The sequence below is a fragment of the Streptomyces sp. NPDC058985 genome (assembly GCF_042740985.1).
Classification (GTDB): Bacteria; Actinomycetota; Actinomycetes; order Streptomycetales; family Streptomycetaceae; genus Streptomyces.
The window spans coordinates 115,344-170,548 of record NZ_JBHYJX010000012.1 but is presented as its reverse complement, the minus strand read 5'-3'; the positions used below and the strand labels follow the sequence as shown (position 1 = coordinate 170,548).

The following is a 55,205-nucleotide window of genomic DNA, read 5'->3' as shown; positions in this document are numbered from 1 at the left end:
CACGGACACGCTCCTGCTCGGCACCCACTTCGCACCGCCCACCGCAGGCCGCGTCCGCACCCACGGGGACGCCTACCGACTGGCACCGGCGACGTAGCGGTCGGCGGGGTCGGGCGGGGGTGGTTCGCCAGGACGGTCTCTTGTGGTGACTCGGAAACCGTAGGAGAGTATGGGCGAATGGGTTCCAAACAGCTGCTCAAGGGACTGCCCGAGGACGCCGACCTCAGGCGCGCGGACTCCCTCGCCCGGGAGATCTTCTCCGACGTCGCCAACAAGTGGGCGCTCCTGATCATCGAGGCGCTCGGTGAACACACCCTGCGCTTCAGCGAGTTGCGGAACGAGGTCGAGGGCGTCAGCCACAAGATGCTCACGCAGAACCTCCGCATGCTGGAGCGCAACGGCCTGGTCGAGCGGACGGTGCACCCCACCGTGCCGCCGCGGGTCGAGTACACCCTCACCGAGCCGGGGCGGGCGCTGCGCGCCACGGTCGACGCCATGTGCAGTTGGACCCAGCAGTACCTCGGCCACATCGAGGACGCACGCGGTCGCTTCGGCGGCTGACGGGCGCCAGGGGGAAGGGGCAGGCCGATGAAGGCGGTGGTCCAGGAGCGCTTCGGCCCGCCCGAGGTGCTGCGGGTCGAGGAGATCGACCGGCCCCGGCCGGGGGACGGTCAGGTCCTGGTACGGGTGCGCGCCGCCTCGGTGAACCCGTACGACTGGCACATGATGCGCGGGGACCCGTTCGCGGCGCGGCTGACGGGTGGCATGGGGTTCAGGCGTCCGAAGAGCCGGGTGGCGGGCATCGACGTCGCCGGGGTGGTGGCGAGTACCGGCGCCGGTGTGGACGGGCTCCGCCCCGGCACCGAGGTGCTGGGCTTCTGTCCCGGTTCCTTCGCCGAGTACGGGTGCGCCCCCGCCGGGCTGCTGGTGCCCAAGCCGACCGGCCTCACCTTCGAGCAGGCCGCCGCCGTACCGATGGCCGCGGTGACCGCCCTGCGCGGCGTCCGGACCGTGGGGCGGGTCCGGTCCGGGCAGCGGGTGCTGGTCAACGGAGCGGGCGGCGGCGTGGGGACCTTCGCCGTGCAGATCGCCGCGGTGCTGGGCGCCGAGGTCACCGGAGTCTGCGGCGCCGGCAACGCCGATCTGGTGCGTTCCCTGGGCGCCGCGCACGTCGTCGACTACACGCGACAGGACTTCACCGGCGGAGGGGTTCGCTACGACGTGATCCTGGACAACGTGGGCAACCACCCGCCCGGCCGGCTGCGCCGGGCGCTCACCCCCACCGGGGTCCTGGTGGCCAACGGGGGCGGGTCGCCCGGCCGGGTCTTCGGCGCGATCGGCTCCATGCTGAGGGTGACGGCGGCCAACGCCTTCACCCGGCAGCGGCTGGGTCCGATCCTCCCCGCGACCCCGGCCGGACCGGCGCGCGCGGACCTGCTCGCCGTCACCGCCCTCGTCGAGGCCGGGCAGGTGGTCCCCGTGGTCGGCCGGACGTACGCGCTGGCCGACGCGGCCGACGGGGTACGCCACGTGGAGGGGGGCCACGCCCGCGGCAAGACCGTGATCACCGTGTCCGGCGGCGACGTCAGTGGAACCCCGTCCGGTCCGCCGTGACCTCGATGGTGTCCTTCACCATCGCCAGGGCCGCCCCCGTCGGACTCGACCGTCCGCCGCTCACGGTCACGTCGCCCGCGTCCGGACAGCCGAAGACCACGGCCTTCTCCGGCCCGGTGAGCGCGTGCAGCGGATCCCCTGGTCCCGTCTCCTCCAGGCGTACGTCCACGAGGAGGGGCCGGTCCAAGGAGGCGACGGCGACCGCCCGCAGGCGACGCGAGCGGGAGGCCGCGCCCAGGGCCGCGCCGGCAGTGGCCTCGTCCACGGGCTGCGCGCGCACGCGCACCGACGCCGGGTCCCAGCCCCAGGCCAGTGCGGCCAGCAGCCGTACCTTGGTGGCGGAGTCCGCGCCGGACAGGTCGGCCGACGGGTCCGCCTCCGCGATCCCGCGCCGGCGCGCCTCGCCCACCGCGTCGTCCAGCGAGTCGCCCTCGGCGAGGCGGTCGAGGACGAAGGTCACGGTGCCGTTCGGGCAGGCGCGGACGGTCCGGCAGCCCATGCCGCGCAGGGCGGTCCGCGACAGGTCGCCCGCGGGCAGCGCCGCCCCGGTCGCGCCGGAGATCCTGATCATGCTCCGTCCGGCGCGGGCCGCCGCGTCGAGGTCTCCCCAGTGGGCGAGCAGGTGGCTCTTGGTGGCCGTCACGACGTGGACGCCCCGGCGCAGCGCGGTGACCGCCTCGGCCGCGGCGAGCGCGCGCAGTTCGGGCGAGGAGGGCAGCGCCTGCGCGAACACGGCGGCGCCGGTCCGGTCGAGCGTCTCCTCCAGTGGCTCCGGCGGGTCCCAGGACGGGCGCGGTGGCACCGGCTGCCCGTCGTCTCCCAGCAGGCACTGGCCCGAGCTCGCGCGGACGGCGCGGACCACGGGGCGTACGCCGTGCCGGCGGGCGAGTCCGTCCCCGTGCCCGGCCAGGTGGTCCACGTACGCCCGGCCGACCGGGCCGTATCCGGAAAGGACCACGCCGGTCCGCGTCGCTTCGCCCATCGGTCCGGGCTCCTCTCGCCTCATGCCGCCGGTCCGCCGAGTGGCGCCCGACCCGGATGAGATCACACCATCGGAAGGGTGACGGCGCGAGGGCCCGACCGGCCCGGGCCGCCCGAACCGAATCGAACGAACCGAGGTGAGGACCGTTGGCGACCGATTCCGTGCGGTACCCGGGTGCGATCGTGCCCGTCGGGCACGTGGAGCCCGTGCCGCGCCGTGTCCGTGGGCTGATCGGCGGCCGTGCCGTCTTCGACACGCGGCGTGCGCTGTACGTCTGGGAGTGGCCCCCGTATCCGCAGTTCGGCATCCCGTTCGACGACCTGGCCGAGGGGGTGGTGCTGACCGCCGACGGGGAGACCCGGACCCTGGGCGCCTGGCGCGCCCGGCGCCACTCCCTGCGCTTCGGGTCCGAGGTCCGCGAGGCGGCGGTCTGGGTCTGGGACGACGAGGCGCCGGAGCGGGTGCGCGGCACCGTCCGCTTCGCATGGGAGGCGCTGGACGACTGGTTCGAGGAGGACGAACCGGTCTTCGTACATCCGCGGAGCCCGTACTCGCGGGTGGACGCCCTGCGCTCCTCCAGCAGCGTCCGCGTGGAGCTGAACGGAGAGGTGCTGGCGGACGCACCGCACTGCGTGACCCTGTTCGAGACGGGCCTGCCCACGCGCTACTACCTCGACCGCGCGTACGTCGACTGGACACGGCTCCTGCCCTCGGACACGGTCACCCGCTGCCCGTACAAGGGGACGACGAGCGGCTACTGGTCCCTGCGCTCCGATCCCGGGGCCCACCCGGACCTCGTCTGGGCGTACGACTTCCCGACCGCGCAGGTCCAACGGATCGCCGGCCTGGTCGCGTTCTACGGCGAACAGGTCGGCCTCCGCGTGGACGGGAGGCCGGCCTGACGACCGGGTCAGTCCGCCCGCCCCTCCCCCGTGCCGCGCAGGTCCACGACGGTGGCCGCGAAGGCCAGCGGGCCGGGGAGCAGCGGGATCAGTACGGGTATCGACCAGGCGAGCAGCGCGGCCAGCACCACCGCCGCGGCCAGCAGCAGGGTGCCGCGGGGGCCCGCGACGGAGCGCAGGAGGCCCTCGCGCGGCGAGAGCCGGTGCGGGGCCGGCAGTGCGGTGGTGCGCAGGGCGACCACCGCAAGGCCGAGGGTGAGCAGGACCAGCGCCGGGGCCATGAGGCCCGCTCCGGGCAGGCTGCCGCGGATCAGCGCCGCGTCGACCAGCAGGGCGACGGCCAGCAGCGGTACGGCCAGACCGCCGGCGAGCGAGCCCGGTGTCAGGTGGGCGCGCAGGTGCCCCAGGTAGCCGCCGGTCCCGAAGGGCGTGCCGTCCTCCGCGGCCCGGCGCAGGGTCGCGGACGCGGCGGCGAAGGCGGCCGGCGCGGTGACGACCGGAAGGCAGGCGACGGTGGTGAGCACACCCACCAGGAGGACGTCCGCGAAGAGGGTGAACCCGGCCGGGAAGACCTCCCCGGGTTCGCGGCGGTCGCCGGGCGGCAGGGTCGGTGCCTGGGTCATGGTGTCAGCCCTTCAGTCCGGAGGTGGCCATGCCCTGCACCAGGTAGCGCTGGAAGACGAAGAAGAACAGCACGATCGGCAGCACGGAGATCACCGACATCGCGAACATGGGCCCGTACGCCGAGGTGCTGGACTGGTCGACGAAGCTGCGCAGGGCCAGGGTGATGGTGAACTTCTCCGGGGCGAACAGGTAGATCATCTGCGTGAAGAAGTCGTTCCACGTCCAGATGAAGGTGAAGATCGCCGTGGTGATCAGCGCCGGGCGGCTCAGCGGCAGCGTCACCGACCAGTAGGTGCGGAAGGCGCCGCAGCCGTCGATGCGGGCGGACTCCTCCAGCTCGCGCGGCAGTCCGCGCATGAACTGGACGATGAGGAAGACGAAGAACGCCTCCGTGGCCAGGAACTTCGGCAGGATCAGCGGCCAGTAGGTGTCCACCATGCCGAGCCGGTTGAAGATGATGTACTGCGGGATGAGCACGACGTGGTGCGGAAGCATCAGTGTCGCCACCATGAAGGCGAACATCACCTTGCTCATCCTGAAGCGCAGCCGGGCGAACGCGTAGGCGGCCAGCGAGCAGGAGAGCACGTTGCCGGCCACCGCGCCGCCGGCGATCAGCACGGTGTTCCACAGCAGCCGGGTCACGGGGACCCCGGACACGCCGTCGAGGGCGGTCGTGTAGTTCGACCACTCCAGGTGGCTGGGCCACAGGTCGAGGCTGGTCACCACCTCGTCGGCCGGTTTGAGTGACGTGGCGAGCAGCCAGGCCAGCGGGTACAGCAGGACGAGCAGGCCCACGACGGCGATCGTGTGCGGGATCCATCGCCTGGTGGTGAGGTTCATCGTCCCTCCTCGTCCGCGTAGAAGACCCAGGACCTGGACGTCCTGAACAGGATCAGGGTGATGACGCCGATGGCGATGAGCAGCAGCCAGGCCATGGCCGCGGCGTAGCCCATGTGGGAGGCGGTGAAGCCGCGTTCGTAGAGGTAGAGCGTGTAGAACATGGTCGAGTCGGCGGGGCCGCCCTCGCCGCCGCTGACCGCGAAGGCCGGGGTGAACACCTGGAAGGACTGGATCATCTCCAGGACCAGGTTGAAGAAGACCACCGGGGACAGCATCGGCACGGTGACGGAGACGAACTGCCGCCAGCGGCCCGCGCCGTCCAGCGCCGCCGCCTCGTACAGCTCGGGCGAGATCTGCTGGAGGCCGGCGAGGAAGATCACCATGGGGGCGCCGAACTGCCACACGGTCAGCAGGACGATGACGTAGACCGCGAGGTCGGGGTTGCCGACCCAGCCGCCGGTGTCGATGCCGACGGTGCCGAGGATGTCGACGACCGAGCCGCCGTCGTTGAACAGCGCGCGCCACACCAGGGCGATCGTCATGCTCGCCCCGAGCAGTGAGGGCGCGTAGAAGGCGGAGCGGTAGAAGGCGCGGCCCCGGCCGAGGTTCTTCAGGAGCATCGCCGCCCCGAGTGCGAGGAGCAGCTTGAGCGGGACGGCGACCACGACGTACAGCAGCGTGGTGCCGACCGACCGCCAGAACCGGGGGTCCTCGGTGAGCATCTCCTGGTAGTTGCGCAGGCCCACCCACTGCGGCGGGTCGAACAGGTTGTAGTCCGTGAAGGACAGGTAGAGCGACACGGCCATCGGCACCAGCGTCAGCACCGCCGCGCCGAGCATCCACGGTGTGAGGAACACATAGGCGGGCCACTGCTGTTCGCGGCGGCGGGGGCGCCGGCGTCCGGCCGGCGGCCGTGACCGAGCCGGGCGGTCGGCGCGTGCGGGCGCCCTGGTCGACACCGTACTCATGACCGCAGCTCCCGTTCGGCCTCGTCGATGAATTCCCGCGCCGCCTCACGTGGGGAGGTCAGGTCGTACATCACGCGGTGGTAGGCGCGCTTGAAGGCGGTCTGGATGGCGACGTCGCCCCGCGGCGGTGCGGGGGGCGGGGCGTCCAGACCGTACTTCTCCATCGTCTGCGCGTACTCGTAGATCTCCTTCTCCGCGCCTTCGAGGGTCTTGGCGACGCGGGCGGCGATCTTCCGGTTGGGGGGTGTGGAGCGGGTGAAGCCGAGGATGTCTCCGGCCCGCTCGTCGTTGAGCAGGAAGTCGACCAACTCGGTTGCTTCCTCGGGGTGTTCGCTGTTGGCCCCGACCCCGAGGAGCATGGAGGGCTTGAAGTAGGCGCCCTGGCGGCCGTCGGCGGTGGGGACGGGCGCGAAGTGGACCTGGTCGCCGAGGAGTGCGGGGTACCCGGGGAAGGGCGCGTCCCAGGTGAAGTCGGCGGCGGCGAGCCCGCGGCCCATGGGCGACAGCTCGGTGGTGCTGGCCTGCGAGGTGTCCTCGGCCTCGGCGACGACACCTTCCTCGCGCAGCTTGTCGCAGAAGGTCCAGAACTCGGTGAGGTCGTCCTCGGTGAAGCCGAGTTCGGTCTGGCTCTCGTAGAGCTTTCCGCCGCGGCTGCGCAGCCAGTCCTCGAAGATGTCCTCGTTGACACCGTTGTCGTTGGCGCCCACCATGTCGCGTCCGTCGGGGGACTTCAGCCCGAGGGCGGCGATCTTCCGGTTGGCCTGTGCCCACTCCTCCCAGGTCCAGTCGGGCTGGGGGGTGGGGATGCCGGCCTTCCGGTAGACCGTGGAGTCGTAGGCGTAGCCGGTGATGCCGCGGCCCATCGGCAGGGCGTACTGCTTGCCCTCGAACATGCCCGTGCGGACGAACTCCTCGTCCATCTCGGCGGTCCGCATCGTGCCGTTCTCGACGGCCTCGCCCAGCGGCAGGAGCGCGCCACCGCCCGCGTACTGGGAGATCTGCCGGTAGTCGAGCTGGGCCACGTCCGGGATGCCGCCGCCCGCGGCCTGGGTGGCCAGCTTCTGCATGTACGAGCCGAAGTCCGCGTTGGAGGTGCGGACCTCGACACCGGGGTGTTCCTTCTCGAACAGCTCCACCGCCTTCTTGGTGCGTGCGGCGCGGTCGTCGTTGCCCCACCAGGAGAACGTGAGGGTGACGCCGCCGGACGACACGTCACCGGAGGAGGAGCACGCGCTGAGCGATGCCGTCAGTGCGGTACTGAGACCGACGGCGGCGGCGGCCAGGACGGCCCGGCGGCTCAGAGGCCGGCGCCGGCCGCTTCGGGGCTCGGGCATGGGTGCCTTCCCAGGGTTGCGAGGACGGGTGGACGAGGACGGGGGGGACGAGGGCGGCGGGACGAGGGCGGGGTCGGGGCGAGGCGGCGTGGGCCGGGTTCGCCGCGATGCCGCAGGAGGCGGCCGGTGGGGTGCCGGGGTGGGCGCCCGGTCAGATGCCGGGGTAGACGGCCAGCCGGCCGCACATGCCGAAGCGGCCGCTCGCCCCGGGGCCGGTGGCGGACACCCGGGCCTCGGCCAGATGCCCGTCGTCCTTGCCGCGCAGGGCGTCGATGTGGGCCCGGGTGGCCTCGGCGGCGGCGTGCGCGCCGTCGAGCCACCGCTGTTCCCAGTCGTCCAGGCGGGGCCGCACCAGGTCGGCCGCCGCCCGCTGGAACGCGGCCAGGGGCTCCGGGTCGCCGTTCTCTGCCGCCTCGCGCAACTCCAGGAAGCGCCGCGTCGCCAGGTCACGGCGGGCGCGGGCGATCCGCGCCTGCTCGGCCTCGGGGGCGTCGGCGGGGATGCGGACGGCGTCGGCGTACGTGCCGGGGTCGGTGAGCAGGTCCTGGGGCAGGGTGAGCACCGCGTCGCCCGCCTCGGGCAGTCCGCTGTTCTGCATCACGACGGTGATCTCGAGACCGCCGTCGTTGACCAGGCGGTGGATCGTGCCGGGCGTGAACCAGGCGACCGTGCCGGGCTCCAGCGGGGTCTCCCGGAAACCCGAGGTGGTGAGGGTCTGCACGGCTCCCCGGCCCGCGGTGACCACGTACCCCTCGCTGCACGTGAGGTGCAGGTGCGGGGTGCCTCCGCCGGGCAGTCCCTCGACGGTCGGCCAGTCGTACACGGTCAGCCGGGACACGCCCACCGCGCCGGGGAAGCCGTCGTACGCCGTGCTCACCACGTGAGTCCCTCCAGGTGTGCGGCCACCTGTGCGCGGTCCCAGGCGCCGTCGGCGACGACCACGCGGTAGGCGCGCGCGAGCGTCTCGCCGGGCGGGAGGACCAGCTCCTCGTGGAACGCCCAGGACGGGGCGACCGCGGCGAACGGGTCGCTGCGCACGAACCAGTGCGCCGGGTGCGTGCCCTTCTCTCCCAAGTGGTCGTTGGAGGGCGCGTGCTCGAAGACGACCGTGGCGTGGCCGTCCCGTCCGTCGTGCTCGCCGACGTAGGCGAGCCACGGGGACTGGGTGCCCATCAGGTCGCCGTCGTGGGCATCGCCGGACTCGGCGGACTCGGCGGACTCGGCCGTGAAGACCCGGCCGTCGCGGAAGGCGCGGGGGCCCCGCCAGAAGAGGCCGGTGTATCCGGCGGCGGGACGGCCGTGCGTGGTGGGACTGCCGAACCGCAGGTCCTCGTCGCGCCGGTTGGTCACCGCCGACGTCCAGGTGAGCGTCCAGCTGCCGGTCCCGGTGTCGACGTCGCGCACCTCGACGCGGCGCTCCTCCTCCGCCCACAGTTCGCCGTCGTGCGGGTGCCAGGTCAGCCGCTCGGCGATGACGGCGCGGTCGCCCGAGGCGCTGACCTCGTCGAAGGACACGTGGGCCATCGAGCCGACCTTCTCGGGCAGGGCGAGGTAGCCGTCGCCGTGCACGTAGGTGTTGCCGCCCCACAGGTTCTGGCCCGACAGGTGGGAGGCGGTCAGCTGGAGCCCCTTGTGCCAACGGTGGTCGTTGGGCCGGTAGTCGGTGACGAGGCCCCCGGAGAGGGTGCGGACCGGGTGCAGGTACGGCTTCGGCGCCTCCCAGCCGGCCTCGGGCCGGTACACGTACGAGAACAGCTCGGTGCCGGCCGCCCCGTGGGCCACGGTGATGCGGTCGCCGTGGGCGTGGGTCAGTGAGAGCGTCATGCGTGGTCCTCTTCCTCGCGGGTACCGGCGGCCGGCGCCCAGCCGGGGGCGCCGCCGTGCAGGTCGGTGTAGTACGGGTCGCCGGGGCCGATGTCGCCCGCGCGCACGGTCGTGTCGGTGAACGCCGACTTGTACAGGGCGGTGATCAGCTCCAGCGTGCGACGGCCGCCCGCGCCGCTGGTCGCGTGGCGCCGGCCGTTCCTGATGTCGTCGACCAGGGCGCGCAGCTGGGCCAGGTGCGAACTGGGTTCGTCGGCGCCGAAGTCGCGCCAGGCCGCCGCGGTCTCCTCGGGGACGCCGGGCGCGGGGATGATGCGCCAGTCGGCGTTGCGGTAGCCGTACAGGTGGGTCACCTCGACCGTGGCCAGTTCGCAGTCGATGCGTATCCGGCTGACCTCGTCGGGGCTCAGCACGCTGTTGACGAGGGTGGCGACGGCTCCGTCGGCGAAGCGGACCAGGGCGGTGGAGACGTCCTCGGTCTCCACGTCGTGCACGAGCCGGGCCGCCATGCCGCGCAGTTCGGTCCACGGGCCCATCAGGTCGAGGAGCAGGTCGGTCTGGTGGATGCCGTGGCCCATGGCCGGGCCGCCGCCCTCGGTGGCCCAACGGCCCCGCCACGGCACCGCGTAGTAGGCCTTGTCGCGGTACCAGGTGGTCTGGCAGTGGGCCACCAGCGGCCGGCCCAGCGCACCCCCGCGCAGCAGGGCGCGGACGTGCCGTGCGCCCGAACCGAAGCGGTGCTGGAAGACGATGGAGGCGTAGGGCGCCGCGTCGTCTCCCGGCTCGGCCGCCTCGACGGCGTCGTAGTCGGCCAGCGAGGGGCAGGGCGGCTTCTCGCACCACACCCAGGCACCGGCCCGGAGCGCGGCGACGGACTGGTCCCGGTGCACGGCGGGTGGGGTGCACAGCACGACGAGGCCGGGACGCACCTCGGCCAGCATCGCGTCGAGGTCGGTGGACGCGTGCGCGATCCCGTACTCGTCGGCGAACGCGCGCACCGCGTCGCCGTTCACGTCCACCGCGGCCACGATCTCCACCTCGCCGTCGGCGGCCAGTTTCCGCAGGGCGGGCAGGTGACTGGACCGCGCGATGGATCCCGTACCGACCACCGCCGTACGCAGTGGTGCGGGCGAAACGTGCGAAGACATGCGGACCCTCTCGTGAGCCGGACGGGCGAGCACTGCGGGCACAGGGGTGATGTGCTGATGTGGGGACGGCGCCGGATACGGGTCACCGGGCGGCAACCCGCTCGTAGCAACCGCTTGCTATCGTGTTCCAACGTTGTAACCGCCGTGCGTCCGCAAGGTCAACCCTCTGTCCGGAAAAGGCTCGACGTCGTTTCCGGCGTCCTGACAAGTGGGGCCCGCGGGGGCATAATCTGCGAAAACGTGGATGAGGGGGACGGACAGTGGCCGCGGCGACACTCAAGGACGTGGCGGAGCGCGCAGGGGTGTCGATCAAGACGGTGTCCAACGTTGTACGTGGCGTCCCGCGGGTGTCGGACTCGACCCGTGCGCGGGTGCTGCGGGCGGTGGACGAGCTCGGCTACCGGCCCAATCCCTCGGCCCGCAGGCTCCGTACGGGCCGCAGCGGTCTGATCGCGCTCGTCGTACCCGAGCTGGCCACTCCCTACTTCGCCGAACTCGCCCACCACGTGCGCAGGGAGGCCACCCTGCTGGGCCTGACCGTCCTGACGGAGGAGTCGCTGGGGGACACCGCCGAGGAGCTGCGTCTGGCCAACGGGGTGGGCGCGTCGCTGCTCGACGGCGTGATTCTCTCCCCGCTGCGGGCCACCCCCGACGAACTCGCCGCCGTCACGGACGAGTTCCCGCTCGTCCTGCTCGGTGAGCGCACCTACGGACGGGACCGGGTCGTCGCCGACCACGTCCTCATCGACAACGTCGCCGCGGCCCGTGACATCACCGCCCACCTGATCGGGCTGGGGCGGGGCCGGATCGCCGCGATCGGGGTGGACCACCAGGGCTCGGCGACCAGCCGGCAGCGTCTTGAGGGGTACCAGCAGGCCCTGCACGCCGCCGGACTGCCCTTCGATCCCCGGCTGGCGCCCCGGGTGGAGGGGTTCGACCGCCGCGACGGCCTGCTGGCGATGCGCTCCCTCGCCTCCCTGCCGGCCGCCGAACGGCCCGACGCGGTCTTCTGCTTCAGCGACCTGCTGGCGGTCGGCGCGCAACGCGCGTTGTACGAGGCCGGCCTGGACATCCCCGGGGACGTGGCGGTGGCCGGCATCGACGGCTCCGAGGAGGCGCGGTACAGCACCCCCTCCCTCACCTCCGTGGTCCCCGACAAGGCGGCCATCGCCGCACTGGCCGTCAAGTGCCTGGCGGCGCGCATACGGTCGCAGGCACCGCTGCCGTTCGAGGTTCATGTGGCGCCGCACTGGCTGGAGGCCAGGGAGTCCACACTGGGCGGGTGTCACGCGGTCCGCGCCTGAGCCGTCCGCATGATCGTGAGGGCAGAAAACCTTGCCCTCACCGCCGCGCAAGGGCGCTCGACGAGACCATGAGCGCCCCGACTCGCGCTCCTAGGCTCTGCGACCATGGACATCCCGAGACGCCTCGTCGAACTGAAGCGGGCCGCCGAGGCCGCCGACAACCGCTACCGGAGCAACTCCGGTGAGAACGCGACGGTCGCCCTCGCGGTCTGGTCCGACGCCACCGCCGCTCTGGTCCACGGCATCACGGCCTACGCCGAGGAACAGGGCGCCTCGCGCCAAGAGGTGGAACGAGCCGTGGAGCGTGCGACGCGGCCGCACACCACCGCGGACTGACGGCTTCCCCAGTCCGCACCGCACCCGGTCCGCACCGCACCCGGGCCACGACGACCCGGCGCACCGCGAGCCCGCGTCAGTCGTCGTGGGCGGCCGGGAGGTCGGCCTCCCACCCCAGGGGGTGCGGCTCGGCGACGTCGGAGGCCGGCGCCGGGGGCTCCGCTCCGGCCTGGTTGAAGGCGGCGAGGGCCTCGATGAGCGCCATCCGCTGCACCGGGGTGAGCTTCTCCACGATCGCCGCGATCTCGGAACGCCGGCGGGCGGTGACGTGCTCGACCGTGCGGGTGCCCTCGTCGGTGAGGCACAGCATCGTCTCCCGCCGGTTGCGCGGGTTGTGGTGGCGGGCGGCGAGACCCGCCGCGATCAGGCGGTCCACCATGCGCATGGCGGTGGACGGCGCGACCTGCAGCTGTTCGGCGAGCGTGACCAGTTTGGTACTGCCTCTCGTCGCGAGCACCACCAGCATGCGGAACTGCGGCAACGTCACCCGCTCCTCGACCGCCGCGAGGGACCGTGCGGACACCGCGACCAGCAGCCTTGACGCGGTCAGCACCTCTCGGGTGACGGCATCCACGTCGTCGGTGCTGCCGCGTGCGGGGCTCTCGTGCTGGGTCATATCCCTGTTCTACCGTGCCGCGCTCTCCGGTCTCCCGGCGCGGGGGGGGGGGGTCACCGGGGCGACGTCACGGAGCGACAACATCTGGGGATCGGAGCCGACTCGTCCCGCCGAAAGCACATTTAGCCTGTGCAAAACTTCGGGCGATGAATCACTTCTCGCACGAGCACGAAGGCCACACCCGTCCGCCCCCGCCCACGGGATGGCGCCGGACCATGGCCCGAACGCCCATTCTCCTGTTCCGGGCCGGTCTCGGCCCGCTGCTGGGCAGACGCCTGCTGCTCCTGCACCACACGGGGCGGCGCTCCGGACTGGACCGCCGAGTCGTGCTGGAAGTCGTGGAGTACGAAGCGGACTCCCGGACCTGGACCGTGGCCTCCGGTTTCGGCCCGGACGCCGACTGGTACCGCAATCTGCGCGAACAGCCGAAAACGGTGGTCCAGTTCGGCAACCGCCACCATGCCGTCACCGCGCGCTTCCTCTCACCGGACGAGGGTGCCCCGGTCATGGAGCGGTACGGCCGGCGCCATCCGCGTACGGCGCGCCGGCTCTGCGCCTTCATGGGCCTGCCCGTGGACGGAAGCGCTCCGTCCCTGCGCGGTGCGGGACGCGCGATCCCCTTCGTCCGCCTCGAATCGGGACCGGCCCCCCGCGACGACGCGGACCGCCGCGGCACCGGCGACACGAGGGAGGACTGACGTGCCCGACCGGATCCCCGCGTCGGTGTGGCACAAGTTCCTCACGGACAACGAGGAGGCCATACGGCGGTCCGCCCCCGTGGAGCCCGCCGCCCGGGACCGGGCCGGTTCACGTGGAGACGAACCCGAGGAGGCCCCGACGGCCGTCGGTGACCTCTGGCAGGACCACACGCCGCCGCCCACGCCGTGGCGGGACCTCGACCGCCGCATGCGACTGCGCCGGGCCGGGCGCTTCCTCGGTGCCGCCGCCGCGCTGGCCCTGCTGCTGGCGCTCTTCTCCTGCCTGCCCGAGGCTCCTCCGGGGCTGCCCGGCGACACGGACGCCACGGCACCCGCGCAGCAGGCGACCGCCGAGGAGGCCCCGGGGGCGGAACCGCTCCCCGGACCGCCGGGCCCCACAGGTGTCGGCGGGACGTAGCCGTGCGTCTCACTCCCCCGACCCGGGGGCGAGCACGGAGACCTTCGCCTTGGAGGCGTTGCCGGACACCGGCACCTCGCCGCCCTTCCAGTCCACGGTCAGCGGGTCGCGCTCGTTCGGCGGCGTGACCAGGAGGGAGGCGGGGGTGGCCGTCTTGGCGCCGCTGATCTCGGGGTTGGAGAAGGAGAGCCCCGCCCACGCGCTGGCGCCCGGCTTCAGCGTGATGGTGCCCGGGCTGCCGGACGTACGCTCCGGATCGCTGCCGACCTGCTTGCCGTCCGCGTCGGTGAACGCCGCGCCGGGGTAGCCGCGCAGGGTGCAGGTGTGCCCGGAGGTGTTGGTGAACACCACGGAGAAGTTCTCCTGTCCGGCGCCCGGGTGGTTCGGCCCGACGGAGGCCCGCAGTTCCGAGGTGTGGCAGCGCTCGGTCGTCGTACCGCCCGCGGACTTCGTGGAGTCGGACCCGGAGCGGGAGGGATCCGCCGGCTTCGCGGAGTCGGAGGCGGGCGTCTCCCCGGCGGCGTCACCGTCCGGGGACGCACTGCTGCCGGGGGTCTCACCGCCCTCGTCCGTCTCCATCGGGGCGGCCGTGCCCGCGACGGCCTCGGGTGCGTCCGCGCCGTCGTCGCCGGAGCCGCACGCCGTGAGCAGTCCCAGCGCGGCACTCGCGCTCGCCAGCACGACGGCCGTCCGGAAGGTCCGCGATGTCTGCGCCATGTCCGTCTCCCCTGATCGCTTGCCGCACCGGCCGGTGCGGGCCTGCGGCGCCCTGTGCGCCGTCAGGTGATGCGATGCGCCTACCCGCGGAAAAGTTCGCGATCACCCCGAACGGATTGCGTCACCCCACCCGAACGGATTGCGTCGCTCCGCCGGATCGGGCCCGGCTCCGGGGGCACTCAGGCCGTGACGCGCACCGAGTCCAGCACCCGGGTGACGTCGGCATCCGTGCCCCGCAGCCGGATCTGCACGTACGCCTGGGGCCGGGTCCCGCCGCCGGCCGGTCCGAGGGCGGCTTCGACCAGCGTCTCGCCCTGGTGGAAGCAGTCCGTCCAGGTGCGCACCCGGCCCGTGGACTCGGCGCCGGTGAAGGCACGCGCCCCTGCGTAGCGGCACCCGTCGTGCTCGATGCCGTCCACCTTCGCGGTGACGTCGCCCTCGCCGCCGAGCCCGACGAACACGCCCTGCGCCTCGGCGTCCGGGTCCCCCCACGCGCTCAGGTCGTCGGCGACGATCAGTCCCGGTTCGTGCCCCGCGCGCAGGCCGAGGGCCGCGGGATCCCAGCCGCCCGTCTGCTTCTGGCCGCCCCAGGAGCTGGGGACGCGGACGCCGACCCGGCCCGTGCCGTCCCTGACCGTCACCTCGGAGGCGGCGGCACGGCCGCGGTCGACGAGCACGGTCGTCGCGGTCACCGCACCGGCCAGGACGAGGGCGCCGGCGGCCAGGAGAAGCGTCCGCCGACGGAGGCGCGGGCGCCGGATGCTGATCCGGCCGGTCCGCTCGCCGGCCGGCTCCAGCTCCCCGGCGAACGCCCGCGCCGTGGGCCAGCGACGTTCGCGTTCCGGCTCCAGGGCCCGCGTCACCACGTGCGCCACCCGCGGCGGGAGGCCCGGCCGGAGCCGGTCCACCGGGACCACCTGCCCGGGCGCGGCGGGGACGGTGCCGGTGAGCAGGTGGTAGGCGACGGCGCCGAGTGCGTACACGTCGGCCCGCTCGTCGATGCCGCCGCCGGGCTGCGCCTGTTCGGGCGGCTGGTAGCCGGCGCTCCCGGCGGCGAGCGTGAGCCCGGAGGCGTGGGCGAGGCTCTTGGCCAGTCCCAGGTCGGCGAGCAGCACCCGGCGCGAACCGTCCGGTGCCGTGGCCAGCAGGACGTTGGACGGCTTGATGTCCCGGTGCACGACGCCGGACTCGTGCAGCGCCGCGGCCCCTTCGGCGGCCAGCGCGGTCAGGCGCAGAGCGTCCTCCAGCGCCAGGGATCCGTCGGCGAGGTCGCCGAGGGTGCCCCCGTCGCCGTACTCCATGACGAAGTACGGGCGCCCGTCGGGCAGCTCGCCGATGTCGTAGACCTGCACCACGTGGGCGGAGCGCACCTTGCGGAGCATGCGGGCCTCGGACAGGAAGCGCTCCCGCACGTCCAGCCGCTCCGACCAGTTCTCGGCGAGGACCTTGACGGCCACGGGCGCCTGCAACTGGTCGTCGTGGGCCAGCCACACGACGCCGAAGGCACCCGTGCCCAGACGCCGCTCCAGCCGATAGCGCCCGATCCGGTCGGAGGAAAGCATGTGCCTATCATGCATTGCCCCGGATCCGACCGACCGAGAGGACCACCGTGCACGACGCGCCCCGCACCGAGGAACTGGCCCGGCGGGCGGCGGCCGGGGACTCCTCGGCGCTGGACGAACTGCTCGTGGGTATCCGCCCGGAGGTGGTCCGGCGCTGCGGGCACTTCCTGCCGTGCCGGGAGGACGCCGAGGAGGCGGCCCAGGACGCGCTGCTCCAGGTCGCGCGGAAGATCGGGACCTTCGAGGGCCGGAGCCGGTTCGGCACCTGGCTGTACACGGTCGTCGCGAACTGCTCCCGGCAGAAGTACCGCGAGCTGAAGCGGCGCAGCGCCGAACAGCCCGCGGTGATCGACGACTCCCAGCACGTCGATCCGCGCACCACGAGCGTCATCGCCGGCTCCCGGCTGCTGCTCCTGGACGCGCTCGACCGGCTGGAGCGGGAACATCCGCACCTGGTCGCGCCCTTGGTCTACCGCGACCTGTGCCAGTTGGAGTACGCGGAGGTGGCCGAGCGGGTGGGGGTGCCGCTGGGTACCGTGAAGTCGCGGCTGCACGAGGCGCGCCGGAGGGTGAAGTCCTACTTCGGAGACGCCTCGGCCTGACCGCGACCGCCCGCCGGAGCGCACGGGGCCTGGGCCGGAAACGCGGCCGTCACGCCGCGGAGAGCGGTCGGAAACGCGTCCGACCTACCGTCGTCCGCCATGGACACGACGAGCGCGCCCGGCGCTCGCCCCCTACGGCGGAAGAGGCGTGGATGAGCGTCGAGCCCCAGCTCACGGAGGCCACGGAACCAGGGCCGGAACCAGGGCCGGGACCGGGGACGGCACCCCGCGCCGACCAGGCCGTGCGGGAGACCCTGGAGGACTACACGCTGCGCTTCGCGCCGCGCAGCTACCGGCGCTGGAGCCCGATGGTCGTGGCGACCACCGCACTGGGCGGGATCGCCTACATGGCGGACTTCTCCATCGGCGCCGGCATCGGGCTCACCCACGGCACCGGCAACGCGCTGCTGGCGATCGCGGTGGCCGCGGTGGTCATCTTCGTCACCGGCTTCCCGCTCGCCTACTACGGCGCCCGCTACAACATCGACCTCGACCTGATCACCCGCGGCTCCGGCTTCGGCTACTACGGGTCGGTCCTCACCAGCGTCATCTTCGCCAGCTTCACCTTCATCTTCTTCGCCCTGGAGGGGTCGATCATGGCCCAGGGTCTTGAGTACGGCCTGGGGATGCCCCTGTGGCTGGGCTATCTGGTCTCCACCGTCATGGTGATCCCCTTGGTGATCTACGGCATGAAGGCGCTCAGCCGGCTCCAGGTCTGGACGACGCCCGTCTGGCTGCTGCTCATGGTCGCCCCGCTGGTCTACCTGGTCGCCTCCGACCCCGGCTCGGTCGACCGGTTCCTCGCCCACGCGGGCACGGACGGCGACGGCGGCGTCAACACCGCGTCGGTCCTGCTGGGGGCGGGGGTGTGCCTGTCCCTCATCGCCCAGATCGGCGAGCAGATCGACTACCTGCGTTTCATGCCCCCGAAGACCGAGGCGAACAAGCGCGCCTGGTGGACGGCGGTCGTCATGGCGGGACCCGGCTGGGTCGTCCTCGGCGCCCTCAAGCAGGCCATCGGCGTCTTCCTGGCCGTGTACATCCTGGCGGAGGTCGGACCGGCCACGGCGACCGAGCCCATCCAGCAGTTCAGGAGCGCGCTGGACGCGATGCTGCCGTCGTGGACGGTGCTTCCGCTGGCGCTGGCGCTCGTCGTGATCAGCCAGATCAAGATCAACGTGACGAACGCGTACTCCGGTTCGCTGGCCTGGACGAACTCCTTCACCCGGGTGACCGGGACCTACCCCGGGCGTCTCGTCTTCGTCCTGGTCAACCTGGGCTTCGCCCTCGCGCTGATGGAGGCCGACATGTTCAGCTTCCTCAACAGCCTCCTCGGGTTCTACTCGAACTGCGCGATCGCCTGGGTCGTCACGGTGGCCACCGACATCGGCGTCAACAAGTACCTGCTCAAACTGTCCCCGCACGCCCCCGAGTTCCGGCGCGGCATGCTCCACCCCGTCAACCCGGTCGGCGTGGTGTCCTTCGTCGCCGCCTCCGGGCTGTCCATCGCGATGTACTTCCATCTGCTGGGCGACGCCATGCAGCCCTACTCCCCCGTCGCCGCGGCGGTGATCGCCTTCGTCCTCACGCCCGTCATGGCCGTCGCCACCAGGGGCCGGTACTACCTGCGGCGCACCGACGACGGCATCGCGGAGCCGCCGCTGGACCCGGAGGGCAACCCCAGCGCGGTCACCCTGGAGTGCCACGTCTGCGGGGAGTGCTACGAGCGACCCGACATGACGGCCTGCCAGGCCCATGCCGCGTTCGTCTGCTCACTGTGCCTGAGCACCGACAAGGCAGCCGTCCACGTGCTGCCCCCGTCCCCGGCACCCGCCTGAGCGGGTCGCCCGTTGACAGCGGCGGCTAACAGCAATAGCTTGGAGCTAACAACGTTAGCCGCTGCTGGTTCACCACGGGGAGTGTCATGACCGAGTACCTGGCCGTCGACGGCGGCACGATCGCGTACGAGGTGTCGGGGTCCGGGCCTCTGATCGTCCTCGCGCACGGCATGGGCGACAGCCGGGCCGCCTACCGTGCCGTGGTCCCGCCCCTGGTGGAGGCCGGTTTCCGGGTCGCCGCGGTCGATCTGCGCGGCTGCGGCGAATCCAGCGTCGACTGGCCGGCCTGGAGCCGCACCGACATCGCCGGCGACCTGCTCGCCGTGGTGCGTCAGCTGGGCGGCCCGGCCGTGCTCGTCGGCCACTCGATCTCCGGCGGCGCGGCGACGGTCGCGGCGGCCCGCGAGCCCTCGCTGATCACCTCGGTGGTGGAGCTGGCGCCGTTCACGCGCGCCCAGTCGGTCCGCTTCGGTGACCTGCGCGTACGGCGTGTGCGGCGGGGCATGCTGCGGCTGCTCGGCGCCGGCGTCCTCGGCAGCCGGCCGCTGTGGCGCTCCTACCTCGACGTCGCCTACCCCGGCCCGAAGCCGGCCGACTGGGCGGAGCGGCTGGGCAGGATCGACGCGATGCTCCGCGAGCCGGGACGCATGAAGGCCCTCCAGGGCATGGGCCGCAGCACCCCGGGCGACGCCGGCGCGCAACTGGCCAACGTGCGCTGCCCCGTCCTGGTGGTGATGGGCACGCTGGACCCCGACTGGGCCGACCCGCGCGCCGAGGGCACGGCCATCGTCGACGCCCTGCCGTCGGGGCTCGGCCGCCTGGACATGATCGAGGGCGCCGGGCACTATCCGCACGACCAGTTCCCCGAGCGGGTGGTCTCCCTCGTCCTGGACTTCGTACGGACGGACGGCGCGCACGCCTAGGCATCGTGCACGAGTGGCCGGTGTCCTACGGCCCGGACCCGGGCCTCACCGCCCGCTGCCCCGCCTGCTCACGCGTCGCCCTGCGCATGGTGTCCGAGGAGGGGCACATGTGGCTGAGCCTGGGCGGCGCGTCCGCAGCCTTCCGGTTCCGCACGGCCTGACGTGGGGGCGGATCGCTCCTGGCCGCCGGAGCGCGTACGGGCGCCCTCCGCGGGGACGTCGAAGCCGACGACGTGACCGCGATGCTGCTCGGCGTGTTCCTGTCGACGGCCGCCGAGGACGATCCGTCGCGCACCGGCCGGCTCCTCGACCTCGTCGTGGACGCACTGCGCACGCCGGTCCCGTCTCCGTGACGCCCTGAGCGGGCGAGTCGACGGGACACGCCGTCGGCCGGATCACAGGAGGCCGGCTTCCCTCGCCGTCCACACCGAGGGGACCAGGGGCCGGTAGCCGAGCTCGCGCCGGATGCGGTCGGTGGACATGACGCCGTGCCAGGGATCCGGGGTCTCGCGGTCGTGGACCTCCCCCGGCACGGGAAGACCGTTCAGCAGGAACAGGTCGACCGTGGTGACCGGGGCGTCGTCCGCGATGTTGTAGACGCCCCGCGCGCCCGGCGCGTACAGCAGCCGTCGGAGGCCCTGCGCCACGTCGATGTGGTGACCCATGTGCAGGCGCTGCATCGCGGGCCACCGCGGGGCCCAGGCCATCACGTCGGTGAGATGCGGGTCGCCATCGCCGTAGACGAAGGGCAGCCGGGCGATGCGCAGGTCCCGCAGGCCGTCCAGCCGGGCGAGCGCGCGCTCCGCCTCCCACTTGGACTCGGGATAGGCGCCCCACAGGTGCGTGCCCGGCACGGTCTCGTCGCTCTCGACCAGCGGCCTGCCCCTCCCCGCCCCGTAGGCCAGTCCGGTGCTGACCTGGACGAACCGCTCCACGCCCGAGGCTGCTGCCGCCCGGCCGAGCTCCACGGCGGCGTCGTGGTTGACCGCCCGCGCCTCGTCGTCCGGGACACCGCGGAAGGCGGCAGCGACGTTGACCACCGTGTCCACGCCCGCCGTGGCCCTGCCGAGCACCTCCGCGTCGCGCAGGTCGCCCACCAGTACCTCGGCACCGAGCGCGGCGAGGGGTTCGCCGCGCGCAGCGTCCCGTACCAGCACCCGCAGCCGCTCGCCGGGGGCCGCGCTCCGCAGCAGCCGCGGCACGAACCGCCGTCCCACCTGCCCCGTCGCTCCCGTCACCAGGGTCAGCATGGCCGCCTCCTCATGTTTCGTAGCCATGTCCGAAGCGTGGCGCCGTCACGGCCGAGGCGGGAGAGACGCGGTCATCCAGGGAGCGGCTCTCCCTGGATACCGGCCGGGCCGGGAGGGATGCTGGAGCCATGGATCGCACCGGTCTGGCCGACTTCCTGCGGCGCGCCCGCACCCGCCTGAGCCCGGGCGACGTGGGTCTCAGCGCGGGCCCACGGCGCCGTACGCCGGGCCTGCGCCGCGAGGAGGTCGCGCTCCTGGCGGGGATGTCCACGGACTACTACGCGCGTCTGGAGCAGCGGCGCGGCTCGCGCCCCTCCCGGCAGATGCTGACCGCCCTCGCCCGCGCGCTGCGGCTCACGGACGCCGAGCGGGACCACCTGTTCCACCTGGCGGGCGAGGAACCGCCCCGGCCCGGTGGTTCCTCGGACCACGTCCGCCCGGGCCTGCTGCTGATCCTGGACCGCCTGCACGACCTGCCGGCCGCGGTCGTGAGCGACTGGGGCGTGATGCTCGCGCAGAACGCGATGTCCGTCGCCCTCACCGGTGAGCACACCGGCACGAACCTCATCCAGCGCTGGTTCACGGTGCCCGGCGCCCGGGACATCGCCCCACCGGAGAAGCACGCCCAGCACGCCCGGGCACACGTGGCGACCCTGCGGGCGGTCACCGCGGCCCGCCCCGACGATCCGGGCCCGGCCGCCCTGGTGGCCGAACTCCGCTCCCGGTCACCGGAGTTCGAGGCCCTCTGGCTGGAGCACGACGTGGTGGTCCGCCGCCCGTCGCCGAAGAGCTTCGTGCATCCGGTGGTCGGCGTCCTCGACCTCGACTGCGAGGTACTGCTCAGCGACGGGCACAGCCAGCAGCTGATCGTCCACTCCGCGCGTCCGGGCACCCCGGCGTACGAGCGACTGGCCCTGCTGCGCGTGATCGGGGTGCAGGACCTCGCTCCCCGGCCGTAAGGACCGCGGTACGGGGCGAGGAGCCGGGGCCGGGCGGTGAGGGCCGCCCGGAGCCGCCCCGGGACCGCGACAACGCGGACGCCCGCCCCGGGCCGTCCCGGGGCGGGCGAGAGGGCGGGCATGGGGCGGCGGGGGCCACCGGGTCCCGTCGAACAGGGGATCCGCCGACACACCGCCCGTCGGTCAAGGCCGCCCCGGCAGGGCTCAGTCGGTGGCCAGCATGCCCTCCCGCAGGCGGCCCAGCAGCCGCGATATCAGCCGGGACACGTGCATCTGCGAGACACCGAGCCGTTCGCCGATCTCCTTCTGGGTCAGTTCCTCGACGAACCGCCAGTGGATGATCTGCCGGTCCCTCTCGTCCAGTTCGGCGATCATCGGGGCGAGCGCGTGGAAGTCGTCCACGAGCGCCAGCGCGGTGTCGTCGGTGCCGATGAAGTCGGCCAGGGCCGCCTCGCCGTCCTCACTGCCGCTGATGGCCGCGTCCAGGGAGGCGGAGTTGTAGCCGTTGGAGGCCACGCGGGCCTCGCGGACCTCCTCCTCCGGCAGGCTCATCAGCTCGGCGAGCTCCCTGGTCGTGGGGGTGCGACCGAGCCGGCTGCGCAGTTCCTCGGTGGCGCGGGCCAGCTGTACGCGGGCTTCCTGCAGGCGCCGCGGGACGTGCACGGCCCACGAGGTGTCCCGGAAGAACCGCTTCATCTCCCCGACGATGTACGGCACGGCGAACGAGGTGAACTCCACCTCGCGCGAGATCTCGAACCGGTCGATCGCCTTGATCAGGCCGATCATGCCGACCTGGACGATGTCCTCCATCTCCTCCGGTCCGCGGCTGCGGAACCGGCCGGCCGCGAACCGAACCAGGGACATGTTCATCTCGATCAGCGTGTTGCGCGCGTACTGGTATTCGGGCGTGCCCTCCTCCAGCACGGCCAGCTGATCGAAGAACAGTCTCGACAGCTCCCGGGCGTCCTTGGGCGCCACCTTGGACGGATCCGCCACTTCCGGCACAGCGGCGCGGCACCCGGCCGCCTGCACGGTCGTCGCCATCATCTTTCCTCCCGCATCGCTCCGGCGTTCGCCGGACCGTGAATTGACGTCGCAGGGCGTACCCCGCCCTCTCCGTTCCATGCCTGGCGACTTCGCTGGTGAGGCGAGGCTCACGTCGAGCAGGGATCCGCGGCGCGTGGTTGGTTCGGGAGCACATGTGAACGGTGGCCGCGGGCGTGCGTCCGGTGTCCGCGGCGAGGCGGCGCAACAGCGCCGCCTTCTCCACCGCCATTGCACGGCCGCCCCGTTCGCGCAGTGCGCGTTCACCGTGGGCGGGGCTTCGCATTGGGCCGGGAAACAGATCTGCGCGAGGGCGGTACGGGGCAGCGCGTGGTCCTGATTGACTGCGCGCCCACCCCACACCCGTACGCGCGCCCCTGCCGGGGTGCCGGTTGAACATGAGCGGAGCCGCGCATGTCCCTCGGATCGCAGCCCTGGTACGAGCCGCCGAACCAGCACGAGCCCGCAGCCGGGGAGAGACCTCCGCCGCCGCAGCGGGGGCGGGACGTCGGGGGCGAGGCGGCGCGGCTGGCGGTCGGACTGCGGCTCGGTCTCCGGATCGCCGCCGTCTGGCTGCTCTACGTACTGCCCGCCGCCCTCGTACCGGCCGTGTACGGCACACGAATCGCCGGACCGGTGAGTCTCGGCGTGGTCCTGGCCGTGGTGCCCCTCGCCGTGGGTGTGCACGCGCTGGTGGAGTACGGGCGTCGGCTGGACCGGCTCGGTTCGGAGCCGGACGCCCGGAGGTGGTCGTGACCACGCTGCTCGACCCCTCGTCCCGTTCCCTCGTCCTCGCCGCGTTCTCCGTGTTCGTCGTGGTCTGCCTGATGCTGTGCGTCGTCACCGGCGCCGACGACGACGACCGGGCTCTCGTGAGGTCCGACAGCCGACGGCTGCGTTCCTGGCAGCAGGGCATCGCGATGGGGGGCGACACCACCACCGTCGCGACGGTCACCGTGCTGGTGGGAATGGTCGCCACGTCCGGCTTCGACGCCCTCGGCGTGATGCTGGGCAGCCTGATCGGCGTCATGCTGTTCCTCGTGCTGATCGTCGAGCCGCTGCGTCGGCACGCGACGCTGACGGCGGCGGACATGCTGGACGCGCGCGGCAGCGGCGGACCCGCGGTACGCGTCTCGTGGGGTGTGGTGACCCTGCTCGTCTGCTTCCCGCTGCTGGTCGTGCAGTTGGTGGTGGTCGGCAACGTGGCCGCGGCGGTGCTCGGGCAGCCCGGCGCGCGGACCGGCTGCATCGTGGTGATCGGCTGTGTCATGACGGCGCTGGCCGTCAGCGGAGGCATTAGGGGTACGGGTGTGGTGATGATCGCGAAGTCCGCGGTCACCCTGCCCGTGCTGGTGATCGCCGCCGTGCTCGTGGTGCACCGCTTCGGCGGCGATCCCGGACGGCTGCTCGACGCCGCCGCGCACGGCACGGGGCTGGGCGAGGCGTATCTGCGTCCGGGCGGCTACACCGGTGAGGGCTGGGTGGGGGCCGTGAACCGGATCGGGCAGCTCTTCGGCATGTCGATGGCCACGCTGGCGATGCCCGCCGTGCTGATGCGGGCGATCTCCACCAAGAGCCCGCGCGGTGCCCGAACCGTGGGTCGCTGGATGCTCGGCGAACTCACCCTCCTGTACGGCGCGCTCGCCGTCGTCGGAGTCGGTGCGGCCGCGCTCGTCGGCGGGGCGCTGCGCGAGGCCGGTCCGGAGGCGCAGGTGTTCACGCCGCTGCTGCTCGGGCGCGCGCTCGACAGCGGCGGCATCCTGGTCACGGCCATGGCCTGTGTCCTGTTCCTCACGGCGCTGGCGGCCGTGGTGGACGTGACCCTCGCCGCCGGCATCGCCCTGGGGCGGGACGTGCTGGGCGCGTCCCGCAGGCACGCCTCCGGCCCACCCGCCGACCCGCACGCGTCCAGCGGGCGCGTGGCCGGCGGCGGGGAAGGTACCGCGTCCCGGTGGGCGGCCGCGTTGACGGGGTCGGTCGCCGCGCTCGTGGCGGTCGTCACCGCCGACTGGAACCTCGTGGTGGTCTCGACGCTCTGGCTCACGGTCTGCGGCGCCGGCCTCGCGCCGGTTCTCCTGTACGCGCTGCACTGGCCCGGGTTCACCGCCCGCGGTGCGCTGTGGTGCCTGTGGGGGGCCACCGGTCTGAGCGTGGCGGCGCTGGCGCTGTCACCGTACGCGTCGGGCACGCCCACGTCGATTTTCCCCGGGTACGACTTCCGGGTCTGGGAGGTGACGATCCCGGGCCTGGTGACGGGGCCGGCCGGATTCCTGCTGGGCTGGCTGGGCAGCGTCACCGATCCCCGCCGTGCGGCGGGCCGCGGGCCCGCTCCGAAGCGGCACAGGGAACTGGACGTGGACGCCGCCTGAGCCGTCCGTGCCGCCCACCGGCGACGTCCGGCGGGCGGCACGGACACGTGCTGCCGAGGCGTCACCAGTTCTTGTACCGCACGTCGCCGAGGCCGCAGAAGGTGCAGTCGGAGCGGAGGAAGTCCTCGGTACGGCGGAATTCCTCGTCGGCGAGATGCCACCGGAGCCAGGCGGTGATGACGTGCCGGCCGTTGCGGGTGGCCAGGATGTGGTCAGTGCCGTCGAGGACCTCGAACCACACCGGCACGTCGGTGTTGGTGTAGTCGCGCTCCATGTTCGCGGTGGCGAAGTCCTCGTCACCGCCGATGTAGAGGGCCGGGGTGCGGAGGTTGTCGGGGCCGTTGCCGTCGAACGATCCGCCGGCCACGTGGATGGTGGTGTCCAGCCGCGGTTCGCCGGCCGCGTCGAAGGTGCCGAGGGACCCGCGGGAGTGGCCGCCGAAGGCGATCTCGGAGGTGTCGACGTCCCCGTACAGCGGGCTGCCGGGACTGGCGTTCTGTTCCTCCAGCCAGTCGAGGGCGTCGACCATGTAGGCACCGTCGCTGGACGAGACCTCGCTGTAGACGACGAACCCGTGCGAGGCCCACAGCCGCAGCATGTCCTCGTAGTCGGCGGGGTCCGACCCCGCACCCGGGCCCCAGACGAAGACCGGGTGGTCCACACCGTCCTGGCCGGCGTTGGCCGGGTACACCAGCCAGCCGTCATCGCCGGGTCCGGCCGATTCGTCGACGGTCACCGGGTAGGGGCCGGGCTCGGTGACGTCGTCCACCGGGGGCAGCGATCCGGCCGGCGGGTCGGTCGGGCCCGTGCCGTCGGCCGCCTCGATGACCACGTCGTCGACGGTCAGCGTCTCCAGGACGCTGCCGGCGTCCAGGGAGAACCGCAGCCGCAGGTCTCCGCCCTCGGCGGACTCCGGCAGGGGGAACGACACGGCGCCCGAGGCCGCGCGCGCCGATTCCAGCGTGGTGAACGAACCGCCGTCGGTCGAATAGGCCACGGTGAAGGCCTCGCCGAGGTCCAGCCCCGATGCCGTCCGGGTGTAGGACACCGTGAGGTCGCCGTACCCGGTCAGGTCGACGGGCACGGACACGATGGACGCGCCGGAGGACAGCGACCCGGCGAGCCGGGCGCCGTACGTTCCGGTCCTCACGTACCCGGACGCGGTGAAGGTGCCGAGCCCGTCGGCGAAGTCCTCGCTGTAGACCGGGGTGGCGGCCCGGGCCGGAGGTGCGGTGACGCCCGTGGCTCCCACCGCCGTGATGCCCACGGCCGCGGCGCCGAGTAGGCGGAGGCGCCCCTTGATGCGAGACATACCTGAGATCCCCTCTGGTCGCGCCGGTCGACAGCGTCGGCGCGCCCCTGTCGGTTTCGCGAGTGGTGTCTGCTCCCGATCCCCGTGGATCGTTCCGGGGCCGGCTGACACCGAGTCAAACAGGCTCTGGAGACAGCGGAATCGGCGAAATCACCGGCCGGGCAGGCCAGGGCCGACCGCGAACCGTCGATTCAGCCTTCGACGCGTGACCCACGCCTTCGCACGCCCGAGACCTCGCCGTAGGGCGGGCGTGTACGGGCCGTCGGTCCATGGACAGTCCCCAACCTGCTGTGATGTGATCCGTGCGGCGGACGGACGGGTCCGCCGTCCCCCCTCAGGCTCGAAAGTTCCGTACACATGCAGAAGACCAAGGCCGCACTCTGGGAATTCCTCCAGGGGCTCGGCAAAACGTTCATGCTCCCGGTGGCCCTGCTCGCGTTCTGCGGCATCATGCTCGGCATCGGCTCCTCCCTGTCCAGCGAAGCGGTCACTGACAACGTTGCCTTCCTGAAGGGCGAGGGCTGGCACCTCGTCTTCACCTGGATGGCCAACACCGGTCTGGTCGCCTTCACGTTCCTCCCGGTGCTCTTCGCGATGGCGATTCCGCTCGGTCTCGCGCGTGAGGACAAGGGCGTGGCGGCCTTCTCAGGTTTCGTCGGCTTCGCCGCCATGAACCTCGCGGTGAACTTCTATCTCACCGCGAAGGGCGTCGACTTCGAGGACGAGAAGGCGATCGAGCACTACGGCACAGCCGACGTGCTGGGCGTGCAGTCCATCGACACGGGACTGCTCGGCGCCGTGGCCGTTGGCATCGTTGTCAGCCTGCTCCACCGGCGCTTCCGTACCCAGCGGATGCCCGACGCGCTCGCCTTCTTCGGCGGGCTGCGCTTCGTGCCGATCGTCTCCGCCCTGGTCCTGAGCGTGCTGGGTCTCCTCATCCCGCTGGTCTGGCCGACGTTCAACGGCTGGATCACGGCGGTGGGCCGGGGTATCGGGCACACGGGGGTCTTCGGGCCCTTCTTCTTCGGCATGGGAGAGGTCCTGCTGCGGCCGATCGGGCTGCACCACATCCTCGTGGCCATGTTCCGCTTCACCGACGTCGGCGGCTCCGGAGCCGTGTGCGGCGACCACGTCTCCGGCGCCCTCAACATGTTCTACGCCCAGCTGGACTGCTCGGCCGCGCCGGGCTCCGCCGTCACGGACGCGACGCACTTCCTCTCCCAGGGCAAGATGGCGGCCTACCTGGGCGGTCTGCCGGGCGCCGCGCTGGCGATGTACCACTGCGCGAAGCGGCGGATGCGCCCGGAGATCAAGGCCCTGCTCGTGTCCGGCGTCGTCGCCTGTGTCGTGGGCGGCATCACCGAGCCGCTGGAGTTCCTGTTCCTCTTCGTCGCCCCGTGGCTGTACGCCATCCACGCGGTGCTCGTCGGTCTCGGATTCCTCACGGCGGCCGTGCTCGGCGTCTACATCGGGAACACCGACGGCAACGTCATCGACTGGCTGGTCTTCGGCGTGCTCCAGGGCTCGACGACCAAGTGGTACCTGATACCGGTCATCGCGGCGGTGTGGTTCGCCGTGTACTACTTCCTCTTCCGCTGGGCCATCAGGCGCTTCGACCTCAAGACTCCCGGCCGCGAGGACGACCCGGACGAGGGCGCCGAGGAGGACGCGGAGCAGCGGGACGAGGACGACGGTGCGGCGCCCGCCGGCTCCGCCGAGAAGGCGGCGGCCCCGCGTGAGCTGGTCGCAGGGAAGTACGACGCCGTCGCTATCCTCGACGCGATCGGCGGCGCGGGCAACATCCGGTCCCTGGACAACTGCATCACCCGCCTGCGCATGACGGTCGAGGACGCCGAACGGGTCGACGAGGCACGGCTGAAGAAGCTGGGTGCCGTGGGGGTCGTCAAGCTCGACGCACACAGCGTGCAGGTCATCATCGGCCCGCAGGTGCAGTCGGTGAAGGACGCCATCGCCACGATGATCCCGGTGGGCTGACCATGGCCTCGTCACCGCCGTACGACTTCGACACGCCGGTGGACCGGCGCGGCACCTGGTGCACGCAGTGGGACTACGTCCAGGACCGGTTCGGCGTGCCGGACCTGCTGCCCTTCACCATCTCCGACATGGACTTCGAGACGGCCCCGGAGATCCTGGCCGCGCTCCGCGACCGTCTGGACCACGGAGTGCTCGGTTACTCGCGCTGGCGCCAGAGCGACTTCCTCTCCGCGATCACGCACTGGTACGCCACGCGGCACGCCACCGAGGTGGACCCGGAATCCGTCGTGTACGCCCCTTCCGTCGTCTACCAGGTCTCGCGGTTGCTGCGCCTGTGGTCGCGGCCCGGTGACGGCGTGGTCGCGCACACCCCGATGTATGACGCCTTTCCCAAGACGGTGGCGGCCAACGGGCGCCGGCTGCGGGAGTGCCCGCTGGACGACTGGGCGGAGTTCGAACGGCTCCTCGCGCTCCCCGACACGGCCGTGCTGCTGCTGTGCTCGCCGCACAATCCCACGGGCCGGGTGTGGTCCGAGGCGGAGCTGGACCGGATGGCCCGGCTGTGCGCGCGGTACGGCGTCGCGGTCGTCAGCGACGAGATCCACTCCGACCTCGCGTACGCCCCGCACGTGCACCGCCCGTGGGCCCGGCACGGCGGCGAGGGCCGCTGGGCCGTGCTCAGTTCCGCGTCCAAGTCGTTCAACATCCCGGCGCTGACCGGGAGTTACGGGATCATCGGCGACGCGCCCTCCCGCGAGGCGTATCTGCGGCAGCTCAAGGACGCCGACGGGCTCTCCTCCCCCGCGGTGCTGTCGCTGGTCGGGCACATCGCCGCGTACCGGAGCGGGGCACCCTGGCTGGACGCCCTGCGCGGGTACCTCGCGGGCAATCTCACGATGGTCGCGGACCGGCTGCGGACGGCCTTCCCGGAGCTGGGCTGGGAGCCCCCGCAGGCCGGGTACCTCGCCTGGATCGACCTGCGCCCCCTCCGGATCGACGACGACGCGCTCCAGCGCGAGTTGGTGGAGGTGCAGAAGGTGGCCGTCATGCCGGGGGCCGCCTACGGCTCCCCGGGGCTGGTGCGGCTCAACGTCGGGTGTCCCCGGTCCAAGGCGGAGGCGGGCGTCGAGGCGCTGGTGCGGGCGGTGCGGCGGATCGCACCCGATTCGCGATGACATGGTCTGCAGCCCGGTGGAAGGCGAGCACGCCCTCCTGGAGCCCATGACGGTGGACGGGGACGGGGTGACCCACCGGGTCCCGCAGCACTGGTGCCCGCCTGCCGTCGGGGCCTGCTGCGGCCGGAGGCCTGGGCGAGGCCCGCGGGGGGGGCGACGCACCGCCGCCGGGCCCCGCGTTGCAGCCGCCCCTGTCCCGGCGGACACTGGCCGGAACTGGCAGCCTGCCGGAGAGGGCCTGGACGATGGGTGACTACGCGGACCTTCCTGGTGTCAGGACCTGGTACGAGAGCGAGGGGACCGGCGATCCGCTGGTCCTGCTGCACGGCGGGTTCTGCACCAATGACACCTGGGGAGCGCAGCGCGCCGATCTCGCCGCCGCGTACCGTGTCCTGCTGCCCGAGCGGCGCGCCCACGGGCACACCCCCGATGTCGACGGGCCGCTGACGTACCAGGACATGGCCGACGACACGGTGGCGTTCCTGGAGACGGTGGTGGAGGCGCCCGCGCACCTGGTCGGCTGGAGCGACGGGGCCGTCGTCGCGCTGCTCGTCGCCCTCGCCCGGCCGGACCTGGTGCGCCGGACCGTGCTGATCGGGGCCAACTTCCGGCCCGCCGGGGAGTGCTTCGTCGAGCCGGGCATGCTCGACGCCATGACGCCCGACAGTCCGGACATGGCGTTCTTCCGCGAGATGTACGAGGCCGTGTCGCCGGACGGTGCGGACCACTGGCCGGTGGTGGCGCTGAAGATGATCGACATGTGGCGCACCCAGCCGGCCCTCACCGAGCGCGAGCTGGGCCGGGTCACCGCGCCCACCTTGGTCATGGCCGGCGACGACGACCTGATGACGCTGGAGCACACGACCGCCCTGTACCGCGCACTTCCCGACGCGCGGCTGGCCGTGCTGCCCGGCGCCTCCCACCTGGTGCCGCTGGAGAAGCCGGCCCTGGTCAACGGGCTGGTCCTGGACCACCTCGGTCAGGAGGCGGCGGTCGAGACGATGATGCCGGTCCGCCGCCGCAGCGGGTGACCCGGCGTCAGGGCCGGGCGACCGGGTCGAGGGCCAGGGCGGCGAACGTGGCCAGCCAGTGGTCGGTGGTGAAGTCGCCGCGCTCCACCGCCGGCATGCCCGCCGCGAGGTGTGCCTGTGCCGCCGCGTCCAGGCGGGCGCGGGCGGGGCCGTCGGGCAGGGCATCCGCGAGGGCGCGCAGCGCGGCCGCGCGGCTGAGCGTCAGGCCGAGCAGGTGGCCGATCTGCGGGTCGGCGTGGTCGGAGACCACCGGCACCTCGAACAGCGGGCAGGGCGCACCGGAGGCGAGCGCGGGCAGGAAGCGGTCCAGCCATGGCGCGAACCGGTCCGGCGGGAGCACCCTGCGCATCGCGTCGGCCTCGGTCAGCGCCGGGGAGAGGAAGTCCTGTCCGGACGGTTCCCAGTGCGCGGGTGCGTCGTGGTCGTCGGCGAACCAGGTGAGCAGACGTTCCCGGACGGCCCGGTCGGTCCCGGCGGACATTTCTCCCGAGTCGAGGGCGAGGCTCAGCGCGAACGCGCTGTTGGGGTGGTTGCCGTGGCGTACGGGATAGGTGGCCCTGGGCAGCCAGCCGGCCAGCAGTTCGTCGACCGCGGTGACGGCGGGGGCCAGTGCCTCGGCCCAGCGGATGCCCGCCGGTCCGCCGTGGGCGCGGCACTCGGCGGCCAGGGCGAGCAGCCACGCCCAGCCGTAGGGCCGCTCGAAGGAGGGGTGGTCGCGGAGATAGGCGGCCTCGGTGGCCAGGTTGCCGGGGGTGAGGTGGCGGTCCAGCGCGTCGAGGGCCGGTGCGGTGTCCGGCAGTTCGGGGGTGCCGCCGTGGCGGCGGAGCAGCCGGACGAGCAGCCAGTGCATGTGCACCGAGGAGTGCCAGTCGTAGGCGCCGTAGAAGGCGGGGTGCAGGGAGGTGGGCGCGGGGTTCTCCCGCGCGGAGGTGATCAGGTGGGCCGGGAAGTTGGGGTATGCGCGGGTGATGTTGGCCAGGGCGATCCTGGCGAACGGGGCCGCGTGGGCGCCGAGCGGCATCAGTGGGTGGCTCCTTCGGTGACTTTCAGGTCGTGCTCGGCCGGGGTGCGGGCGGCGGTGGCCAGCAGGGCGCGCAGACCGTGGGCGACGGTGGCGGGCGGCAGGGACGGTGCGGTGCCGTCGGCGACCTGTTCCGGCGCCCAGGGCACATGCGCGAACCCGCCCCGTATGTGCGGGAACTCGGTGGCCATGAGGTGGCCGAGGCCGTAGGCCACGTGGTTGCAGACGAAGGTGCCGGCCGTGTTGGAGACGGCGGCCGGGACGCCCGCCTCGCGCATCGCGGCGACGCACGCCTTGACGGGCAGGGTGGAGAAGTAGGCGGCGGGGCCGTCCGGGACCACCGGTTCGTCGATCGGCTGTCCGCCGGCGTTGTCGGGGATGCGTGCGTCGTCGACGTTGATGCCGACGCGTTCGACGGTGACGCCGGGGCGGCCGCCCGCCTGGCCCAGGCAGAGGACCAGATCGGGGCGGGCCGCCCGGACGGCGTCGCGCAGGGCGTCGAGGGACGCGCCGAAGACGCAGGGCAGTTCGGCGGCGGTGACGGTGAGCCCGGCGGGCGGTTCGGCGGCCACCAGGGTCGCCGCCTGCCAGGACGGGTTCACGCGTTCGCCGCCGAAGGGGGCGAAGCCGGTGATGAGGACGCGGGTCATGGGCGTTCCTTGCCGTGCGGGTCGGATGGCCGGGGTCAGAAGGCGAAGAGCGCCATGATGACGGTGCAGCAGCCGAGCAGGGCGATGCCCGTCGGCAGCTGTGCCTTGATCGGGCCGTACTGGTCCTTCAGTTCGAGCAGTGTGGCCGGGACGATGTTGAAGTTCGCGGCCATCGGCGTGCACAGGGTGCCGGCGAACCCGGCCAGCATGCCGATGGCGAGGACGGCCGGCTCGTTGCCGTGCATCTGCTGGATCAGTACGGGCCAGCCGATCGCCGCCGTCATGACGGGGAACGCGGCGAACGCGTTGCCCATGATGACGGTGAACAGGAACATGCCCACGCAGTACGCGACGACAGCGAGGTACTTGGAGTCGTCCGGGAGGACCTTGTTCACGATGTCGCCGACCTGGTCGCCGACCCCGGCGACGGCGAAGATCGAGCCCAGCACGGCCAGCAGCTGAGGCAGCAGCAGGGCGGAGCCCATCGCCTCCAGCATGGAGCGGCCGGAGTGGACCGGGACGGACAGCTTCTTCTCGCCGGTGACCAGCATGCCGACGACGAGCGCGACGACGCAGCCGACGCCGAGTCCCAGCAGGGTGGCCTTGCCGGTCTCGAACAGGCCGGACTCGTCCAGCACCGAGGCGCAGACGATGGCGACGAGCGGGATGGTCAGCGCCGGGACGAAGATCTTGTTGCCGAGCCGGGCGGCGGAGGCCTCGCGCTGCTTACCGGTGGTGGTGACCGGGACGCCCTTGCCGAGGAAGTTGAAGCCGGCGAGCACGATCAGGGCGAGGACCGCGACGCCGAGCGGTTCGGCGGGCAGGGTCCAGTCGCCGTTCTTCGCGGTGGCGTTGGCGACGCCGGTGCCGTAGGGGAAGGTGAGACCGAGCAGTCCCCAGAACGCGGCGGACGTCCACCGCTTGGGGTTGCTGCGGTCGGCGGCCATCTGCACGGCCATGACGACGAAGACGAGGCCTATCAGCCAGTAGAGCCATTCGACCTTGATCACTTGTCGGCCCCCTCGGGAAGCGGCAGGTCGTGTTCGGCGGCGGCAGCCGCCATCTCGCGCTCCAGCTGGCGGTCCATGAGGAGCAGCCGGGCACCGTGGATGAGGAAGGCGCAGACGGCCAGCGGGATCGCCCACAGGGCGAGCTGGGTGGGTTCGATGTCCTGGTGGTACGTCGAGTTCACGAAACCGGTGATCAGGAGGATCGAGCCGATCGCGATGAAGCAGTCCTCGCCGAAGAACACACCGACGGTGTCGGCCGACGCCGAGTAGGAGCGCACCTTCTCGCGCCACCGCTCGGTCAGTCTGGCCCCCGTGGAGCGTTCGGCCGCTGCCTCGGCCATGGGCGCGACCAGGGGCCGCACGGTCTGGGCCGGACCGCCGATGCTGTTGAGTCCGAACGCCGCGGTGACCTGCCGGACCAGCAGGTAGACGGTGAGGAACCGGCCGGCGCTGAGCCTGCCCAGGCGCCCGATGAGATTGCGGGCCTGTTCGCGCAGGCCGTAGCGCTCCAGCAGGCCGATCACCGGAAGCACGATGGCGTAGACGGTGACCGAGCGGCTGTCGGCGAAGGACCGGCCGAAGGCCGCGAGGACCTCCAGAGGGTCCATTTCGCCGAGCAGTCCGGTGACGATTCCGGCGACGCCCACCACGAGGACGGGGTTGCGGCGCGTGACGAATCCGAGGATCACCACGACCACACCGAGGAGAACGATCATTCGGTGGCCTTCTTCAGGCATGAGGGGGCGGGGCAGCACGGATCCGGAGCTTTCGGAGCCGCGGCTTCAGCGGTCCCCGGACCATAGCTCCAGATACGTGGCAGATGCACGGACACTAGCGATCGTTCAACGATCTAACAAGAGGTGGATTTCTCTCGTCCGCTTGGACGGTCGCCATCGCGTCTTGTCGGATCGTTCAACGATCGTCTACTTTCGGCATGTGATCGACCTCAACGCAGACCTCGGCGAGGGCTTCGGCCGCTGGACCCTCACCGACGACGACGCCCTGCTCTCCGTCGTCACCAGCGCCAACGTCGCCTGCGGCTTCCACGCGGGCGACCCCTCCGTGATGCGGCGCGTCTGCGCCCTCGCCGCCGAGCGCGGGGTCCGGATCGGGGCGCAGGTGTCCTACCGCGACCTGGCGGGCTTCGGGCGGCGCGCCATGGACGTACCGGCGGGCGAGCTGGCGGCCGAGGTCGCCTACCAGATCGGCGCGCTCAGGGTCTTCGCCGAGGCCGCCGGGTCCGAGGTGGCCTACGTGAAGCCGCACGGCGCGCTCTACAACCGCACCGTCCACGACGCCGAGCAGGCCCGTGCCGTCGTGGCGGGGGTCAAGCTGGCGGGCGGCGCACTGCCCGTGCTGGGTCTGCCGGGCTCGCGACTGCTCGACGCCGCCGGGGAGGCGGGGCTCACCGGTGTCCCGGAGGCCTTCGCGGACCGCGCCTACACCGCGCGGGGCACCCTCGTCCCGCGCGGCGAGGCGGGCTCCGTGGTGACCGACGCGGACGCGGTGGTCGGCCGTGCGCTGGGGTTCGCGGTGCGGGGCGAGGTCGAGGCGGTGGACGGCACGACCGTCGCGGTCGCCGCCCGTTCGCTGTGCGTGCACGGCGACACCCCGGGTGCGGCCCGGATCGCGGCGCGGGTGCGCGAGGCGCTGGAGGCGGCCGGGGCCTGCATCGGGGCGTTCGCATGACGGATGCCCGGGCCCGCTCGGCCCGCCCCGCCGGCCGCCACGCGCTCCTCGTCGAACTGCCCGACGCGGAACACACCGCGGCCTTCCACGCCGAGGTGCTGTCCCGGCGCGCCGCCGGGACCCTGCCGCCGGTGACGGAGGTGGTCCCGGGGGCGCGGACCGTGCTGCTCGACGGGGTGCCGGACCCGGAGGCGCTGGCCCGCGAGGTCACCGGGTGGGAGGTACCGCCGGTCCCCGACGACGACGGGGACGTGGTGGAGCTTCCCGTGCGCTACGACGGTCCGGATCTGGCCGACGTGGCGGCCCTGTGGGGAGTCGCTCCCGACGAGGTGGCCGCCCGGCACGGCGCCCTGACCTACCGGGTCGCGTTCTGCGGGTTCGCGCCCGGCTTCGGTTATCTCACCGGCCTGCCGCCTCGCCTCCATGTCCCCCGCAGGGCCACACCGAGGACCCGCGTACCGGCCGGCGCGGTCGCGTTGGCCGGCCCGTACAGCGCGGTGTACCCGCGCTCCACGCCGGGCGGCTGGCAGCTGATCGGCACCATGCCGGACGCGCGGCCGCTGTGGGATCCGGCGCGTGAGCACGCGGCGCTGCTCACGCCGGGGGCCCGGGTGCGATTCGTCACAGCGGGCGGCGCCTCGACGGAGGCCGCCGTATGACGGCCAAGTTCACGACCGTGCGCTCCGGGGCGCTCACCACCGTGCAGGACGCGGGCAGGCCCGGCCACGCCCATCTCGGCGTACCACGTTCCGGAGCACTGGACGCGCCCGCGATGCGCCTCGCCAACCGGCTGCTCGGCAACGACCCGGACGCCGCCGTCCTGGAGACCACGCTGACCGGGTGTGCCCTGCGGCCCGACCACGGCGTCACCGTCGTCGTCGGCGGCGCGCCCTGCCCCGTGACCGTCGACGGGCGGCCCGCCGCCTGGGGCGCTCCGGTGCGGGTGCCCGCGGGCTCGGTCCTGGACGTGGGGGCGGCCGCCACGGGGGTCAGGTCGTACGTGGCCGTCGCCGGGGGCATCGCCGTCGACGCCGTCCTCGGCAGCCGCTCGACCGACCTGCTGTCGGGGCTGGGGCCACTCCCCCTGCGGGACGGCGACGTCCTCCCGGTGGGCACACCCGCACGGATGGTGCCGCCGTCCGTGACCGCCCCCTGGCCCGGTCCGCCCGCCGAACTGGTCCTGCCGGTACGCCTGGGCCCCCGCGCCGACTGGTTCTCCGCGGCCGCCCTGCGCACCCTCGTGGCGGCCGTCTACCGCGTCTCGCCGCACAGCAATCGCATCGGCCTGCGCACGGAGGGGCCGCCGCTGGAACGCGCCGCGACGGGCGAACTGCCCAGCGAGGGCATGGTTCTGGGCGCCGTTCAGGTCCCGCCGGACGGGCGCCCCGTGATCTTCCTGCACGACCATCCGACGACCGGGGGTTACCCCGTCGTCGCGGTCGTCGCGGAAGGTGCCCTCGCGGCGGCGGCGCAGGCCGCGGCCGGAACCCGGGTGCGTTTCACGCCCGGCTGACGGCTGCCCGCCGCCGACGCCCTATGGCGTACGCGCGTAGACCTCGGGCACCATCGTGCTGCACCGCATGCTCAACCACCCCACAGGAAGCATGACGTTCTGCATGGAGGTTCCATCATGAGGTCTCCAACCACGCGCGTCCGGGCGGTCGTCACGGCGCTCGCCCTGGTCGCCGCGCCGGGCGCGGTCGTCGTCGCCGGCGCCGGCGACGCCTTCGCGGCCACGAAGATCAGTCACGCCACCGCCACGTCGATGTTCCGCGACGTCGGCATCACCTGGTCGTCCTCCGGCAACTGCTCCAACCGGAACAACGGCACCTGTACGTCCTTCGACCAGCTCAACCTCGCCACCGCGCAGGGCGCGCAGACCCTCAAGCGGGCCAGCGGGTGCGCGCTGAACATCACCGGCGGCACCGAGACCGGGCACGCCTCCGGCACCTACTCGCACTGGAACGGCTACAAGCTCGACTTCAGCAAGTACACCTGTGTAGGCAACTACATCAAGAACTCCTTCACCTACATCGGCGTGCGCGGCGACGGCGCTCCGCAGTGGCGGTCCGGTTCGGGCAACGTCTACGCCGACGAGGGCAACCACTGGGACGTCACCTACTACAACTGTGGCGGCTGCTGAGCCGTGACCGCGGGCGGCAGGGGGAGGCACAGTGCTTCACGTGGACTTCGACGAGGGCGCGTTGACCCGGATGGGCGTGGCCCGGGGCGCCGACCCGTTGTGGGAGACGGTACTGAGCCTCCACCTGCTGCAGAACGACCAGGAGCCCCTGGCCTACGACCCCTGGCGGCGCGAGGTGCGCGGCGCCCTGCACCGTGGCGGACTCGCCGACGACGTACGGGCGTTGATGCGGCTCTGCCCGCCCACCGGGTACTTCCCGGACTTCCTGACGCCCGGTCGCGGTGACCTGGACCTGGCGGAGGGCGTGGACCGGGTGCGCTCGACGCCCCGGAGCAGACTCGTCGCCGAACTCACCCGGCTCTGCGCGGACCTGCGCGGCCCGGTGCCGCGCAGTGTGCGGTGGGTGGCCTCCGGGGACGCGACCGCGCTGCGCTGGCTGGGCGCCACAATGCGCCGCTACCACGCCGTGGCCGTGGCGCCGTACCTGCCCGTGATCCGTGCCCGGGCCGGGGAGGACCGCGCCCGGCGTGCCGAGGCCGCGCTGAGCGGTGGCGCCGAGGCCCTGCTCGCGAGTTACACGGACCTGCCGGGCTGGCGGCAGGACGGCACCCTGCTCGCCGTCCCCTATCCCGAACCCCGGTCGCTCAGGCTGGGCGGGCGCCCGCTGACGCTGGTGCCCGCCTTCTTCTGCGTACGGACGCCGCTGGCCCTGGTGGACGAGTCGCTGCCGCCGGTCCTTGTGCACCCGCTGCGCCCGGAGCCGGGCTGGCTGCCGCGCCTGCGCGCCGGTGCGGCGAGGCCGTCCGTCGACCGGCTGACCGGGCCGTCGCGGGCCCGGATGCTGGAGTCGCTGGAGACGCCGATGACCACGACGTCGCTCGCCGCGGCGCTGTGCCTGGCACCGTCCACGGCGAGCCGCCACGCCGCCGTACTGCGTGAGGCGGGGCTGGTGGCGACCCGCCGCGAGGGCAACCGGGTACTGCACCGGCGTACCGCGCTGGGGTCGGCGCTGCTGGACGGGGCCGCTCAGCAGGTGGGCACGCCGGGGAGCCAGGAGTCGGCGACGTCGATGAAGATGTTGGAGACGTAGCCACCGTAGTCGGGCAGGTAGGACCAGGCGTCGTTGCTGTAGCCGTCGTAGTTGACCAGCTCGCCGTGGACCTGGCAGCGGACCCGGACGGTCGTCGGTCCGGCCAGGCTCGCCACCCGGGTGGAGCCGGTACTCGCCTGCTGACGGATGCTCACGTCGGTGCCCCAGGTCGGGAACGACGTGGTGTCGCCGCCGGCGTCGGTCCACAGGTAGGTGACGGTCACCCAGCCGTTGTCGTTGAGGCCCACGTTGTAGAAGGTGCCGTCGGCCAGGTCGATGCCGGCCGGGTTGGCGACCTGGCGGCCGAACTCGTCGCGGCCGCCGTTGTAGCCGTCCTCGTACGCCGCCTGTGCCTCGGGCAGGCCGCGCGGCAGGTCCTTCCACTGCTCGCGCTGCGTGGAGGGGTTCCAGTGGTCGTCGTGCGTGTTCCACGGGCCGACGTCCCACACCGGCGCCGTCTCGCAGCGGGCGGGACCGCACACCTGCACCGAGTACTGTGCGCTGCCCTTGGGCGACAGCGCCCTCCGGGAGGGGAGCGCCACGAAGTGGTCGTTCGCCTTGATGACGTGGCCGTTGGCCGTGGTGTGGCCGACCAGGCCCTCACGGGTGGCGTAGACGCGGGCGGAGAAGGCGGCGGCCGTCGGCGTGGACCCGGCGGAGACGCTGCCCGTGCCGTCCGCCGTCAGGGTCAGGGCGCGGACGGCGGCCGTGGCCTCGCCCTTGGCGTTCCACAGCGTGAGCCGGGCCTGGACGTCGACCACGTCGCGCGGCAGTCGCGCCGGGCTGCCGGCCGCCGCCCGCCGCCACTCGGTCCAGGTTCCGTCGGCAGCCCGTCCGCGCACGTCGACCTCGACGTCCGCCGCCTCCGGCACGGTCGCGTCGAGGTCCACGGTGACCCGGTTCACCGGCCGTTGCACGTGGTGCGTCTCCAGGACGGCGGAGGCGTAGCCGCGGTCCCGGTCCAGGGAGGCGGGGCTGACGGAACCGTCCCGCACCCGCAGGGCGCCCTCCCCGTACCGGACGTTGACGTCGTCGCCGCCGGCCGGGGACAGGTCGGGGCGCCAGGACTCCGTGGCGGGCGCGGAGGTGGTGTCGGCGGCCGGCGCGGGAGCCGCGGCCAGTGCCGTGCCGGCGAGGGCGAACAGGCACACGGCGCCGGTCAGGGCACGCGTGGGACGCGGCCCGCGGCGCGGGACGGAACCCGGGCGCGGGGTGGGCGGGGTCAGCATGTGGGCACTCCTGGGAGCCAGGCGTCGTCGACGTCGATGAAGATGTTGGACACGTAACCGCCGTAGTCCGGCAGGTACGACCAGGCATCGTTGCTGTAGCCGTCGTACTCGACGAGCCCGCCGTGGACCTGGCAGGCCACGCGGACGGAGGTCGGTCCGGGCAGACTCGCCACCCGGGCGGAGTCCGTGGACGGCTGCTGACGGACGCTCACGTCCGTGCCCCACGTCGGGAACGGGGTGCCCGTGCCGCCGTCGTCGCCGCGGACCAGGCTCATGTAGTAGGCCCAGTCCCAGTGCGGGCCGGGGTCGGTGTGGTCGTTGCCGGGCACCTCGCTGTGTCCCACGATGTGCGCGCGGTCCCGGGGGATGCCGTACCTGTCGGTGAGGTGACGGGTCAGCGCCGCCGACGAGCGGTACATGGCGTCCGTGAACCAGGCGGGGTCGCTGACGTACCCCTCGTGTTCCACGCCCACGGAGTAGGGGTTGGCCGAGCGCGCGTGCCAGGCGGTGTCGCCCTCGCGGACGCTCTGGGTGATCTGGCCGTCGGAGGACCGCACCACGTAGTGGGCGCTGACCTGCGCCGACGGGTTCTGGAACCAGCTGATGGAGCCCGCGTAGGAGCCCTGCGTGACATGGACGACCACGGTGGTGATCGCCGAGTTGCGGCCCGCGGCGTAGTTGCCGGAGTACGCCGGGTTCCAGAGGGCCGGCGGGTAGTCGGCGGACGCGCTCGCGCCGGCGCCGGTGTCGGCCCCGGCGTACTCCCCGCGCCGGGGCCGGACCTCGCGCGGGGCGACGGTGACCTGTTCGCCGCCGTCCACACGGGTCCGGACGCCGTCGCCGAGGACGTCGTAGACGGCGTCGGCGTACAGGCGTGCGGCGGCGTCGCTGCCGGTGGAACCGTAGCGGGCGGCGACCGGGTACCAGTCGCCGAGGCGGTCCCGGTCCGCGGCGTCGAGACCGGCCTCGTCGGCCAGGGCGCGCAGCACGGCGGCGCCGCCGTGGATGTTGGCGTCGGTGTCGCGTTTCAGGTCGGCGACGCTCTCGCCGGTGAGTCGCGCGGCCTGTTCCAGGGTGTGCCGTTCCGGGTTGCTGACCAGGTGCATCACGCCGTAGCCGTTGTCCTGGCTGGGCAGTCCTTCGTGGCCGTCCAGGCGGGTCTCGCCGTAGCCGACGGCGACCAGCAGGTCCCGGGGGACGTCGTAGGCGACGGCCGCGCTTGCGAAGGCCTGGTTGACGGAGTCGTCCGGCGCGTTGGGCGCGGGTGCGGCGGCGGCCGGGGACGGTTGGCCGGTGAGCGCCAGTGCGGCCGCGACGACCACGGCGCACAGCGCGGTTCGCGCACGTCCGGCGGGGAGTGGGGAGGACATGTGGGGGTGCTCCGCTCTCTCCGGTGCCCACGGGGTGTGGGGGCGGTTCGCGTGCGGCCGGGAGTCTCCTGGGGGCGGCCCGGCGGTGGCCGCGCGGGCACCGGGGTGCGCGGCCGGCCGGTCTCGCGAACGGGCTTACGAGGGACGGGAGTTCGCGCACACCGGTCGCCGCATGATGGATCGCGCAACTTGTCGTGGGCAAGTCATTGCAGTCTGAGCGAAAGACCGCGCCACCGCGCTGTCCGCGCTCCCGTCAGCCGACGCCGGGACGGGCGGGCACCTCCTCGATGCGCAGGTCGGTGGTGGCGGCTGCCCGGGCAGGTGCCTCCCCGTCCCCGGTGGCCAGGAACGGCCGCAACCGCCGAGGCGCCGCAGCTGGTTCACGGCCTGGTGACTCCCCGCCCTCAGCACGTCCCCGACCTCGATCAGTGCCTCGGGCACGCCGTCGTACAGGAGTCGGGACGATCCGGTTCCGGGTTTCCGGCTTCCTGGTTCCGGGTTCCTGGCGGGAGGCGGGAAAATTGGCTTGCCCGCCTGCCGTCGCGACGGATGCAATGGCCGGAACGGTCGACCGAGGAGATGCCGTCGCGTGAACACGCCCTTCGAAGCAGCGCGGGCCGGCGGGCCGTCCGTCCGGATCGGCGCTCTCGTTCCACTGACCCGGCCGGGCTGGGTCGAGGCGGGCCGCCATCTGCTCGCCGGCCTCGAACTGGCCGTCGACGAGGTCAACGGCAGCGGTGGGGTGCCCGGCGGGCCGCTGGAGCTGGTGGTCCGGGACACCGCGGCCGATCCGTCGAAGGCCGCGGCCGCCGTGGAGGAACTGGCCGGCCTGGGCGTGGCCGCCCTGGCCGGTGAGTACCACAGCGTCGTCGCCCGTGCCGCGGCCTCCAGGGCCGACGCCCTCGGCGTGCCGTACCTCTGCTCGTCGGCGGTGCTGGACACGCTCACCGAACGGCCCACGGACCGGGTGGCACGGCTCGCACCGGCGCAGTCCCACGGGTGGCGCGTCTACGGGGACTTCCTGCTCGGCGCGGGCCACCGCCGTGTCGCCGTGGCGACCCAGCCGAGCGTGTACTGGGCGTCCGGAACTCGCCTTCTGCGGGACCACCTGGCTCCGCGCGGCGGCACGGTCACCGAGTTCGACATGAGCGCGCTCTCCCCTGCGGCCCTGTGCGACGCGCTCGCCGACCACGGCGCGACAGCCCTTCTCCTCCTGCTCGGCCACCCGGATACGGCGGTCCCCGTCGCCAGGGCCCTGCGCCGCGACCCGCGACTGTCCGGACTGACGATCGGTGCCCCGGCCGGGCAACCGGAGTTCGCCGAATGGGCCGCGGCGCTGGGCGCCGACGGTTGCGGAATCCCGTTCCTTCGCTACCTGCCCGAACGGCTCGGCCCGCTCGGCGCACGCGTCGAGGCGGCCCTTCGCGCACGGCTGGACGAAACGCCGCCCTCCTTCGTCGCCTTCGAGGGCTACGACACGATCGCCGTCCTCGCCGACGTGCTGCGCGGGGCCGGTACGGAGCCGGCGGGCACCGCCGGGCCTTGGGCCCGGGTCGACGTCGAAGGCACCCGGGGGCGGATCCGGTTCACCCGCACGCCCGGTATCGGCGTCCTGCAGTGGGCCTGGCCGCCGGTCCAGGTCGTGGACCGGGATCCGGCGCGCCCCGACCGCTTCCGCGTCCTGCACACCGGCTGAGCCCGCACGGAACCGACCGGCCGTCCACCCCGGCGGGTCCTGCCACGTCAGATGGCCTGGGCCACACCCGGGATGGCTCCGGCCTCCGGTCACCTCGTGGGGCTGAGACCCTCCACGGTCAGTCCGAGCAGGCGGCGCGCCTCGGCCGCCGGGTCGGCGTGGTGCTCCGTGGCCAGGGCGATGCCGGTGACCAGCGCGAGCAGATCGGCGGGGGTCACGCCCGGCGCCACCACGCCCTCCGCCGCGGCCCGCCGCAGCAGTGGTTCGACCGCTCCCCCGAGTTTCGCCGCGCAGGCGTTCACATGCTCCGGCTCGACGAGCCTGTCCTGCGCCAGCGCGTCGGCCATGCCCCGCGCGGAGGCGGCGTATTCGGTGAGGGCGCGCAGCCAGTCCAGCAGCGCGGCGCGGGCGTCCGCCGCCCCGGCCGCCTCGACGGCACACACCCGCAGGGCCTCGATCCGCTCGGCGAACACCGCCTCCAGCAGCGCGCGGCGGCCGGGAAAATGCCGGCGCACCGTCGCCGAGCCGACACCGGCGATGCGGGCGATGCGTTCCAGGGACGCGTCGGCGCCGTGTGCGGCGACCTCCCGCTCGGCGACGGCCAGGATCCGCGCGTAGTTGCGCCGCGCGTCCGCGCGCTGGTGATCAGGCATGGCGTCCTCTCGCATTGCTAAATGGCGGGCCCCTCCGTATCGTACCGGGAAGCTAAGTGGCGGGCCCCGCCATTTAGCTTCGGACCATGCCCCACCCGGAGGACACCATGACCACCGATCCCGCACCCGTCCTGGTCACCGGCGCGACCGGCCGACAGGGCGGCGCCACCGCCCGCGCGCTGCTGAAATCGGGGGTACCGGTCAGGGCGCTGGTCCGCCACCCCTCGGCCGCCCGGGCGGCGGCGGTCGCGGCGCTCGGCGCCGAACTGGTGGTCGGGGACCTGGACGACCTCGGCTCCCTGACCCGCGCCGCCGAAGGGGCCCGCGCCGTCTTCTCGGTCCAGATGCCCGACCTCGACGGAGCCGCCTTCGAGGGAGAGGTCGCGCAGGCCACCCGGCTGATCGAGGGCGCCAGGGCGGCCGGGGTGCGCCAGTTCATCCACACGTCGGTCTCCGGCGCCGGGCAGCACACGAGCTGGGTGCGGGGCCGATGGGCCGCGATGGAGCCCTACTACACGGCCAAGGCCGGGATCCAGGACCGCGTGCGCGAGGCCGGTTTCGCCCACTGGACGCTCCTCAAGCCGTGCTTCTTCATGGAGAACTTCCTCCCCGCCGAGGCCATCGTGTTCCCGCGCGGCCTGGAGGGCGGCCTGGTGAGCCTGCTCAAGCCCGCAACGCGGCTGTCCCTGGTCGCCGTCGACGACATCGGCTCGGCCGCTGCCGCCGCCGTGGCCGAGCCCGAGCGTTTCGACGGCGTGGAACTGGAACTGGCGAGCGACCACCTGACCATGACGGAGATCGCCGGAACCCTCTCCCGCCACCTCGGCACGACGGTCGCCGCGCCCGACATGAGCGCGGAGGAGGCGGTCGCCGCCGGCATGCCCGACATGGGGTTCGGACAGTCGTCCCTCAACGAGTTCCCGCAGCCCGCCCGCCCCGAGTTCGCGCGGAAACTGGGCCTGTCCGTCACACCCTTCGCAGCGTGGGTACGGCAGCACATGCCGAGCGCGTCCTGACACCGGTGCGTCGCCCAGGTGAAGCCGGACCGTGCCGCCGAGTTGTACAGGGGTAAGTTATACAGGTGTACCTGTACAGCTGAGGCTGTGGAAGTTAACCTGTGCGCATGAGCGAGAACCAGTACCTGTCGCCGTCGGCGGTCGAGGCGTCGCGCGAGGTCCGCGCGGTCATCAGGCGTCTGCGGCGCCGCATCCTGAAGGCGTCCGAGGCTGAGGACATCACCGTGGGCCAGGCGACCCTCCTCGCCCGCCTGTCCGACCGCGGCGGGGTCACGGCCAGCGAACTCGCCGCCGGAGAAGGGGTGCGGCACCAGTCGATGACGGCGACCATCGCTCCGCTCGCCGCCCTGGGACTGGTGGAGCGGCGGCCCGACCCGGACGACGGGCGGCGCCTGCTGATCACGCTGACCGCCGAGGGCCGTCGGCGGGTCGAGGATGACCGGCAGCTCCGCAAGGAGTGGCTCGCCGGTCAGTTGGAGGACAAGTGCACGGAGGAAGAGCGTCGGGCGGTGATCGCGGCCATGGCCGTCCTGGAGCGACTCACCCGTGACTGAGCCGACGGGGGCCCGGACGCGCGACGAGGACCGGCCCGGCTTCGACCGGCGGCTGCTGCCGCCGATGCTGCTGGGTTCGGTCCTCAACCCGATCAACTCGACGGTCATCGCCGTCGCCCTCGTCCCCATCGGCAGCGCCCTGGGAGCGCCGGCCTCGCAGACCGCCTGGCTGGTCTCCGCGCTCTATCTGGCCACCTCGCTCGGCCAGCCGGTCGTGGGCCGGCTCATCGACCTCTTCGGTCCGCGCAGGCTCTTCCTCCTCAGCACCGGCCTGGTCGGCGTGGCCGGAGCCGTCGGCGCCCTGGCACCGAACCTCGGCGTACTGATCGCCGCGCGGGTCCTGCTCGGCTTCGGCACCTGCGCCGGCTATCCCGCGGCGATGGCGCTGCTGCGCGGCGAGGCCGAGCGCACCGGGCGGGACAGTCCCGGCGGGGTGCTGACCGCGCTGGCGGTCGCCAACCAGACCATCGCCGTCGTCGGCCCGCTGCTGGGCGGTCTGCTGATCGCCGCCGGCGGCTGGCGCACCACGTTCGCGCTGAACGTGCCCCTGGCCGTCGCCGCGGTGGTACTGGGGATGCTGCGCCTGCCCAAACCGGCCGACGGGGCCGGGCGCCCGCGGCACGGACGGCCGGCCGCGCAGCTCGACCTGCCCGGCATGGCGCTGTTCGCCGCGACGCTCGTCTCGCTGCTGCTCTTCCTGATGAACCTGCACCTGCGCGACTGGTACCTGATGGCGATCACCGTCGCCGCGGGTGCGGCCTTCGCGGCACGGGAGCTGCGCGCCGCCACCCCCTTCATCGACCTGCGGGTCCTGGGCGGCAACACCCCGCTGCTCGCCACGTACGGGCGCGCACTCGTGGCCTACGTCGTCGCGTACGCCTTCCTCTACGGCTTCACCCAGTGGACGGAGGAGGGCTTCGGACTGTCGCCCTTCCACGCCGGGCTGGCGCAGATCCCGATGTTCCTGCTGGCGATCGGCGTCTCGGTCGTCTCCGGGCGCACCCGGAGTGTACGCGGGAAGCTGCTGACCGGCGCGGCGGGGCAGATCGTCGCCTGCGCGCTGATCCTCACGCTCACGGCCGAGAGCCCGCTGTGGATGCTGCTCCTGGTCGCCCTGGTCTTCGGCGTCCCGCAGGGGCTCAACAACCTCGCCTTGCAGAACTCGGTCTACTTCCAGGCCGATCCCGAGCGAACGGCGTCCTCCGCCGGTCTGCTGCGGACCTTCGCGTACGTCGGCTCCATGATCGCCTCTTCCGCGAGCGCGGCGGCCTTCGGGCACCACGCGGACACCGGCGGCATGCACACGCTGGCCTGGGTCATGCTCGGCGCCGGGGTGGTGTACCTCCTGCTGACCGTCTTCGACCGCACCCTGGGCCGCGGGACGGCCCCGGCCCCACGGGCGGCGACGTAGCCGACGGGTCCGTGCCCGGCGTCTCGCAGGTCGAGCACGGGTTCCAGACCGGCGGGAAGGGCGTCACCGCGCTCGGCCGGCCGACGGTCTTCGACGCGGGCGACATCGACGACTACGACTTCTGACCAGCTACGACCTCTGACCGGCTACGGCTTCCGACCAGCGGCGGCGCGACCCAACGCCGCGCTCAGCGGACGTCCCCGCCGGGTGCTCCCGGGTTCTGGGAGCACCCGGCGTTCAGGTGCTGCAAGGCCTCGACCAGTTCCTTGCAGGCCCGTTCCACCGACCGCCGGGTGTTGAGCTGCTCGCTGATCACCGCGGACAGCAGGAGCGCGGTGAGCCCCAGCGTGCCGTTGAACGCCTGGAGTCTCATCAACGTCTCGATGTCACTGAGCGTGCCGAAGGCACCGACCTCCTCCCGGGCCACGACGGTGGCCGTCACCGAGGCGAACAGGGCGCACGGTATGCCGCCCGCCAGCTGGAAGCGCAGTACGGACAGGATCAGCAGGGGGTAGACCAGGAAGAGCAGGCTGACCGTGCTGTACATGATCAGCGGGACCAGTACGCCGACGACGACGGCGAGCCCCACGGCCTCGGTCCAGCGGGCGGACGGCGGCGGCAGCCGGGCACGGTGCAGGAGCAGCAGCAGCGGCGTGACGAGTACGACGCCCATCGCGTCGCCGACCCACCACGCGAGCCAGACGAGCCAGAGGTCGCCCGACGGCAGCTTGTCCGACAGGACGAGCATCCCGACGCCCACCGCCGAGCTGATCAGCATGGCCGTCAGCGCACCCAGGAAGACGAGCGACAGCCCGTCGCGCAGGCGGCTCAGGCTCACGCGGAAACCCACCGCCCGCAGCATCAGGTAGGAGCAGACGGGGGCCGCGGTGTTGCCGGCCACGATCCCGACGGCCGAGAGTCCGGGCCTGCCGAGGGAGACGATGACGAGCAGCGCGCCGAGCGCGATGCCGGGCACGCACCGTGGTCCGAAGAGCAGCAGACAGGCCACCGCGAGGCCGGTGGGCGGCCAGATGGGCGTGACGACCGCCCCGTCGGCGGTCAGCTCCTGCGACAGGCCCAGTCGCCCCGCCGCGTAGTAGACACCGGCGACGAGCAGCGTCTCGCAGAGGAGGACGACCGGTCGCGGCCATGCACGGATATCCACCACAGAGCCATCAGACACCGCCCCCGGCCGGTCAGCGAGGTGAGAGGCGCCCCGTCCCGCCCTACGGCGTAACGGCGGGTCCGCCATGGCCGACGACGAGTACGGCGGCGTCGTCCTCGTGACCGATCAACTCGGCGTTCTTGAGCACGGCGGCCGCGAGGGACTGTGCCTCCATGCCGGCGACGGCCGCGAGGCCCGCCAGCCGCACCACCCTGTCGAGCCCGTCGTCGATGCTGAGGGAGGGCCCCTCCACGACGCCGTCCGTGACCAGGACGAGTACTCCGCCCGCGGCGAGCCGGTATCGGGTCACCGGAAATTCGGCCCCCTCCAGGACGCCCAGCGGCGGCCCGCCCTCGTCCTGGCAGATCTCGGCCCTGCCGTCCGCGGTGGCCCGGACACAGGGGATGTGGCCGGCCCGCGCGCTCTCCAGCAGGCCGGTGGCCGGGTCGAAGCGGATGAACGTGCAGGTGGCGAAGAGGTCCTTGTTCAGGGACAGGACGAGGTCGTTGGTCCAGGTGAGCAGGGAGCCCGGCTCGCTCGTCACGGAGGCGAGCGCCCGCAGGCCGACGCGGACCTGGCCCATGAACGCCGCCGCGTCGATGGCGTGACCCTGCACGTCACCGACGGACAGCCCGACGCGGCCGTCGGGCAGTTCGAAGGCGTCGTACCAGTCGCCGCCCACGTTGAGTCCGGCGTACGCGGGCGCGTAGCAGGCGGCCAGATGGAAGCCGGGGACCGTGGGCAGATCGGCGGGCAGCATGTCGCGTTGCAGGGCGATCGCCAGCTCCACCTGGGACCTGCGCAGCTCGGCCAGCTCCCGGGCCTGAGTGGTCAGCGACGCCAGCCGGGCCAGCAGCTCTTCACCGTCAGGTGCGGGACGCTTGCGGAACATCGACCACTCCCGGACCAGGACGCCTCCGAACGGGCGTCAGCCACCCGCGGGCCTGGCCAGTGCAAGTGTGTCACCCCGCTCGGGGAAGGGCATGTCGGAGCGGGTCGCCGGGCGCGGCCGCGGGTGGGCCGCCGGGGCGGCGCGGCCCGGCGCGGTTCGACGCGTGCGGGGCCGCAGCCGCTCACCGAGCAGCACCGGGCCCGTCCCGGTCCCCGCCCGAGGCACACAGCAGACACGCCCCGGCGCCCGGAAGGGCGCCCGTTCTCCGTACCCTTGCCGCATGCGCATGCGGCCCACTCTGAGCTGGACCCCGGGAGCGGACCTGCCGCCGGGCACCACGGACCTGGGGCCCGTCGTCGACGCCCTTGGCGCCGGTGGGGTGGTGGTGCTCAGCGGGGCCGGGATCTCGACGGAGTCGGGGATCCCCGACTACCGGGGCGAGGGCGGCAGCCTGAGCCGGCACACGCCGATGACGTACCAGGACTTCACCGGCGGCGCGGCGGCCCGGCGTCGCTACTGGGCCCGCAGTCACCTCGGCTGGCGCACCTTCGGCCGGGCGCGGCCCAACGCCGGGCACCGGTGCGTGGCCGCGTTCGGCGACCGGGGCCTGCTCGCCGGTGTGATCACCCAGAACGTCGACGGTCTGCACCAGGCCGCCGGCAGCGAGGACGTCGTCGAACTGCACGGCAGCCTGGACCGCGTCGTCTGCCTGACCTGCGGCGCGTTCAGCCCGCGCCGCGAACTCGCCCGGCGTCTTGAGGCGGCCAACCCGGGCTTCGAGCCGGTGGCCGCCGGGATCAATCCGGACGGCGACGCCGATCTCACCGACGACCAGGTCGGGGACTTCCGAGTGGTGCCCTGCGCCGTGTGCGGCGGCGTTCTCAAGCCGGACGTGGTGTTCTTCGGCGAGGCCGTCCCGCCCGCACGCGTGGAGCACTGCCGCGAACTGGTCCGGGGTGCCACGACTCTGCTGGTCCTGGGCTCCTCGCTGACGGTGATGTCGGGGCTGCGGTTCGTCCGCCAGGCGGCCCGCGCCGGGACGCCGGTGCTGATCGTCAACCGGGACCCGACCCGCGGCGACCGGGAGGCCGTCGCACGGGTCTCGCTCCCACTGGGCGCGGCCCTCACCACCGTGGCCGGCCGGCTCGGCATCGCCGCCGACGGCACCGCGACGGCCTGACCGGACCCGTCGAAGTCCCCCACGTCACCCCCTTGACCGCGGTCCCTCCACTCCATATGGTCCTCGCACCTCACGAGGTACATCGATTAACCAATCGTTAACCGCTTGGTTGGAGACCCCCGCTGTGCGCTCTTCGCTGACTCGGCGCGACCTGCTCGCCGCCGGTTCCGGCCTGGCTGCGGCCGTTGCCCTGCCCGCTCTGTCCGGCTGTTCGTCGTTGGCGTCGGCGGACTCCGATCCGGACACCCTCGTCGTCCACACCCAGCTCGGCACCACCGCGCCGGGCTCCCCCACCTACCTCGCGGCCGTCGACCGCTTCCGCGAGGAGAACCCGGGGCTGAAGGTCAAGAACCTCGTCAACGGCGACGACCTCGGCCAGGTGTACGAGACCTCCCGGCTGGCCCGCAAGGAGGCCGACGTCGTGATGGTCAACCTCTACGACAAGACGCTGGCCTGGACGGACGTCGGCGCGACCGTCGACGTCCGCCCCTACCTGGACGACTGGGGGCTGCGCGACCGGGTGCTGCCCGCCGCCCTGGCCGACTGGACCGACGGCGAGGGCCGGGTCAGGGCGTTCCCCTACTTCGCCACGAACTGGCCCGTCGCCTACAACCGCGCCCTGCTCGACCGGGCCGGCGTCGACGGGATCCCCACCACGGGGGACGCGTTGATCGCCGCGGCCCGCAAGCTCCGCGCCAAGGGAGTCGCCCCCGTGACCGTGGGCGGCAACGACTGGACCGGGCAGAAGCTGATGGCACAGATCATCCAGACGTTCCTGTCGCAGGAGGAGGCCCGGCACGTCTACTCCACGGGCGACTTCGGCGGCCGCGGCGCCCGCCGGGGCATCGAGTACTTCACGCATCTGCGCGACGCCGGAGTCTTCGCGGACAAGGCGCAGGGGCTCACGTCCGACTCGATGACCACGCAGTTCAACACCGGGGAGGCGGCGATCCAGTCGGCGATGTCCTCGGCGCTCGCCAAGGTGCCGCAGAAGGTGGCCCGGCACACCGAGGTGGGCGGCTGGCCCCTGGCCGACGGCGCGGCGCACGAGGCTCCGACCGTCATCCGCGCCTACACCCTGATCGGTTTCTGGATCAGCCCCAACGGCGTGCGCAAGATCGAGCAGGTCGAGAAGTTCCTGCGGTTCATGTACCGGCCCGAGACGGTGGCCCGCTTCGTGACGGAGAGCGGCCGGGACATGGCCCTGCGCACGGACGCCGTGAGTGCGGACTTCCCCCTCGTGGGCGCGGCCCAGCGGCTCGGTTCCGAGGTGAGCCAGGTCCTCCTCCCCGACGTGTACGTGCCGCCCGCGGCGGCGCAGCCGCTGATCACCGCGACCAGCACGTCCTTCACCCGGGGCACCAGCGCGGCCCGGGTGCGCGCCGCCCTCGAGTCCGCGTACCGGTCCGCGTGAACCGCCCCGTCCCCCTCGTATCCGCCACCCGTACCCTGGGAGTCACCGCATGACGACGCTCACGACGACGCCGGACGGCAGCGCGGCCCGTCGGTCCGCTCCCCCGCCCCCGCCCGCCTCCGCACCGCGCGGGCGCCGGCGACAGGGCGGCACCGTCCTCGCGGTCCCCGCACTGGCGTGGTACCTCGTGTTCATGGTCGGGCCGCTGCTCGCGATCTTCGTGATCGCGGCCCTGCACTGGCCGGGCATGCTCCAGCCGGTGTCCTTCGCGGGGCTCGACAACGTACGGGTGGTCCTGGACGACCCGGTGTTCTGGGACGCGGTCCGCAACACGGTCGTCCAACTGGCCGTCGCCCTGCCCGTGATGATCGTGTGCGCGTACATGCTGGGGTACTACGTCGCCCAACGGCCGCCCGGGCACCGCGTCCTGCGGTACCTGCTCTTCATCCCGGGGCTGATCTCGACGCCCGCGAAGGCGATGGTCTTCTACGCCGCCCTGTCCCCGGACGGCCTGCTCAACGGGGCGTTGACGGGCCTCGGCCTGGGTTCGCTCACCGATGCCTGGCTGGCCTCGCCCTCGACGGCGCTGGCGTGTCTGATCGCCCTGGACGTCTGGAGCGGCATCGGCTTCACCGCCGTACTGTTCGCGGCCCGGCTGGGCAGTGTGCCGGACGAGCTGGGCGAGGCCGCGCAGCTGGACGGGGCGGGGCACTGGCGGACGATGTGGTCGGTGCACTTCCCGGTGATCCGCGACTACGTGGGCGTGGTGACGATGCTCCAGTTCCTGTGGACGCTGTTCGGCTCGGCGCAGCACGTGCTGCTGCTGACGCAGGGCGGTCCGGGGACGTCGTCCACCACCCTGTCCTTCCTCGTCTACCAGAAGGCGTTCATCGCCGCCGACCTCGGCTACAGCCAGACGGTGGGCGTCCTGCTCTTCCTCGCCGGCCTCGTCGGGCTGCTGACGATCCGCCGCGTCTTCCGCCAGAACTACTGATCGGAGCAGCACTCATGAAGCTCGGCAAGCGCTGGCTCCCGGCCCACGTCCTGGTGTGGACGTACGCGGTGCTGCTCGTCGTCCCGCTGTACTACTTCCTCGCCTCGGCGTTCAAGTCGAACGAGGAGATCTTCGCCCAGCCCTTCGCCCCGCCCACCTCGCTGGGCCCGGACAACTTCAGGACCGCGTTCGACAGCGCCGACCTGGGGCTCGCGGTGGTCAACTCCACGCTGGTGACGGTGTTCTCACTGGCGTTGACGCTGCTGCTGGCGATCCCGGCCGCGTTCGCCCTGGCCCGTTCGACCGGGCGGCTGGCGGGGCTGGTGGAGAAGGTCTTCTCCCTGGGCTTTTTGATCCCGACCTTCGCCGCGCTCTTCCCCACCTTCCTGCTGGCGGCGGCCACCGGGCTGTTCCACACCCGGATCTTCATGGTGCTCTTCCTGCCGGCGACCGCGCTGCCGCTGTCGGTGGTGATCCTGGTGCAGTTCATGCGCACCATCCCGCCGGAGATGGAGGAGGCCGCCCGCCTGGACGGGGCGTCGACCTTCGCGGTGCTGCGCCACGTCTACACGCCGATGTGCCTGCCGGGCATCGCCACCGTGCTGCTGCTGAACTTCCTGACCTTCTGGAACGAGTACCTGTACTCGCTGGTCATCATCGGCCCGGACCCGGCGCAGCGCACGGTCCAGGTGGCGCTGCCCACGCTCAAGTCGATCACCGGCACGGACTACGGCGTCCTGACGGCGGGCACCGTGCTGACCCTGGTGCCGGTGTGGATCGTCTACACGGTGCTCCAGAAGCGCATGCAACAGGCCCTGGTCAGCGGGGCGGTGAAGTCGTGAGCGTGTCCACCGAGCGGCCGGGCCGACGGCCGACGATCAAGGAGGTCGCCGCCGCGGCCGGCGTGTCGACCGCCGCCGTCTCGCAGGCGTTCAACAACAAGGGCCGGCTCTCCGAGGCGACCCGCCGCCGCATCCTCGACGCCGCGCTGGAGCTGGGGTGGAGCCCCAACGCCCCGGCGGCGGCGCTGCGCAACGCCCGTACCCGCAGCCTGGCCCTGGTGGTCCGGCGCCCCACCGACGTGCTGGGCTCCGACCCGCACTTCAGTGAGCTGATCACCGGTATAGAGGGCGAGCTGGCGCCGCGCGGTTACGGTCTGCTGCTGCACCTGGTGAGCGGTCACCGGGAGGAGTACGCGCTCTACGAACGGCTCGCGGCCGAGGGCCGGGTGGACGGGGCGGTGCTCACCGACGCCCGCGACGAGGACGCCCGTCCCGCCCTGCTGGCCCGGCTGGGGCTGCCCGCGGTGCTGCTGGGGGCGCCGGACGGCACGGCCGTGGTGCCGCGGGTCGGCCTGCGGGACCAAGGGGCGGGGATCGCCGAGGCCGTCGCACATCTGCTGGCGCTCGGCCACCGGCGGGTCGCCTACGTCAGCGGGCCACCGGAGCTGCAGCACACCCGGGTGCGCAGGGCCGCCTTCGAGGACGCCCTGCGCGCGGCCGGGCTGCGTCCCTTCGCGGTCCTGCCGACCGACTTCAGCGAGCGGCACGCCGTAGGAGCCACCGAGGCGCTGCTCGCGGCGGACGACCGGCCCACCGCGCTGGTGTACGCGAACGACTCGATGGCGGTGTGCGGCATCGGCACAGCGCAGCGCGCCGGGCTGGCAGTTCCCCGGGACGTGTCCGTGGTCGGCTACGACAACCTGCCGCTCGGCAGCTGGCTCCATCCCCGGCTGACCACGGTCGACCAGCAGGTGCAGCGGGTCGGCACGGCAGCCGCCCGCATGCTGCTGGCCCTGTGCGGCGAGCCGGTCGAGGAGAGGGGTCTGGACGGGCGGCCGCGGCTGGTCGTCCGCGAGTCCACGGGCCCCGCCCCGCCCGGGGACGGCACCACGGGTCAGGACCCCGGCTGACCCCACGGCCGCGACGCACCGGCGGCCACGCACCACCCGAACCCCCACCACGCGAGAAGGACCATGCGACGCCACAGCGCCCAGCTCACCCACCAGCCCGCCGTCCTGCCCTGGCTCGGCGCCAACTTCTGGTCCCGCACCGGCGGTCCGCTGATGTGGCGCGACTACGACCCGAAGACCGTCCGCGAGGAACTGCGCGTACTGGGCGACCACGGCCTGAACATGACCCGGTCGTTCTTCTACTGGCCCGACTTCCACCCGGAGCCGGACCGCGTCGACGACGCACTGTGCGCGCGGTTCGAGGACTTCCTGGACGCCCACCTCGAAGCGGGCATGGGGACGGTACCGACGTTCATCGTGGGCCACATGTCCGGTGAGAACTGGGACCCGGCCTGGCGCGGCAACCGCGACCTGTACGAGGACGTGTGGATGGTCGGCCGCCAGGCGTGGTTCGTCTCCCGCATGGCACGCCGTTTCAAGGACCACCCGGCGGTCACGGGCTGGCTGATCACCAACGAGATGCCGGGCTACGGGCGGATCTACCAGGTGGACCCGCCGTCGGCCGACGTGGTGACCGCCTGGGCCCAGGCCATGTGCAACGCGGTGCGCGCGACCGGAGCGACGCAGCCGGTGTCGCTGGGCGACGGGGCGTGGGGCATCGAGGTCACCGGCCGCGACAACGGCTTCTCGCTGCGGGAGACCGCCGAGTACGTCGACTTCGTCGGCCCGCACGTGTACCGCTCCGACACCGACCGGCCGCGGCAGCACTACCGCGCGGCCTTCGAGTGCGAGCTGGCCGCGGTGACCGGGCAGCCGGTGGTGCTGGAGGAGTTCGGGCTGTCCACCGACACCGTCTCGGCCGCCAACGCGGGCCATTTCTACCGCCAGACCCTGCACAACTCGCTGCTGGGCGGGGCCACGGGCTGGATCGCCTGGAACAACACCGACTACGACGCCCTGTGGGACCGGTCCCCCTACGACCACCACCCGTTCGAGATGCACTTCGGCATCACCGACTCCGCGGGTGCGCCGAAGGAACCGCTGCGTGAACTGGCCGCCTTCGCCGACGTGCTGAAGGCCGTGGACTTCCCGAACTGCGCCCGGACGGAGGCCGACGCCGCACTGGTGGTGCCCGCCTTCCTGGAACGCGGCTACCCGTACAGCCGTCCCGCCGACCGGCCGCTCATCTTCACGTCCCTGCACCAGGGTTACGTCACCGCGCGCGCCGCCGACCTCCCCGTCGCCCTCACCCGCGAGGCCGACGGGCTGCCCGGCGAGGCGTCGCTCTACCTGCTGCCCGCGACCCGGCAGCTCACCACGCGTACCCGCCGGGAGCTGGCCCGCCGGGCCGCCGACGGCGCCACCGTGTACCTGTCGTTCTGCTCCGGCGAGCACCCGGGCACCCGCGGCCCCTGGTTCGACGACCTGGACGGCCTCTTCGGGGTGGAGCTGCAGTTGTCGTACGGCGTCGCCGAGCCGATCGAGGACGACGTGCTGGAGATGACGTTCACCGAGGACTTCGGCGGCCTGCGCGCCGGAGAGGTGCTGCGCTTCCCGGTCGCGGGGAACGAGGACAGCCGCGCCTACCTGCCCGTGGTGCCGCGCGCGGGCCGGGTCGTCGCCGTGGACGCGCACGGCCGGCCCGCCCTGGTCGTGCACGAGACCGGCACGGGCCGTACCGTGCTGGCCACCTACCCGCTGGAGCACATGGCGGCCCGGACGGCGCGCGTC

General features: G+C 72.8%; 56 protein-coding genes and 1 pseudogene (2 of these 57 cut by a window edge). 34 read left to right on the top strand and 23 right to left on the bottom strand.

What is annotated here, in order from left to right; translation table 11 throughout:
- The 3 genes from ACFW01_RS14255 to ACFW01_RS14245 all read left to right on the top strand — a co-directional run.
- Positions 1-97: the 3' portion of an MBL fold metallo-hydrolase gene (locus tag ACFW01_RS14255; protein WP_234957780.1), read on the top strand. The gene continues 779 nt to the left of window position 1, outside the view; only the last 97 of its 876 coding nucleotides appear in the window; its start codon lies off the left edge, out of view; it ends in the stop codon at positions 95-97.
- A gap of 80 nt (positions 98-177) precedes the next feature.
- Positions 178-561, top strand: coding sequence for a winged helix-turn-helix transcriptional regulator (locus ACFW01_RS14250; protein ID WP_384503732.1), 384 nt, complete (start codon positions 178-180; stop codon positions 559-561).
- A 27-nt stretch (positions 562-588) separates the two neighbouring features.
- On the top strand, positions 589-1,614 hold the full coding sequence (locus ACFW01_RS14245; protein WP_384503730.1) for an NAD(P)-dependent alcohol dehydrogenase: 1,026 nt from the start codon (positions 589-591) through the stop codon (positions 1,612-1,614).
- Here the strand turns inward: ACFW01_RS14245 and ACFW01_RS14240 are convergent.
- Positions 1,586-2,596, bottom strand: coding sequence for a homoserine dehydrogenase (locus ACFW01_RS14240; protein ID WP_384503728.1), 1,011 nt, complete (start codon positions 2,594-2,596; stop codon positions 1,586-1,588). The genes ACFW01_RS14245 and ACFW01_RS14240 overlap by 29 nt on opposite strands.
- A 146-nt stretch (positions 2,597-2,742) precedes the next feature.
- On the opposite strand from ACFW01_RS14240, the gene ACFW01_RS14235 reads away from it, so the two are divergent.
- Positions 2,743-3,498 carry a DUF427 domain-containing protein gene (locus ACFW01_RS14235; RefSeq protein WP_384503726.1) on the top strand — a complete coding sequence of 252 codons (756 nt, stop codon included), beginning with the start codon at positions 2,743-2,745 and terminating at the stop codon, positions 3,496-3,498.
- Between the two features lie 8 nt (positions 3,499-3,506).
- On the opposite strand, the gene ACFW01_RS14230 is transcribed toward ACFW01_RS14235, so the two are convergent.
- The 7 genes from ACFW01_RS14230 to ACFW01_RS14200 form a co-directional block, all read right to left on the bottom strand.
- Complete coding sequence (locus ACFW01_RS14230) at positions 3,507-4,121, bottom strand: hypothetical protein (protein ID WP_384503724.1); 615 nt, start codon at positions 4,119-4,121, stop codon at positions 3,507-3,509.
- A 4-nt stretch (positions 4,122-4,125) separates the two neighbouring features.
- On the bottom strand, positions 4,126-4,962 hold the full coding sequence (locus tag ACFW01_RS14225) for a carbohydrate ABC transporter permease (RefSeq protein ID WP_384503722.1): 837 nt from the start codon (positions 4,960-4,962) through the stop codon (positions 4,126-4,128).
- Positions 4,959-5,930 carry a carbohydrate ABC transporter permease gene (locus tag ACFW01_RS14220; RefSeq protein ID WP_234957787.1) on the bottom strand — a complete coding sequence of 324 codons (972 nt, stop codon included), beginning with the start codon at positions 5,928-5,930 and terminating at the stop codon, positions 4,959-4,961. The genes ACFW01_RS14225 and ACFW01_RS14220 overlap by 4 nt, the downstream gene beginning before the upstream one ends.
- Complete coding sequence (locus ACFW01_RS14215; protein WP_384503720.1) at positions 5,927-7,264, bottom strand: ABC transporter substrate-binding protein; 1,338 nt, start codon at positions 7,262-7,264, stop codon at positions 5,927-5,929. The genes ACFW01_RS14220 and ACFW01_RS14215 overlap by 4 nt, the downstream gene beginning before the upstream one ends.
- A gap of 151 nt (positions 7,265-7,415) precedes the next feature.
- On the bottom strand, positions 7,416-8,144 hold the full coding sequence (locus ACFW01_RS14210; RefSeq protein WP_234957789.1) for a cupin domain-containing protein: 729 nt from the start codon (positions 8,142-8,144) through the stop codon (positions 7,416-7,418).
- Positions 8,138-9,088, bottom strand: coding sequence for a PmoA family protein (locus ACFW01_RS14205; RefSeq protein WP_384503718.1), 951 nt, complete (start codon positions 9,086-9,088; stop codon positions 8,138-8,140). The genes ACFW01_RS14210 and ACFW01_RS14205 overlap by 7 nt, the downstream gene beginning before the upstream one ends.
- Positions 9,085-10,236, bottom strand: coding sequence for a Gfo/Idh/MocA family protein (locus tag ACFW01_RS14200; protein WP_234957791.1), 1,152 nt, complete (start codon positions 10,234-10,236; stop codon positions 9,085-9,087). Before ACFW01_RS14200 ends, ACFW01_RS14205 begins: the two co-directional genes overlap by 4 nt.
- 260 nt (positions 10,237-10,496) lie before the next feature.
- Between ACFW01_RS14200 and ACFW01_RS14195 the strand changes: the two genes are divergently transcribed.
- Together ACFW01_RS14195 and ACFW01_RS14190 are read left to right on the top strand one after the other, a co-directional pair.
- A complete protein-coding gene (locus ACFW01_RS14195; protein WP_384503716.1) occupies positions 10,497-11,540 on the top strand; it encodes a LacI family DNA-binding transcriptional regulator in 1,044 nt (347 codons plus the stop codon).
- 105 nt (positions 11,541-11,645) lie between these two features.
- Positions 11,646-11,876 (top strand): hypothetical protein, encoded by a 231-nt coding sequence (locus tag ACFW01_RS14190; protein WP_234957793.1) that lies wholly within the window; start codon positions 11,646-11,648, stop codon positions 11,874-11,876.
- Between the two features lie 76 nt (positions 11,877-11,952).
- Here ACFW01_RS14190 and ACFW01_RS14185 read toward each other — a convergent pair whose 3' ends face one another.
- Positions 11,953-12,492: a MarR family transcriptional regulator gene (locus ACFW01_RS14185; RefSeq protein ID WP_234957794.1), complete on the bottom strand. Its 540-nt coding sequence runs from the start codon at positions 12,490-12,492 to the stop codon at positions 11,953-11,955.
- Positions 12,493-12,707: 215 nt separating this feature from the next.
- Here ACFW01_RS14185 and ACFW01_RS14180 point away from each other — a divergent pair, with 215 nt between their 5' ends.
- Positions 12,708-13,190: a nitroreductase family deazaflavin-dependent oxidoreductase gene (locus tag ACFW01_RS14180; protein ID WP_384503713.1), complete on the top strand. Its 483-nt coding sequence runs from the start codon at positions 12,708-12,710 to the stop codon at positions 13,188-13,190.
- 1 nt (position 13,191) lies between these two features.
- Positions 13,192-13,608 (top strand): hypothetical protein, encoded by a 417-nt coding sequence (locus ACFW01_RS14175; protein ID WP_384503711.1) that lies wholly within the window; start codon positions 13,192-13,194, stop codon positions 13,606-13,608.
- Between the two features lie 9 nt (positions 13,609-13,617).
- On the opposite strand, the gene ACFW01_RS14170 is transcribed toward ACFW01_RS14175, so the two are convergent.
- Positions 13,618-14,325, bottom strand: a complete 708-nt coding sequence (locus ACFW01_RS14170; RefSeq protein ID WP_234957797.1) for a DUF4232 domain-containing protein — start codon at positions 14,323-14,325, stop codon at positions 13,618-13,620.
- A gap of 179 nt (positions 14,326-14,504) precedes the next feature.
- On the bottom strand, positions 14,505-15,887 hold the full coding sequence (locus ACFW01_RS14165; protein WP_234957798.1) for a serine/threonine-protein kinase: 1,383 nt from the start codon (positions 15,885-15,887) through the stop codon (positions 14,505-14,507).
- Positions 15,888-15,934: 47 nt separating this feature from the next.
- Between ACFW01_RS14165 and ACFW01_RS14160 the strand changes: the two genes are divergently transcribed.
- The 5 genes and pseudogenes from ACFW01_RS14160 to ACFW01_RS14140 form a co-directional block, all read left to right on the top strand.
- Complete coding sequence (locus tag ACFW01_RS14160) at positions 15,935-16,489, top strand: RNA polymerase sigma factor (RefSeq protein WP_384503709.1); 555 nt, start codon at positions 15,935-15,937, stop codon at positions 16,487-16,489.
- 152 nt (positions 16,490-16,641) lie between these two features.
- Entirely contained in the window at positions 16,642-18,327 is a 1,686-nt protein-coding gene (locus tag ACFW01_RS14155) for a cytosine permease (protein WP_234957800.1), read from the top strand.
- An 86-nt stretch (positions 18,328-18,413) separates the two neighbouring features.
- Positions 18,414-19,250, top strand: coding sequence for an alpha/beta fold hydrolase (locus ACFW01_RS14150; RefSeq protein ID WP_234957801.1), 837 nt, complete (start codon positions 18,414-18,416; stop codon positions 19,248-19,250).
- Positions 19,251-19,255: 5 nt separating this feature from the next.
- On the top strand, positions 19,256-19,411 hold the full coding sequence (locus ACFW01_RS14145; RefSeq protein WP_234957802.1) for a DUF6510 family protein: 156 nt from the start codon (positions 19,256-19,258) through the stop codon (positions 19,409-19,411).
- Positions 19,412-19,420: 9 nt separating this feature from the next.
- Positions 19,421-19,603: pseudogene (locus ACFW01_RS14140) on the top strand (TetR/AcrR family transcriptional regulator); the annotation flags it as partial.
- A 42-nt stretch (positions 19,604-19,645) separates the two neighbouring features.
- On the opposite strand, the gene ACFW01_RS14135 reads toward ACFW01_RS14140, so the two are convergent.
- A complete protein-coding gene (locus ACFW01_RS14135; protein WP_234957925.1) occupies positions 19,646-20,500 on the bottom strand; it encodes an NAD-dependent epimerase/dehydratase family protein in 855 nt (284 codons plus the stop codon).
- 128 nt (positions 20,501-20,628) lie between these two features.
- On the opposite strand from ACFW01_RS14135, the gene ACFW01_RS14130 reads away from it, so the two are divergent.
- A complete protein-coding gene (locus ACFW01_RS14130; RefSeq protein WP_234957803.1) occupies positions 20,629-21,459 on the top strand; it encodes a helix-turn-helix transcriptional regulator in 831 nt (276 codons plus the stop codon).
- 204 nt (positions 21,460-21,663) lie between these two features.
- On the opposite strand, the gene ACFW01_RS14125 is transcribed toward ACFW01_RS14130, so the two are convergent.
- Positions 21,664-22,506 carry an RNA polymerase sigma factor SigF gene (locus ACFW01_RS14125; protein WP_234957804.1) on the bottom strand — a complete coding sequence of 281 codons (843 nt, stop codon included), beginning with the start codon at positions 22,504-22,506 and terminating at the stop codon, positions 21,664-21,666.
- A gap of 411 nt (positions 22,507-22,917) precedes the next feature.
- On the opposite strand from ACFW01_RS14125, the gene ACFW01_RS14120 reads away from it, so the two are divergent.
- Both ACFW01_RS14120 and ACFW01_RS14115 read left to right on the top strand, forming a co-directional pair.
- Entirely contained in the window at positions 22,918-23,259 is a 342-nt protein-coding gene (locus ACFW01_RS14120) for a hypothetical protein (RefSeq protein WP_234957805.1), read from the top strand.
- Positions 23,256-24,872, top strand: coding sequence for a transporter (locus tag ACFW01_RS14115; RefSeq protein ID WP_234957806.1), 1,617 nt, complete (start codon positions 23,256-23,258; stop codon positions 24,870-24,872). Before ACFW01_RS14120 ends, ACFW01_RS14115 begins: the two co-directional genes overlap by 4 nt.
- A 61-nt stretch (positions 24,873-24,933) precedes the next feature.
- On the opposite strand, the gene ACFW01_RS14110 is transcribed toward ACFW01_RS14115, so the two are convergent.
- Positions 24,934-26,184 (bottom strand): hypothetical protein, encoded by a 1,251-nt coding sequence (locus ACFW01_RS14110; RefSeq protein WP_234957807.1) that lies wholly within the window; start codon positions 26,182-26,184, stop codon positions 24,934-24,936.
- Between the two features lie 357 nt (positions 26,185-26,541).
- On the opposite strand from ACFW01_RS14110, the gene malX reads away from it, so the two are divergent.
- The 3 genes from malX to ACFW01_RS14095 all read left to right on the top strand — a co-directional run bounded on the left by malX (position 26,542) and on the right by ACFW01_RS14095 (position 30,385).
- Positions 26,542-28,179, top strand: a complete 1,638-nt coding sequence (malX, locus tag ACFW01_RS14105; RefSeq protein WP_234957808.1) for a maltose/glucose-specific PTS transporter subunit IIBC — start codon at positions 26,542-26,544, stop codon at positions 28,177-28,179.
- 2 nt (positions 28,180-28,181) lie between these two features.
- On the top strand, positions 28,182-29,354 hold the full coding sequence (locus ACFW01_RS14100; RefSeq protein ID WP_234957809.1) for a MalY/PatB family protein: 1,173 nt from the start codon (positions 28,182-28,184) through the stop codon (positions 29,352-29,354).
- Between the two features lie 245 nt (positions 29,355-29,599).
- Positions 29,600-30,385 (top strand): alpha/beta fold hydrolase, encoded by a 786-nt coding sequence (locus tag ACFW01_RS14095; protein WP_234957810.1) that lies wholly within the window; start codon positions 29,600-29,602, stop codon positions 30,383-30,385.
- Between the two features lie 7 nt (positions 30,386-30,392).
- On the opposite strand, the gene ACFW01_RS14090 is transcribed toward ACFW01_RS14095, so the two are convergent.
- The 4 genes from ACFW01_RS14090 to ACFW01_RS14075 are packed head-to-tail and all read right to left on the bottom strand — an operon-like array spanning position 30,393 to position 33,782.
- Complete coding sequence (locus ACFW01_RS14090; RefSeq protein WP_234957811.1) at positions 30,393-31,406, bottom strand: DUF2891 domain-containing protein; 1,014 nt, start codon at positions 31,404-31,406, stop codon at positions 30,393-30,395.
- Positions 31,406-32,056, bottom strand: coding sequence for a pyroglutamyl-peptidase I (gene pcp / locus ACFW01_RS14085; protein ID WP_234957812.1), 651 nt, complete (start codon positions 32,054-32,056; stop codon positions 31,406-31,408). Before pcp ends, ACFW01_RS14090 begins: the two co-directional genes overlap by 1 nt.
- A gap of 35 nt (positions 32,057-32,091) precedes the next feature.
- Entirely contained in the window at positions 32,092-33,066 is a 975-nt protein-coding gene (locus ACFW01_RS14080; RefSeq protein WP_234957813.1) for a DUF979 domain-containing protein, read from the bottom strand.
- A complete protein-coding gene (locus ACFW01_RS14075; protein WP_234957814.1) occupies positions 33,063-33,782 on the bottom strand; it encodes a DUF969 domain-containing protein in 720 nt (239 codons plus the stop codon). Before ACFW01_RS14075 ends, ACFW01_RS14080 begins: the two co-directional genes overlap by 4 nt.
- A 220-nt stretch (positions 33,783-34,002) precedes the next feature.
- Here ACFW01_RS14075 and ACFW01_RS14070 point away from each other — a divergent pair, with 220 nt between their 5' ends.
- From ACFW01_RS14070 to ACFW01_RS14050, 5 genes are all read left to right on the top strand, one after another.
- The gene (locus ACFW01_RS14070; protein ID WP_234957815.1) at positions 34,003-34,755 is read left to right on the top strand and encodes a 5-oxoprolinase subunit PxpA; all 753 of its coding nucleotides are present in this window, start codon (positions 34,003-34,005) and stop codon (positions 34,753-34,755) included.
- Positions 34,752-35,414: an allophanate hydrolase subunit 1 gene (locus ACFW01_RS14065; RefSeq protein ID WP_234957816.1), complete on the top strand. Its 663-nt coding sequence runs from the start codon at positions 34,752-34,754 to the stop codon at positions 35,412-35,414. Before ACFW01_RS14070 ends, ACFW01_RS14065 begins: the two co-directional genes overlap by 4 nt.
- On the top strand, positions 35,411-36,268 hold the full coding sequence (locus ACFW01_RS14060; RefSeq protein WP_234957817.1) for a biotin-dependent carboxyltransferase family protein: 858 nt from the start codon (positions 35,411-35,413) through the stop codon (positions 36,266-36,268). The genes ACFW01_RS14065 and ACFW01_RS14060 overlap by 4 nt, the downstream gene beginning before the upstream one ends.
- A 117-nt stretch (positions 36,269-36,385) precedes the next feature.
- Positions 36,386-36,898 (top strand): hypothetical protein, encoded by a 513-nt coding sequence (locus tag ACFW01_RS14055; protein WP_234957818.1) that lies wholly within the window; start codon positions 36,386-36,388, stop codon positions 36,896-36,898.
- A gap of 40 nt (positions 36,899-36,938) precedes the next feature.
- Positions 36,939-37,988 carry a winged helix-turn-helix domain-containing protein gene (locus tag ACFW01_RS14050; protein ID WP_234957819.1) on the top strand — a complete coding sequence of 350 codons (1,050 nt, stop codon included), beginning with the start codon at positions 36,939-36,941 and terminating at the stop codon, positions 37,986-37,988.
- Here the strand turns inward: ACFW01_RS14050 and ACFW01_RS14045 are convergent.
- Together ACFW01_RS14045 and ACFW01_RS14040 are read right to left on the bottom strand one after the other, a co-directional pair.
- Entirely contained in the window at positions 37,925-39,217 is a 1,293-nt protein-coding gene (locus tag ACFW01_RS14045; RefSeq protein WP_234957820.1) for a hypothetical protein, read from the bottom strand. The two genes, ACFW01_RS14050 and ACFW01_RS14045, sit on opposite strands and share 64 nt — an antisense overlap.
- Positions 39,211-40,587: an N-acetylmuramoyl-L-alanine amidase gene (locus ACFW01_RS14040; RefSeq protein WP_234957821.1), complete on the bottom strand. Its 1,377-nt coding sequence runs from the start codon at positions 40,585-40,587 to the stop codon at positions 39,211-39,213. Before ACFW01_RS14040 ends, ACFW01_RS14045 begins: the two co-directional genes overlap by 7 nt.
- 589 nt (positions 40,588-41,176) lie before the next feature.
- On the opposite strand from ACFW01_RS14040, the gene ACFW01_RS14035 reads away from it, so the two are divergent.
- On the top strand, positions 41,177-42,283 hold the full coding sequence (locus ACFW01_RS14035; RefSeq protein WP_384503700.1) for an ABC transporter substrate-binding protein: 1,107 nt from the start codon (positions 41,177-41,179) through the stop codon (positions 42,281-42,283).
- Positions 42,284-42,372: 89 nt separating this feature from the next.
- Here the strand turns inward: ACFW01_RS14035 and ACFW01_RS14030 are convergent, their stop codons facing one another.
- Positions 42,373-42,936 (bottom strand): TetR/AcrR family transcriptional regulator, encoded by a 564-nt coding sequence (locus ACFW01_RS14030; protein ID WP_234957823.1) that lies wholly within the window; start codon positions 42,934-42,936, stop codon positions 42,373-42,375.
- Between the two features lie 86 nt (positions 42,937-43,022).
- Between ACFW01_RS14030 and ACFW01_RS14025 the strand changes: the two genes are divergently transcribed.
- The 3 genes from ACFW01_RS14025 (at position 43,023) to ACFW01_RS14015 (ending at position 45,917) form a co-directional block, all read left to right on the top strand.
- Positions 43,023-43,952 carry an NmrA family NAD(P)-binding protein gene (locus tag ACFW01_RS14025; protein WP_384503698.1) on the top strand — a complete coding sequence of 310 codons (930 nt, stop codon included), beginning with the start codon at positions 43,023-43,025 and terminating at the stop codon, positions 43,950-43,952.
- Positions 43,953-44,059: 107 nt separating this feature from the next.
- Positions 44,060-44,506, top strand: a complete 447-nt coding sequence (locus ACFW01_RS14020) for a MarR family transcriptional regulator (RefSeq protein ID WP_234957824.1) — start codon at positions 44,060-44,062, stop codon at positions 44,504-44,506.
- A gap of 64 nt (positions 44,507-44,570) precedes the next feature.
- Complete coding sequence (locus ACFW01_RS14015) at positions 44,571-45,917, top strand: MFS transporter (RefSeq protein WP_234957927.1); 1,347 nt, start codon at positions 44,571-44,573, stop codon at positions 45,915-45,917.
- 187 nt (positions 45,918-46,104) lie between these two features.
- Here the strand turns inward: ACFW01_RS14015 and ACFW01_RS14010 are convergent, their stop codons facing one another.
- Together ACFW01_RS14010 and ACFW01_RS14005 are read right to left on the bottom strand one after the other, a co-directional pair.
- On the bottom strand, positions 46,105-47,085 hold the full coding sequence (locus tag ACFW01_RS14010) for an MASE1 domain-containing protein (protein WP_384503696.1): 981 nt from the start codon (positions 47,083-47,085) through the stop codon (positions 46,105-46,107).
- A 58-nt stretch (positions 47,086-47,143) separates the two neighbouring features.
- Complete coding sequence (locus tag ACFW01_RS14005; protein WP_234957826.1) at positions 47,144-47,974, bottom strand: PP2C family protein-serine/threonine phosphatase; 831 nt, start codon at positions 47,972-47,974, stop codon at positions 47,144-47,146.
- A 280-nt stretch (positions 47,975-48,254) separates the two neighbouring features.
- Here ACFW01_RS14005 and ACFW01_RS14000 point away from each other — a divergent pair, with 280 nt between their 5' ends.
- The 6 genes from ACFW01_RS14000 to ACFW01_RS13975 all read left to right on the top strand — a co-directional run.
- Positions 48,255-49,154: an NAD-dependent protein deacetylase gene (locus tag ACFW01_RS14000; protein WP_234957827.1), complete on the top strand. Its 900-nt coding sequence runs from the start codon at positions 48,255-48,257 to the stop codon at positions 49,152-49,154.
- A gap of 124 nt (positions 49,155-49,278) precedes the next feature.
- Positions 49,279-50,568 carry an ABC transporter substrate-binding protein gene (locus tag ACFW01_RS13995; RefSeq protein WP_234957828.1) on the top strand — a complete coding sequence of 430 codons (1,290 nt, stop codon included), beginning with the start codon at positions 49,279-49,281 and terminating at the stop codon, positions 50,566-50,568.
- 49 nt (positions 50,569-50,617) lie between these two features.
- Complete coding sequence (locus tag ACFW01_RS13990; protein WP_234957829.1) at positions 50,618-51,562, top strand: carbohydrate ABC transporter permease; 945 nt, start codon at positions 50,618-50,620, stop codon at positions 51,560-51,562.
- A gap of 14 nt (positions 51,563-51,576) precedes the next feature.
- The gene (locus tag ACFW01_RS13985) at positions 51,577-52,404 is read left to right on the top strand and encodes a carbohydrate ABC transporter permease (protein ID WP_384503693.1); all 828 of its coding nucleotides are present in this window, start codon (positions 51,577-51,579) and stop codon (positions 52,402-52,404) included.
- Positions 52,401-53,474, top strand: coding sequence for a LacI family DNA-binding transcriptional regulator (locus ACFW01_RS13980; protein ID WP_234957831.1), 1,074 nt, complete (start codon positions 52,401-52,403; stop codon positions 53,472-53,474). Before ACFW01_RS13985 ends, ACFW01_RS13980 begins: the two co-directional genes overlap by 4 nt.
- 63 nt (positions 53,475-53,537) lie before the next feature.
- Positions 53,538-55,205: the 5' portion of a cellulase family glycosylhydrolase gene (locus ACFW01_RS13975; RefSeq protein WP_234957832.1), read on the top strand. Its footprint extends 267 nt past the window's final position; only the first 1,668 of its 1,935 coding nucleotides appear in the window; it begins with the start codon at positions 53,538-53,540; the stop codon falls past the right edge of the window.

Coding starts and splice junctions, on each gene's coding strand:
- ACFW01_RS14250 (WP_384503732.1), top strand. CDS start 178: ATGGGTTCCAAACAGCTGCTCAAGGGACTGCCCGAGGACGCCGACCTC.
- ACFW01_RS14245 (WP_384503730.1), top strand. CDS start 589: ATGAAGGCGGTGGTCCAGGAGCGCTTCGGCCCGCCCGAGGTGCTGCGG.
- ACFW01_RS14240 (WP_384503728.1), bottom strand. CDS start 2,596: ATGGGCGAAGCGACGCGGACCGGCGTGGTCCTTTCCGGATACGGCCCG.
- ACFW01_RS14230 (WP_384503724.1), bottom strand. CDS start 4,121: ATGACCCAGGCACCGACCCTGCCGCCCGGCGACCGCCGCGAACCCGGG.
- ACFW01_RS14225 (WP_384503722.1), bottom strand. CDS start 4,962: ATGAACCTCACCACCAGGCGATGGATCCCGCACACGATCGCCGTCGTG.
- ACFW01_RS14220 (WP_234957787.1), bottom strand. CDS start 5,930: ATGAGTACGGTGTCGACCAGGGCGCCCGCACGCGCCGACCGCCCGGCT.
- ACFW01_RS14215 (WP_384503720.1), bottom strand. CDS start 7,264: ATGCCCGAGCCCCGAAGCGGCCGGCGCCGGCCTCTGAGCCGCCGGGCC.
- ACFW01_RS14205 (WP_384503718.1), bottom strand. CDS start 9,088: ATGACGCTCTCACTGACCCACGCCCACGGCGACCGCATCACCGTGGCC.
- ACFW01_RS14200 (WP_234957791.1), bottom strand. CDS start 10,236: ATGTCTTCGCACGTTTCGCCCGCACCACTGCGTACGGCGGTGGTCGGT.
- ACFW01_RS14190 (WP_234957793.1), top strand. CDS start 11,646: ATGGACATCCCGAGACGCCTCGTCGAACTGAAGCGGGCCGCCGAGGCC.
- ACFW01_RS14185 (WP_234957794.1), bottom strand. CDS start 12,492: ATGACCCAGCACGAGAGCCCCGCACGCGGCAGCACCGACGACGTGGAT.
- ACFW01_RS14180 (WP_384503713.1), top strand. CDS start 12,708: ATGGCCCGAACGCCCATTCTCCTGTTCCGGGCCGGTCTCGGCCCGCTG.
- ACFW01_RS14170 (WP_234957797.1), bottom strand. CDS start 14,325: ATGGCGCAGACATCGCGGACCTTCCGGACGGCCGTCGTGCTGGCGAGC.
- ACFW01_RS14165 (WP_234957798.1), bottom strand. CDS start 15,887: ATGCTTTCCTCCGACCGGATCGGGCGCTATCGGCTGGAGCGGCGTCTG.
- ACFW01_RS14155 (WP_234957800.1), top strand. CDS start 16,642: ATGAGCGTCGAGCCCCAGCTCACGGAGGCCACGGAACCAGGGCCGGAA.
- ACFW01_RS14150 (WP_234957801.1), top strand. CDS start 18,414: ATGACCGAGTACCTGGCCGTCGACGGCGGCACGATCGCGTACGAGGTG.
- ACFW01_RS14135 (WP_234957925.1), bottom strand. CDS start 20,500: ATGCTGACCCTGGTGACGGGAGCGACGGGGCAGGTGGGACGGCGGTTC.
- ACFW01_RS14130 (WP_234957803.1), top strand. CDS start 20,629: ATGGATCGCACCGGTCTGGCCGACTTCCTGCGGCGCGCCCGCACCCGC.
- ACFW01_RS14125 (WP_234957804.1), bottom strand. CDS start 22,506: ATGATGGCGACGACCGTGCAGGCGGCCGGGTGCCGCGCCGCTGTGCCG.
- ACFW01_RS14120 (WP_234957805.1), top strand. CDS start 22,918: ATGTCCCTCGGATCGCAGCCCTGGTACGAGCCGCCGAACCAGCACGAG.
- ACFW01_RS14110 (WP_234957807.1), bottom strand. CDS start 26,184: ATGTCTCGCATCAAGGGGCGCCTCCGCCTACTCGGCGCCGCGGCCGTG.
- malX (WP_234957808.1), top strand. CDS start 26,542: ATGCAGAAGACCAAGGCCGCACTCTGGGAATTCCTCCAGGGGCTCGGC.
- ACFW01_RS14100 (WP_234957809.1), top strand. CDS start 28,182: ATGGCCTCGTCACCGCCGTACGACTTCGACACGCCGGTGGACCGGCGC.
- ACFW01_RS14095 (WP_234957810.1), top strand. CDS start 29,600: ATGGGTGACTACGCGGACCTTCCTGGTGTCAGGACCTGGTACGAGAGC.
- ACFW01_RS14090 (WP_234957811.1), bottom strand. CDS start 31,406: ATGCCGCTCGGCGCCCACGCGGCCCCGTTCGCCAGGATCGCCCTGGCC.
- pcp (WP_234957812.1), bottom strand. CDS start 32,056: ATGACCCGCGTCCTCATCACCGGCTTCGCCCCCTTCGGCGGCGAACGC.
- ACFW01_RS14075 (WP_234957814.1), bottom strand. CDS start 33,782: ATGATCGTTCTCCTCGGTGTGGTCGTGGTGATCCTCGGATTCGTCACG.
- ACFW01_RS14065 (WP_234957816.1), top strand. CDS start 34,752: ATGACGGATGCCCGGGCCCGCTCGGCCCGCCCCGCCGGCCGCCACGCG.
- ACFW01_RS14060 (WP_234957817.1), top strand. CDS start 35,411: ATGACGGCCAAGTTCACGACCGTGCGCTCCGGGGCGCTCACCACCGTG.
- ACFW01_RS14055 (WP_234957818.1), top strand. CDS start 36,386: ATGAGGTCTCCAACCACGCGCGTCCGGGCGGTCGTCACGGCGCTCGCC.
- ACFW01_RS14045 (WP_234957820.1), bottom strand. CDS start 39,217: ATGCTGACCCCGCCCACCCCGCGCCCGGGTTCCGTCCCGCGCCGCGGG.
- ACFW01_RS14040 (WP_234957821.1), bottom strand. CDS start 40,587: ATGTCCTCCCCACTCCCCGCCGGACGTGCGCGAACCGCGCTGTGCGCC.
- ACFW01_RS14030 (WP_234957823.1), bottom strand. CDS start 42,936: ATGCCTGATCACCAGCGCGCGGACGCGCGGCGCAACTACGCGCGGATC.
- ACFW01_RS14025 (WP_384503698.1), top strand. CDS start 43,023: ATGCCCCACCCGGAGGACACCATGACCACCGATCCCGCACCCGTCCTG.
- ACFW01_RS14020 (WP_234957824.1), top strand. CDS start 44,060: ATGAGCGAGAACCAGTACCTGTCGCCGTCGGCGGTCGAGGCGTCGCGC.
- ACFW01_RS14015 (WP_234957927.1), top strand. CDS start 44,571: ATGCTGCTGGGTTCGGTCCTCAACCCGATCAACTCGACGGTCATCGCC.
- ACFW01_RS14005 (WP_234957826.1), bottom strand. CDS start 47,974: ATGTTCCGCAAGCGTCCCGCACCTGACGGTGAAGAGCTGCTGGCCCGG.
- ACFW01_RS14000 (WP_234957827.1), top strand. CDS start 48,255: ATGCGCATGCGGCCCACTCTGAGCTGGACCCCGGGAGCGGACCTGCCG.
- ACFW01_RS13990 (WP_234957829.1), top strand. CDS start 50,618: ATGACGACGCTCACGACGACGCCGGACGGCAGCGCGGCCCGTCGGTCC.
- ACFW01_RS13985 (WP_384503693.1), top strand. CDS start 51,577: ATGAAGCTCGGCAAGCGCTGGCTCCCGGCCCACGTCCTGGTGTGGACG.